This window comes from Pectobacterium artocarpous (genome assembly GCF_046159765.1).
Classification (GTDB): domain Bacteria; phylum Pseudomonadota; class Gammaproteobacteria; order Enterobacterales; family Enterobacteriaceae; genus Pectobacterium.
This window is the reverse complement of sequence record NZ_JBJXVK010000030.1, coordinates 1-56,596: the sequence shown is the minus strand read 5'-3', so window position 1 is coordinate 56,596 and position 56,596 is coordinate 1. Positions and strand designations below refer to the sequence as shown.

General features: G+C 51.0%; 55 protein-coding genes, 1 tRNA gene and 4 pseudogenes (1 of these 60 cut by a window edge). 29 read left to right on the top strand and 31 right to left on the bottom strand.

Annotated elements, in window-relative coordinates; translation table 11 throughout:
* From ACKQAD_RS17955 to ACKQAD_RS17935, 5 genes are all read right to left on the bottom strand, one after another.
* Window positions 1–118, bottom strand: the 5' end (the start) of a protein-coding gene (locus ACKQAD_RS17955) for a helix-turn-helix transcriptional regulator (protein ID WP_015848020.1). It extends 188 nt beyond the left edge of the window; 118 of the gene's 306 nt are visible here — the first part of the coding sequence; the start codon lies at window positions 116–118; its stop codon lies beyond the left edge, outside the window.
* Between the two features lie 306 nt (window positions 119–424).
* Complete coding sequence (locus tag ACKQAD_RS17950) at window positions 425–586, bottom strand: CopG family transcriptional regulator (RefSeq protein ID WP_409161367.1); 162 nt, start codon at window positions 584–586, stop codon at window positions 425–427.
* 18 nt (window positions 587–604) lie between these two features.
* A complete protein-coding gene (locus ACKQAD_RS17945) occupies window positions 605–1,861 on the bottom strand; it encodes a tyrosine-type recombinase/integrase (protein ID WP_409161366.1) in 1,257 nt (418 codons plus the stop codon).
* Window positions 1,862–2,474: 613 nt separating this feature from the next.
* Window positions 2,475–2,759, bottom strand: a complete 285-nt coding sequence (locus ACKQAD_RS17940; protein WP_409161365.1) for a type II toxin-antitoxin system RelE family toxin — start codon at window positions 2,757–2,759, stop codon at window positions 2,475–2,477.
* Window positions 2,749–3,000 (bottom strand): type II toxin-antitoxin system Phd/YefM family antitoxin, encoded by a 252-nt coding sequence (locus ACKQAD_RS17935; RefSeq protein WP_005973616.1) that lies wholly within the window; start codon window positions 2,998–3,000, stop codon window positions 2,749–2,751. The genes ACKQAD_RS17940 and ACKQAD_RS17935 overlap by 11 nt, the downstream gene beginning before the upstream one ends.
* 290 nt (window positions 3,001–3,290) lie before the next feature.
* On the opposite strand from ACKQAD_RS17935, the gene ACKQAD_RS17930 reads away from it, so the two are divergent.
* Both ACKQAD_RS17930 and ACKQAD_RS17925 read left to right on the top strand, forming a co-directional pair.
* Window positions 3,291–3,563, top strand: coding sequence for a type II toxin-antitoxin system TacA family antitoxin (locus tag ACKQAD_RS17930; protein WP_039481848.1), 273 nt, complete (start codon window positions 3,291–3,293; stop codon window positions 3,561–3,563).
* On the top strand, window positions 3,554–4,033 hold the full coding sequence (locus ACKQAD_RS17925) for a GNAT family N-acetyltransferase (RefSeq protein ID WP_409161364.1): 480 nt from the start codon (window positions 3,554–3,556) through the stop codon (window positions 4,031–4,033). Before ACKQAD_RS17930 ends, ACKQAD_RS17925 begins: the two co-directional genes overlap by 10 nt.
* Window positions 4,034–4,086: 53 nt before the next feature.
* Here ACKQAD_RS17925 and ACKQAD_RS17920 read toward each other — a convergent pair whose 3' ends face one another.
* From ACKQAD_RS17920 to ACKQAD_RS17895, 6 genes and pseudogenes are all read right to left on the bottom strand, one after another.
* Entirely contained in the window at window positions 4,087–6,414 is a 2,328-nt protein-coding gene (locus ACKQAD_RS17920) for a phage/plasmid primase, P4 family (RefSeq protein ID WP_409161363.1), read from the bottom strand.
* Window positions 6,415–6,424: 10 nt separating this feature from the next.
* Window positions 6,425–6,637 carry a hypothetical protein gene (locus ACKQAD_RS17915; RefSeq protein WP_039362047.1) on the bottom strand — a complete coding sequence of 71 codons (213 nt, stop codon included), beginning with the start codon at window positions 6,635–6,637 and terminating at the stop codon, window positions 6,425–6,427.
* Window positions 6,630–6,827, bottom strand: coding sequence for a host cell division inhibitor Icd-like protein (locus ACKQAD_RS17910; RefSeq protein ID WP_409161373.1), 198 nt, complete (start codon window positions 6,825–6,827; stop codon window positions 6,630–6,632). Before ACKQAD_RS17910 ends, ACKQAD_RS17915 begins: the two co-directional genes overlap by 8 nt.
* Before the next feature lie 44 nt (window positions 6,828–6,871).
* Window positions 6,872–7,171 (bottom strand): annotated as a pseudogene (locus tag ACKQAD_RS17905) (ash family protein); the annotation flags it as partial.
* Window positions 7,172–7,179: 8 nt separating this feature from the next.
* On the bottom strand, window positions 7,180–7,404 hold the full coding sequence (locus ACKQAD_RS17900) for a hypothetical protein (RefSeq protein ID WP_409161362.1): 225 nt from the start codon (window positions 7,402–7,404) through the stop codon (window positions 7,180–7,182).
* Window positions 7,401–7,661, bottom strand: coding sequence for a helix-turn-helix transcriptional regulator (locus tag ACKQAD_RS17895; RefSeq protein WP_039351571.1), 261 nt, complete (start codon window positions 7,659–7,661; stop codon window positions 7,401–7,403). The genes ACKQAD_RS17900 and ACKQAD_RS17895 overlap by 4 nt, the downstream gene beginning before the upstream one ends.
* 539 nt (window positions 7,662–8,200) lie before the next feature.
* Between ACKQAD_RS17895 and sid the strand changes: the two genes are divergently transcribed.
* Window positions 8,201–8,932, top strand: coding sequence for a capsid size-determining scaffold Sid (sid, locus tag ACKQAD_RS17890; protein ID WP_409161361.1), 732 nt, complete (start codon window positions 8,201–8,203; stop codon window positions 8,930–8,932).
* The gene (locus ACKQAD_RS17885) at window positions 8,929–9,177 is read left to right on the top strand and encodes an ogr/Delta-like zinc finger family protein (RefSeq protein WP_409161360.1); all 249 of its coding nucleotides are present in this window, start codon (window positions 8,929–8,931) and stop codon (window positions 9,175–9,177) included. The genes sid and ACKQAD_RS17885 overlap by 4 nt, the downstream gene beginning before the upstream one ends.
* A gap of 259 nt (window positions 9,178–9,436) precedes the next feature.
* Here the strand turns inward: ACKQAD_RS17885 and ACKQAD_RS17880 are convergent, their stop codons facing one another.
* The 6 genes from ACKQAD_RS17880 to lptF all read right to left on the bottom strand — a co-directional run bounded on the left by ACKQAD_RS17880 (window position 9,437) and on the right by lptF (window position 16,616).
* Window positions 9,437–12,109 (bottom strand): ParA family protein, encoded by a 2,673-nt coding sequence (locus tag ACKQAD_RS17880; protein WP_409161359.1) that lies wholly within the window; start codon window positions 12,107–12,109, stop codon window positions 9,437–9,439.
* The gene (locus ACKQAD_RS17875) at window positions 12,102–12,539 is read right to left on the bottom strand and encodes a hypothetical protein (protein ID WP_409161358.1); all 438 of its coding nucleotides are present in this window, start codon (window positions 12,537–12,539) and stop codon (window positions 12,102–12,104) included. The genes ACKQAD_RS17880 and ACKQAD_RS17875 overlap by 8 nt, the downstream gene beginning before the upstream one ends.
* 152 nt (window positions 12,540–12,691) lie before the next feature.
* The gene (locus ACKQAD_RS17870; protein WP_409161357.1) at window positions 12,692–13,948 is read right to left on the bottom strand and encodes a tyrosine-type recombinase/integrase; all 1,257 of its coding nucleotides are present in this window, start codon (window positions 13,946–13,948) and stop codon (window positions 12,692–12,694) included.
* Between the two features lie 163 nt (window positions 13,949–14,111).
* A tRNA-Leu gene (locus tag ACKQAD_RS17865) sits at window positions 14,112–14,196 on the bottom strand.
* Window positions 14,197–14,424: 228 nt separating this feature from the next.
* The gene (gene lptG / locus ACKQAD_RS17860) at window positions 14,425–15,501 is read right to left on the bottom strand and encodes an LPS export ABC transporter permease LptG (protein ID WP_409161356.1); all 1,077 of its coding nucleotides are present in this window, start codon (window positions 15,499–15,501) and stop codon (window positions 14,425–14,427) included.
* A complete protein-coding gene (gene lptF / locus ACKQAD_RS17855) occupies window positions 15,501–16,616 on the bottom strand; it encodes an LPS export ABC transporter permease LptF (RefSeq protein WP_409161355.1) in 1,116 nt (371 codons plus the stop codon). Before lptF ends, lptG begins: the two co-directional genes overlap by 1 nt.
* A gap of 282 nt (window positions 16,617–16,898) precedes the next feature.
* Here lptF and pepA point away from each other — a divergent pair, with 282 nt between their 5' ends.
* The 4 genes from pepA (at window position 16,899) to ACKQAD_RS17835 (ending at window position 22,506) form a co-directional block, all read left to right on the top strand.
* A complete protein-coding gene (gene pepA / locus ACKQAD_RS17850) occupies window positions 16,899–18,410 on the top strand; it encodes a leucyl aminopeptidase (protein WP_010284628.1) in 1,512 nt (503 codons plus the stop codon).
* 80 nt (window positions 18,411–18,490) lie between these two features.
* A complete protein-coding gene (locus ACKQAD_RS17845) occupies window positions 18,491–18,940 on the top strand; it encodes a DNA polymerase III subunit chi (RefSeq protein ID WP_409161354.1) in 450 nt (149 codons plus the stop codon).
* 12 nt (window positions 18,941–18,952) lie between these two features.
* Window positions 18,953–21,808, top strand: coding sequence for a valine--tRNA ligase (locus ACKQAD_RS17840; RefSeq protein WP_409161353.1), 2,856 nt, complete (start codon window positions 18,953–18,955; stop codon window positions 21,806–21,808).
* Window positions 21,809–21,945: 137 nt separating this feature from the next.
* Window positions 21,946–22,506 (top strand): RNA 2'-phosphotransferase, encoded by a 561-nt coding sequence (locus tag ACKQAD_RS17835; RefSeq protein ID WP_409161352.1) that lies wholly within the window; start codon window positions 21,946–21,948, stop codon window positions 22,504–22,506.
* A 77-nt stretch (window positions 22,507–22,583) separates the two neighbouring features.
* Here ACKQAD_RS17835 and ACKQAD_RS17830 read toward each other — a convergent pair whose 3' ends face one another.
* The 5 genes and pseudogenes from ACKQAD_RS17830 to ACKQAD_RS17810 form a co-directional block, all read right to left on the bottom strand.
* Window positions 22,584–24,203, bottom strand: coding sequence for a methyl-accepting chemotaxis protein (locus ACKQAD_RS17830; protein WP_409161351.1), 1,620 nt, complete (start codon window positions 24,201–24,203; stop codon window positions 22,584–22,586).
* A gap of 198 nt (window positions 24,204–24,401) precedes the next feature.
* On the bottom strand, window positions 24,402–25,481 hold the full coding sequence (locus tag ACKQAD_RS17825; RefSeq protein ID WP_409161350.1) for an alpha/beta fold hydrolase: 1,080 nt from the start codon (window positions 25,479–25,481) through the stop codon (window positions 24,402–24,404).
* A 351-nt stretch (window positions 25,482–25,832) separates the two neighbouring features.
* Window positions 25,833–26,754, bottom strand: a pseudogene (locus ACKQAD_RS17820) (M48 family metallopeptidase).
* A gap of 215 nt (window positions 26,755–26,969) precedes the next feature.
* A pseudogene (locus ACKQAD_RS17815) lies at window positions 26,970–27,140 on the bottom strand (DUF898 family protein); the annotation flags it as partial.
* 48 nt (window positions 27,141–27,188) lie between these two features.
* Window positions 27,189–27,262: pseudogene (locus ACKQAD_RS17810) on the bottom strand (hypothetical protein); the annotation flags it as partial.
* Window positions 27,263–27,687: 425 nt separating this feature from the next.
* Between ACKQAD_RS17810 and ACKQAD_RS17805 the strand changes: the two are divergent.
* A complete protein-coding gene (locus ACKQAD_RS17805; RefSeq protein ID WP_409161349.1) occupies window positions 27,688–28,191 on the top strand; it encodes a GNAT family N-acetyltransferase in 504 nt (167 codons plus the stop codon).
* 101 nt (window positions 28,192–28,292) lie between these two features.
* Here the strand turns inward: ACKQAD_RS17805 and rraB are convergent, their stop codons facing one another.
* Window positions 28,293–28,718: a ribonuclease E inhibitor RraB gene (gene rraB / locus ACKQAD_RS17800; RefSeq protein WP_271875850.1), complete on the bottom strand. Its 426-nt coding sequence runs from the start codon at window positions 28,716–28,718 to the stop codon at window positions 28,293–28,295.
* Window positions 28,719–29,094: 376 nt separating this feature from the next.
* Here rraB and argF point away from each other — a divergent pair, with 376 nt between their 5' ends.
* The gene (argF, locus tag ACKQAD_RS17795; protein ID WP_409161348.1) at window positions 29,095–30,096 is read left to right on the top strand and encodes an ornithine carbamoyltransferase; all 1,002 of its coding nucleotides are present in this window, start codon (window positions 29,095–29,097) and stop codon (window positions 30,094–30,096) included.
* A gap of 53 nt (window positions 30,097–30,149) precedes the next feature.
* Here the strand turns inward: argF and ACKQAD_RS17790 are convergent, their stop codons facing one another.
* Window positions 30,150–30,617 carry a NanQ anomerase/TabA/YiaL family protein gene (locus tag ACKQAD_RS17790; protein ID WP_409161347.1) on the bottom strand — a complete coding sequence of 156 codons (468 nt, stop codon included), beginning with the start codon at window positions 30,615–30,617 and terminating at the stop codon, window positions 30,150–30,152.
* Window positions 30,618–31,139: 522 nt separating this feature from the next.
* On the opposite strand from ACKQAD_RS17790, the gene pyrB reads away from it, so the two are divergent.
* From pyrB to nrdG, 9 genes are all read left to right on the top strand, one after another.
* Window positions 31,140–32,075 carry an aspartate carbamoyltransferase gene (pyrB, locus tag ACKQAD_RS17785; protein ID WP_409161372.1) on the top strand — a complete coding sequence of 312 codons (936 nt, stop codon included), beginning with the start codon at window positions 31,140–31,142 and terminating at the stop codon, window positions 32,073–32,075.
* A 15-nt stretch (window positions 32,076–32,090) separates the two neighbouring features.
* Window positions 32,091–32,555, top strand: a complete 465-nt coding sequence (gene pyrI, locus ACKQAD_RS17780) for an aspartate carbamoyltransferase regulatory subunit (protein ID WP_271875846.1) — start codon at window positions 32,091–32,093, stop codon at window positions 32,553–32,555.
* Window positions 32,556–32,775: 220 nt separating this feature from the next.
* A complete protein-coding gene (gene ridA / locus ACKQAD_RS17775; protein ID WP_409161346.1) occupies window positions 32,776–33,162 on the top strand; it encodes a 2-iminobutanoate/2-iminopropanoate deaminase in 387 nt (128 codons plus the stop codon).
* A gap of 233 nt (window positions 33,163–33,395) precedes the next feature.
* On the top strand, window positions 33,396–34,835 hold the full coding sequence (locus ACKQAD_RS17770; RefSeq protein ID WP_409161345.1) for a circularly permuted type 2 ATP-grasp protein: 1,440 nt from the start codon (window positions 33,396–33,398) through the stop codon (window positions 34,833–34,835).
* Complete coding sequence (locus ACKQAD_RS17765) at window positions 34,829–35,758, top strand: alpha-E domain-containing protein (protein WP_409161344.1); 930 nt, start codon at window positions 34,829–34,831, stop codon at window positions 35,756–35,758. Before ACKQAD_RS17770 ends, ACKQAD_RS17765 begins: the two co-directional genes overlap by 7 nt.
* Complete coding sequence (locus tag ACKQAD_RS17760) at window positions 35,755–36,576, top strand: transglutaminase family protein (RefSeq protein ID WP_409161343.1); 822 nt, start codon at window positions 35,755–35,757, stop codon at window positions 36,574–36,576. The genes ACKQAD_RS17765 and ACKQAD_RS17760 overlap by 4 nt, the downstream gene beginning before the upstream one ends.
* A 23-nt stretch (window positions 36,577–36,599) precedes the next feature.
* On the top strand, window positions 36,600–37,337 hold the full coding sequence (locus ACKQAD_RS17755) for a proteasome-type protease (protein ID WP_409161342.1): 738 nt from the start codon (window positions 36,600–36,602) through the stop codon (window positions 37,335–37,337).
* Window positions 37,338–37,727: 390 nt separating this feature from the next.
* Window positions 37,728–39,866, top strand: coding sequence for an anaerobic ribonucleoside-triphosphate reductase (gene nrdD, locus ACKQAD_RS17750; protein ID WP_409161341.1), 2,139 nt, complete (start codon window positions 37,728–37,730; stop codon window positions 39,864–39,866).
* 80 nt (window positions 39,867–39,946) lie between these two features.
* A complete protein-coding gene (gene nrdG / locus ACKQAD_RS17745) occupies window positions 39,947–40,411 on the top strand; it encodes an anaerobic ribonucleoside-triphosphate reductase-activating protein (protein WP_409161340.1) in 465 nt (154 codons plus the stop codon).
* A gap of 11 nt (window positions 40,412–40,422) precedes the next feature.
* On the opposite strand, the gene ACKQAD_RS17740 is transcribed toward nrdG, so the two are convergent.
* The 3 genes from ACKQAD_RS17740 to ACKQAD_RS17730 form a co-directional block, all read right to left on the bottom strand.
* Window positions 40,423–41,076 carry a Rossmann-fold NAD(P)-binding domain-containing protein gene (locus ACKQAD_RS17740; RefSeq protein WP_409161339.1) on the bottom strand — a complete coding sequence of 218 codons (654 nt, stop codon included), beginning with the start codon at window positions 41,074–41,076 and terminating at the stop codon, window positions 40,423–40,425.
* Between the two features lie 128 nt (window positions 41,077–41,204).
* Entirely contained in the window at window positions 41,205–41,663 is a 459-nt protein-coding gene (locus ACKQAD_RS17735; protein ID WP_409161338.1) for a YhbP family protein, read from the bottom strand.
* Between the two features lie 9 nt (window positions 41,664–41,672).
* On the bottom strand, window positions 41,673–42,119 hold the full coding sequence (locus ACKQAD_RS17730; RefSeq protein WP_409161337.1) for a winged helix-turn-helix transcriptional regulator: 447 nt from the start codon (window positions 42,117–42,119) through the stop codon (window positions 41,673–41,675).
* 269 nt (window positions 42,120–42,388) lie between these two features.
* On the opposite strand from ACKQAD_RS17730, the gene ACKQAD_RS17725 reads away from it, so the two are divergent.
* Window positions 42,389–42,571: a hypothetical protein gene (locus tag ACKQAD_RS17725; RefSeq protein ID WP_409161336.1), complete on the top strand. Its 183-nt coding sequence runs from the start codon at window positions 42,389–42,391 to the stop codon at window positions 42,569–42,571.
* Window positions 42,572–42,579: 8 nt separating this feature from the next.
* Window positions 42,580–42,795 (top strand): hypothetical protein, encoded by a 216-nt coding sequence (locus ACKQAD_RS17720; protein ID WP_409161335.1) that lies wholly within the window; start codon window positions 42,580–42,582, stop codon window positions 42,793–42,795.
* 84 nt (window positions 42,796–42,879) lie between these two features.
* Here the strand turns inward: ACKQAD_RS17720 and ACKQAD_RS17715 are convergent, their stop codons facing one another.
* Entirely contained in the window at window positions 42,880–43,338 is a 459-nt protein-coding gene (locus ACKQAD_RS17715) for a hypothetical protein (protein WP_409161334.1), read from the bottom strand.
* A gap of 245 nt (window positions 43,339–43,583) precedes the next feature.
* Complete coding sequence (locus tag ACKQAD_RS17710; RefSeq protein ID WP_409161333.1) at window positions 43,584–44,135, bottom strand: bactofilin family protein; 552 nt, start codon at window positions 44,133–44,135, stop codon at window positions 43,584–43,586.
* A gap of 480 nt (window positions 44,136–44,615) precedes the next feature.
* Between ACKQAD_RS17710 and cscK the strand changes: the two genes are divergently transcribed.
* The 4 genes from cscK (at window position 44,616) to ACKQAD_RS17690 (ending at window position 49,772) form a co-directional block, all read left to right on the top strand.
* Complete coding sequence (gene cscK / locus ACKQAD_RS17705; protein ID WP_409161332.1) at window positions 44,616–45,551, top strand: fructokinase; 936 nt, start codon at window positions 44,616–44,618, stop codon at window positions 45,549–45,551.
* Window positions 45,552–45,942: 391 nt separating this feature from the next.
* A complete protein-coding gene (locus ACKQAD_RS17700) occupies window positions 45,943–47,313 on the top strand; it encodes a sucrose-specific PTS transporter subunit IIBC (protein WP_409161331.1) in 1,371 nt (456 codons plus the stop codon).
* The gene (locus ACKQAD_RS17695; RefSeq protein WP_409161330.1) at window positions 47,313–48,722 is read left to right on the top strand and encodes a glycoside hydrolase family 32 protein; all 1,410 of its coding nucleotides are present in this window, start codon (window positions 47,313–47,315) and stop codon (window positions 48,720–48,722) included. Before ACKQAD_RS17700 ends, ACKQAD_RS17695 begins: the two co-directional genes overlap by 1 nt.
* 30 nt (window positions 48,723–48,752) lie before the next feature.
* Entirely contained in the window at window positions 48,753–49,772 is a 1,020-nt protein-coding gene (locus tag ACKQAD_RS17690; protein WP_409161329.1) for a substrate-binding domain-containing protein, read from the top strand.
* Between the two features lie 116 nt (window positions 49,773–49,888).
* Here ACKQAD_RS17690 and exbD read toward each other — a convergent pair whose 3' ends face one another.
* Window positions 49,889–50,314, bottom strand: a complete 426-nt coding sequence (gene exbD, locus ACKQAD_RS17685; RefSeq protein ID WP_409161328.1) for a TonB system transport protein ExbD — start codon at window positions 50,312–50,314, stop codon at window positions 49,889–49,891.
* A gap of 3 nt (window positions 50,315–50,317) precedes the next feature.
* Window positions 50,318–51,322 carry a tol-pal system-associated acyl-CoA thioesterase gene (exbB, locus tag ACKQAD_RS17680; protein WP_409161327.1) on the bottom strand — a complete coding sequence of 335 codons (1,005 nt, stop codon included), beginning with the start codon at window positions 51,320–51,322 and terminating at the stop codon, window positions 50,318–50,320.
* 673 nt (window positions 51,323–51,995) lie between these two features.
* On the opposite strand from exbB, the gene ACKQAD_RS17675 reads away from it, so the two are divergent.
* The 4 genes from ACKQAD_RS17675 to metC all read left to right on the top strand — a co-directional run bounded on the left by ACKQAD_RS17675 (window position 51,996) and on the right by metC (window position 56,425).
* Window positions 51,996–52,973, top strand: a complete 978-nt coding sequence (locus tag ACKQAD_RS17675) for a TRAP transporter substrate-binding protein (protein ID WP_409161326.1) — start codon at window positions 51,996–51,998, stop codon at window positions 52,971–52,973.
* A 196-nt stretch (window positions 52,974–53,169) separates the two neighbouring features.
* Window positions 53,170–53,676 (top strand): TRAP transporter small permease, encoded by a 507-nt coding sequence (locus ACKQAD_RS17670; protein WP_409161325.1) that lies wholly within the window; start codon window positions 53,170–53,172, stop codon window positions 53,674–53,676.
* 15 nt (window positions 53,677–53,691) lie between these two features.
* On the top strand, window positions 53,692–54,984 hold the full coding sequence (locus ACKQAD_RS17665; RefSeq protein ID WP_409161324.1) for a TRAP transporter large permease: 1,293 nt from the start codon (window positions 53,692–53,694) through the stop codon (window positions 54,982–54,984).
* A gap of 250 nt (window positions 54,985–55,234) precedes the next feature.
* Window positions 55,235–56,425: a cystathionine beta-lyase gene (gene metC / locus ACKQAD_RS17660; protein WP_409161323.1), complete on the top strand. Its 1,191-nt coding sequence runs from the start codon at window positions 55,235–55,237 to the stop codon at window positions 56,423–56,425.
* The last annotated feature ends 171 nt before the right edge of the window (window positions 56,426–56,596 follow it).

Here is a 56,596-nt window from a genome sequence, read left to right as displayed (position 1 = left end):
GTTGTGTTACACCTAACCTTTCAGACACGTCTTTTTGCGTCAGTCCTTTAGCTTTGCGAAAGCCAATCAACAATGGGCGCAACTGATTCAAGGTTTTCAACGGATAGACTGTATTCATAAGGCACTTACCCTTATTTTAGATACTTATACATACTATAGGCTGTTTTTACATAATACACCCTATAAGCTGTAAAAACAAAAATACATCAAATAAGCTGTAAAATAACAAAACAGCTTATATGCTGTAAAAAGGTAAACTTATAATGGTGGAAAACGATCTAGTGGAAATGATACTTGGGTATTATGAGTAGCTGGAAAATCATCCACATAAGAAAGATGAGCGCCAGCCCCTCCCAAAAAAGGGGCTAGCGCGGCGCTTAATGCATAGGCTTTCGATACAGGATACGCCCTGTATTTCTATCGATTAGGCTTTCTTCAGTCTGGTGATAAACGCCTGCATATCAGAGCGATTTACAACTCGCCCTGCATCAACATCGGCAAGTCCCTGTAAGATCCTCTGATGACGCTGTTCTGCCTCTTCAATCAGAGAAGTAAGCGCTACCGTTGGTTTTTTCGTTTTTTTCATCGTTAACTCACTAATGAATCAGATATTTTTAAACTCATACGGCACCACATACCCTTCCCGATTGGCATCCAGATAATCCGCCCACCATTGCAGCATTAGCCTGCGCTCATCCAGATGTTCCGCTTTGTGGATGTAGGCAGCACGAACGCCGTTACGTTCCTGATGACTCATTTGCCGTTCTACCGCATCCCGCGACCACTGGCCGGACTCAACCAGTGCGCTACAGGCCATGGTGCGGAAACCGTGTCCGCACACTTCGGTAGTGGTGTCATAGCCCATGGTTCGTAATGCGTTGTTGACGGTGTTTTCACTCATCGGTTTAGTTGGTCGACGATCGCCGGGGAAAATCAGTTCATGAGCACCGCTGATGGCCTTAATCTCTTCCAGCAGCGCTAAAGCCTGTCGGGATAACGGCACCAGATGTTCAGAGCGCATCTTTGCGCCGCGCTGCGAATGCTTCACGCCGGGAATGGCTTCACGTTCAGCCGGTATCGTCCACATGGCACGTTTAAAATCGATTTCCGGCCAGCGGGCAAAACGTAGCTCACTGGAGCGGATAAAAACGCACAGCGTGAGTTTTAACGCCAGTCTGGTCAACGCCCGCCCTTTGTGGCGTTCAATCCTTGTCAGAAAATCCGGCAGCTTGTTCAGCTTCAACGCTGGCCGATGGGTAGCTTTTGGTGCGGCTATCGCCCCGGAGAGGTCTTGCGCGGGGTTGCGCTCTATCAGATCGTTCTGCACCGCGTAGCGCATGATATCAGTGACACGCTGGCGCAGCCGTGACGCCAAATCAAGATGACCGTTCTGTTCGACGACTTTCAGCGGCTCCAGCAGGTCTTTAGTTTTCAGGTCGGCAATATGGCGATGCCCGATAGCAGGCAGTAGATTTCGTTCCATATCGCGCCATACCCGTCCGGCGTGCGTTTCTGACCACCGGTTTTGGCTAATATTTCGGTGCCAGTCCTGCGCGACCTTGGCAAAAGTATTCAACGCTTCTTGCGCCTGCTCTTTTTCTTCTTCACGCTTTTCCGTTGGGTGGATACCCTCCAACAGCAGCAATCGTATCTCATCACGCTTCTCTCTGGCCTTCGCCAGCGAGATCAGCGGATAGGCACCGAACGCAATCCGGCTTTCCTTACCTTCAAAGCGGTATTTGAGATACCAGCGCTTAGAGCCGTTAGGACTTACCAAAAGATACAGGCCGTGCGCGTCCGCGAGCTTATAGGCTTTCTCGCGGGGCTTGGCGGTACGGGCAACAACGTCGGTCAGTGCCATAATTTGGGGGTCAACTCATAATCGAAGTGAATTGACCCTTATCTTGACCCCCAAATCATCTGGATGTCAATGGACGAAAAAAGACCACTGTGGATAAAACAGACAAAAATGCAGCAAGAGAAATGAAATTAAAATCGTTATTTTACAGATAGATATGGACGTTACTGGACAATTACGGACATAAAAAAGCCACCAGAAGGTGACTTGATTTTCATACTATGGTGCGAAGGCCGGACTCATGTATAATAATAAAATATTGAATATAAAGGATAAAATTAAAATACAGATAATTTATGCCCCCTTTTGTGCCCCCATGTGATTTTTAGCTATATATCAGATAGATACAAATAAAACCTCACAAATGAGATCTATTATCATCCGCTCGGATTCGATTCCGTGCAACGGATCCTAACCGAACACACTTAATGATAACGACTCAGCCAAAATAAAAAGATTTTGCACAAAACTGTTCACCCTCTTCACCAGAGGTTTTTATTTTTAATAATCAATAGATTAATGGATGATGAGTTGGTGAATAGGTGACGAGTGACTCATCACCTTGATGGTAGGTATGCTGCATAGTAAGGAAGCCGCGAGTTTAAGACATCCGCGTTTATAGTCGGTCTTTGGCTGCTTTATAAACCTCTGAGCGTTCCCGTTTGCCCACAGCTAAAACCAGTACCACGATCTCATGTTCAAGCACTTGATACACTAAACGATATCCAGCAGAACGAAGTTTGATTTTGTAGCAGTCAGCCATTCCATGAAGTCGGTTGGCGGGAACGTGGGGATTTTGTAAAACCTCTTTCAACTTTTTGGTGAACTGCTCCCGCACGGGCGCACCCAGCTTCTTAAATTCTTTTAGCGCGTGCTGTTCAAACTCCAGCTTATAACTCATCCAGATCGACCTTCACACGTTTCCCCTTCATCCGGGAACGGGCGATTTTGGCGAGTTCAATATCTTCCTGATAGTCGGCCAGCGCCTCCCATGTTTCCGGGGAAACATAATAACCAGAGATACGGCCATTGGTGAGCACGGCTACAGGCTCGCCGTTAGCTTCTTTAAGCGCGGCATTGGGCGATTTTTTAAAGTCGCTGATACTCACGGCTGCATTCGCAAGGATAGGTTGTACGGACATAATCAGCCCCTTTTAAGTATGATATTTGATACTGAATTTAGCACTTAATCAAAAAAGCAGCAACATCACGGTATAAACGTGATGCCACAATAAAAAGATTTTTCACAAAACTGTTCACCCTCTTCACCATAGGTTTTTATTTTTACTAATCAATAAATTAATGGATGATGAGTCGGTGAACAGGTGATGAGTCACTCGTCACCCTATAGTGATATTTAATCTGCGTGTAGCTATTTGCTACACAATTGATTATGATTTCTGTATAACGATTAGCTATACAGGAGGCCTTTATGAGAACAGAGGCAAAAGAGGCACCGATCAACATTCGGGCGAAATCATCACAACGGGAACTGATAGACGTTGCCGCGAAACTGCTTTCAAAGTCACGTACTGATTTTATCCTTGAGGCTGCATGTCGTGAGGCGGAAGAGGTGCTATTGGATCAACGCCTGTTTCTGGTTGATGAATCACAATTTGATGCCTTTATTACCGCGTTAGAAAAACCTGTCGCCACCAATGAGCGGTTACAGGCGTTATTAGACAGGAAATCACCGTGGGAATAACGGCACCTGAATTATTATTACCTCAGCATGCCGTGGTTGATTTCCGAAGTTCAGAACCGTCGCTGGATGACTGGTTGAAGCGTAAGGCTCTCAAGAATCAAACCATTGGCGCATCACGCACTTTTATCGTGTGTGAATCGGGTGCCAATCAGGTTATTGGCTTTTACGCGCTGGCAACCGGCAGCGTACAGCGTCAATCCGTATCGGGCGCGTTACGGCGTAATATGCCTGATCCGCTGCCCGTATTAGTCTTGGGTCGTCTGGCGGTAGATGAACGTTACCAGCGCCGTGGAATTGGTGCGGGACTATTAAAAGATGCGGTCTTGCGTTCCCGGCAGGTTACTGAACAGGTGGGGACGAAAGCGTTATTAGTTCATGCGCTGTCTGAGGAAGCAAAAGATTTCTATCTGTATTGGGGTTTTACGCCCTCAGAAATCCAGCCCAACACATTGCTTCTACCACTCTGGTAACTTTCTCTATCCATTAAAAAACCGGCCGGAGCCGGTTTTGTCGTTGTTGGTGTCTACCTCACCGACTCACATTTGGGCAGCCAGTCGGCGTCAGATTCGTCTTTCAGCTCAAGGTTGGTCTGTATGCCCTGATTGGTTCTGCCTTTGAGATATGTCTGCCCGTACTCTGACATCATATTCGGCAGCACCTTACCAAAGGCCGTCAGGCTGATCGGCTTCTGGTGGCCGTGCGATTCCATAAAGGACAGATAGGCGTGATACAGGTATTTACGCGGGTTACGCGGCGTAATGTTGGCGTTGCCCATATACAGCCCGGTGGTGTCGCTGTGCGCCAGCAGGTAACCGCAAAAATCAACCAGCGGGTCAGCCTGCCGTTTAATTTCCAGCGCCTCAGCGGAGTGTTGCTGTGCCTGTAACAGCGTCCGGGCGTCGTTTGGCTCTTCAAAACGTTTCATCAGGTGACGCACTATCACCGCCAGTTCAGCGCGGATTTTCTCTTTCAGCTTGGGGTCGCGTTCGCTGGCCGGGATGGTTTCACCGAAGTGGATAATCACCCGGCGACGGGATACGCCGCCGCTGCGGTCACTAAAGCGCATTGGCGAGTTATTGACGGCCAGAATCACCGCCGGAATACGGGTGGAATAGGCGTCACGGTATTTCGGGTCAACCATTACCGCATCGCCGCCGGTAATCGCCTTGATACCGGCACCGTCACCGCTCCATTTTTCTTGGTCAGGCAGGACGATGAGTGAGAAGCCAATAATCGACGAGCGCTCACGGGACGATTCAATGGTATTGATAGTGGCCGCCGTGGCGTTATCGTCCCCGGCCAGCATGATGGCAATTTCCGCCAGAATACTCTTGCCGCTGCCACCGGGGCCGGTGATTTCAAGGAACAGTTGCCAGTCGTAGCAGTTCGCCAGCACCATAAACAGCGCGGCCAGAATACGCTCCTGTTTATCCGTGTGGTTTCCGGCGGCACGGGTCAGCCAGCGCCAGAAGTGTGGCGCGTTGTCGGCAAGGTTTTCCCCGGCCTTAAACGGGGTGTAATCCACATCATTGACGGTATGTAACCAGTGCTCCCGGCGATGCGGTTTAAATTCACCGCTGGCGGTATCAAACACGCCGTTACGAAAACCGATTAACCGGCGCTGGGAGGCTTCCTGCATTGGAACAATCAGTTTCAGCGTGTTTATCACACTGTCTATACCCGCTGCGGTAAAGGGTGCCTGTATCTTCTGAAACAGCGCGGCGATATCCCGGCTTAACAGACGGTGAGGCAGGACTTTCCACGCGCCGTTCTGATACTGGAAGAACGTTTCCCCGAACGCATCAATTGCCAGCGTGTCGCGGTAGTGGTCGCGTATCTTCTCCGCCTTCTCGCTGGCGCTCATGGCCTTGAATTCGGCCTCGCCCAGCGAGTCAAACGGGCTGACAGGCTCTGGTTGAGTAAACGCATGCAGATGCTGCCGGGTGGCGTCAGCGCCCTCGGCACGATACACATCATTCCAGTCACCAAATACCGGCGGCAGCGCGACACGGCCATTGACGGCAACGGCGGCTTGTTCGGCTTTGGTCTGCCCGGTGCCGTTCTCGTCCCGGTCAGCGGCTATCAGCAGCGTGACCGCGGGATGGCGGGTTTTCAGCTCACGGGCAAGGGACGGCAGGTTGTTTGCGCTGAGCGCGACATACACCGCATCGCCAGTTAACTGATGCAGTGTTAAGCCGGTAGCGTAGCCCTCGGCCAGCCAGATAACGCTGGCCGGTTTGCCGCTGAAACAGTGAAAGGCACCTTTCACCTGTCCGCCTTTTAACGTGCGCTTGTCGCCCTGTGCGTTGATAAGCTGGAGATTCACCACTTCACCCTCTGGCATGGTCAGCGGCACCAGTACATCGCCGGGCTGATAGGTAATGCCACCCACGCGCAGCGGTTTACCCTGTAGGGTGGGCACGGCCACATCCGGCCAGCCTTTGGCACAGAGATACGTGTTACCGGATTGTGTCACCGCCTCTTTCAGTTTGGCCTGTGCCTGAACTGCCGCCCGTTGCCGGGCGGCCTCGCTGTCTTCTTCATCTTGTGTTGACGCTGCCGGGCTGTCCGGCAGGTCGTCCAGCCACGCGCCTACTTTCAGGGCGGCTTCTGTCGGTGTCAGGTTCAGGACTTTTTCCACCAGATTCAGGCCGTCACCCGCGCCGCACTGGTTACAAATCCATGTGCCGCGCCCTTCCTTGTTATCGAAACGGAAACGGTCTTTGCCCTCGCACATCGGGCAGGCGGTATGCTGCCCGATAGCACCAATACGGATACCCACTGCCGGGAGCAGTTGCGGCCAGTGGCCGCTGGCGCGTTTCACTGTCTGTGTCACGGTAAGGTGTGCCATGCGTTGCCCCTTAATGCAGTGTGGTGTCGGTGTAGTCAACATCGCTCAGGTCGCCGAGCGCGTCGGGTGTATCCAGCGTGGCCGAGAGCACTTCCAGCCGTTCAGCCAGCACAAACAACAGCACCTCTTTTGCCATCGGGTTATCCAACTCAATCACGGCATGGGTTAAGGCGCGGCACTGGTCGGTCAGCTCTTCCGGGGTCAGGGGCGTATCATCAAACATGGCGTGTACTCCGCAGCGGCAGACGGCCAGCAAAAGCCAGTACATAGTCACGTGCCAGTAAACGGCGGGCGCTGATTTCATCCGGGGCGATAACGGCTTCACGGTGCGGCAAGGCGCGTAATTCAGCGCGGCGCACGGCCAGAAACAGAAAGGTAAATTGCGGGTGTGACGGGGTGAGGGTCGTAGCCATGTGGCAGTCTCCGTTGAGTAGCTAAGATAGCTACCACCGAAGTTCTCACACTTGGGTGGTAGCCCAGACGGGGGTGAGAAACCGGCCTCAACGAACACCGGCCAGCCCGAAGGCTGCCCCGCCTGAGCCACCATAATTTGGATGCAGTTACGGCGTAAAACATGCCGCATTTTATGCAGGTGTGCTAAGGCTGCGACGTAAAAAAAGACGCATGGCGCGTCTGGTGTCGCCGTTGAGTAACTCGGGTTCTCACGCCCGACTGTCGATTTTGCGACAGCAGCGAAACTATAACGCCAAAAAGCCCCGGCAGGCAAGCCGGGGAAAGGGATAAATTGCGCAGTCATGAACAGCCTCAGCAGTTGGTCAGCGCATCACCGGCACGGGATGCACAGTAACGCCGGGGCGAATCAGAGGCGGCGGGCGTCGGTGCAATGCTCAGCAGCAACGCGCCGAATCGCTGTTCACGGGCGGCAACGGTGGCCGGGTTACGGATAGCGGGAAACAGTTGGTCGCACAGGCTGAGGGCTTCCCGTTCATCGAGTGTGACTGACTGACCAGCGATAGTGAAGGTGATCATGCGTGGTTCTCCTGTTGACGGGCGGCGATACGCTCGGCCACCCAGTGATGAATTTCGGACTCAACCCACGCGACGTTCTTCCCACCCAGCGACACACGGGCGGGAAAAGCCTTGCGGCTACTCAGTTCGTACAGCGTCGAACGGGAAATGCCGGTGACGTGCAGCACTTCCGGAAGGCGCATTAAGCGCTCTCTGACCGGATGCGGTGACATCGGGGGCATAGCAGGAATGGGCGTTGGGGGTGTGGCTGACAACATGTGGCGCTACCTCGTTAATGTCCGCCCGGCTCTGGCCGGATGGCGCTGGATTTCTCTGGTAGCTCGCTATTATGTGAATATTTTCGGAGACCGCAACAAGGGGCTGTTGTGCCGTCGGTGATACAAACTGGTTAAAAATACCTCTATTTTCTCGTTTTATTGTAATGTTTAGTAATGCTTCGCAACCTGCACATGAACCAACCCGTTAAAGTGGTTAATTATTAATATTAAAACCTAAAAAAACACTCAAAAAACATGCTCGCCAGAAAAAAGGCTCAAAAAACCGGGTGAATAGTGTGAACACTCGGTGAAGAGTTTTTTATCAACTCTTCACCCCTTTATTTATTGATTTATCTATTCTTTTCTCTCAGGCGAAGAGTAGTGAATAGTTTTATAAAAGAGTTAGTTCTCAACTGAGTAAACGGCCTGCGATAGAGATTGTTTTGTGTGGGAAGTGGCACAACCAGCTCAGATAGCGGGAGTTGTGTGGTGAATTGCACAATAGCCACCAGACACTCACCCCATACAGAGAAATGACCATGACCAAAACCGTAGCGTCAATACTGAATGAACGTATCGAAAAACAACGTAACTACTACTACAACGCCAAAGCGGAATACCAGAAGGACAGCGACGCGTTACAGAACGTGATTAACGCGATTGAGAATGCCCAAAAGCAGCAGCGCGTGGAGCAGGAAAAAAGCCAGTTACTGGAAAATGACTGGCGGCAGCGCTTCCGTGATGCAGGCGGCCAAATGTCAGATGATTTGAAGTCGCTCCATTTACAACAGGTATCACACAAAGAGCTGGCGAAAGAGTATGACGGTCTGGTGGCCGCGCTGGAACTGGATAAAGCACAAGCTGAGCTGTTTGCCGCCAAAAGCGGGCTGGGTTATCAAAATGCTCACCGCTCCCTGATGCGCAGCTACGCCGCTTATGAACTAGAAATGGCGATGAAAACGATAGAGCCGCTTATCAGGGGCATGGCCTTAAAGCTTCATGCACTTTCTCTTAAATCGCACGATGAACAGGTCTATGACCATGTGAACTTCACGGCAAGCACCAATCAGATTGTGCTACAGGAAGTGACTCAGCAACTTGAAAGCCGGATGGAAAGTTATCGCTTTGACATGAAAGAAGAACCCTTGCTACAGGAAATCCGTCTCTATAGCGAATCCATTAAGAATGTGGATCAGAAATTATTGACCAGCCCAATAACAAGAATGAAAAAAGGTCAGGCTCTACGTGAACAGCGGGAGAAAGCGAAATGATGTCTTGCCCGTTCTGCGGCCATGCTGCGCATACCCGGACTAGCAAAATTTTTTCGAATAATGTGAAACGGCGTTATCACCAGTGCCGGAATATTGAATGCTCTGCCACATTCCGCACAATGGAGTCGATAGAGGAAATTATTCAGCCATCGAACCGAAAAGATTTACCGGTGCCGGATATTCCGTTATCCCCGGTCATGCAGAAAAAATATAAGCATTACTCGGCCTCAGCCCTGCGGAATTAATTAGCCAGATTATAATTTCATTACCGTGAGCATCAGGAAGTCGCCCGCCATTGCGCGGGCTTTTTTGCGAGCTTTTTTCTCTGGCTAGCGATTTTTTGACCGTGCATGCATACGGTGCATGGATTTGCATGCAATACTTACTCCCGAATCTGCCCTACAGCGCCAGTACTGACGCGGCCTGAGCGCCTCCATGCAACTGCATGAAAAGCGCTACATAAAGCGGGCAGGCGTGGCGGGGATAGCATTGCGCGCTTAGAGCTTAGAAAGGAAGCCCGCGGAGGTTTCGTTTCAAAAGTGCTTGTACACGTGGTCGTCCTCCCATTGAAGAAGTGAATTTCAACCCAGACCTATAAATTTCTGGTAGATAGAAACGTTCTTCACTAACTTGATCAGTATCTTCATATATTACCCCCAATTCCTTAAGGACATTTAAAAGTTGGAGATCCAAGCCCACTTCCAACGGTCTAAACGGAACTCTTTTATTTTCAGAGGGAATGGACTTAAGCTGCAGTGTCCATTGTTCAAGTGGACGAATTTCCTTAACCGCTTCTTCAACCTTTTCTTCGCTACAAGAGAGCAAAGATTTTCTCATAGCTTCTGGGGCTAAAACACGATCTGTCCAAGCACCGACCTTAATTCCACTCACGGAGGATTTAAGCATTTGTTCAGCGCAAAATTTTAAAAACCTAACAAGGTCTCTCGCCTGTAAACGCCCGTTCAAGTCACATAGTGCAGCGAATACCCATCTGGCGGACCCAGCCTCTTTGGAATTATCCCTGCCAAGTTTTTTACCCCATAACTTTTCTAAACTTTCTATTAAGAAATTGATTGAACCGGATTCAGCATCTTTTTCAGTAGCACCAATTAAATTTGATTTTGCACATATCCAATAAGCTAATCTTAAAAATGACTCAGATGTCCATTCCAATCTAAATTGTTGATACTTTGATGCATATTGATTGACATTTTGTTTAATTGCAGATTGCACATAGTCTGCTCGAACAAAACAAACAAAGCCAATTTTTCGTGATTGTAATTCTGCGATGGCATTCGGCAGATTTAGCAATGATCTAATTGCAGAGTTATGATTCTCATTTTTCTCAGGAGAGAAAAATATATCTTCAATCCCATCAACTAAAATAATTATAGATTTATCGATTTCATTCAAGTAATCATTAACATGTTTTAAAGTTGCTTTTTCCCCAATAATTTCTGAGCTTAGTAGCCCTGCCCAGAACAGATCCCAATTGGTGTCTGGATCAGCTAAGGCTGAATTAATTAATGTCACAGTATCATTTAGTGTTTTAGCACTTTTGGCGCTTATTAAATCTAGACATTCTGATCGTTGTTCTGCGACTATACCTCTAACATTATCGTTCAAGTTCGTGGAAGAGATCCAAGGGAGTATATGTCCATTAACATTTAACTCATTTTCACCACGAACTTTTGAAATAAACCCTCCCCAAGTTTTAGCCTTTGAAACTTGTAAATATGTAAAGGTCTTTCCTGCTCCTTTAGCCCCAATAGAGATAACATTAGGTAAAGTATCAAAGAAGTTTTTAGCAAGATTCCTTATAGGATCAATAACTAGCATATCCTCTTGGCTAGTATTTTCAGCAAATTGGAAAGATTGACAAATATTAAGCAGTCGTTTTAAAGATTCGTCATCAGCACTAGTTTTTTCAAAAGGTGAATTTTTTTCAGAGAAATTACCGACCCATGTAGAGGCACTCTCGAAAATAGTTGATCTTTTCAAAGCATTAAGTGCATCCTTGATAGAAGATAAACTCATTAAATTCTCATCAAAATCAAATTCTAATAACTCGATGCTTTGAGATATATTATCATCATCATTTATGGAAGGGTAAGCTTTATTAATTTCCTCAACAGCCATTGCGTATGCATCTAATTTACGCAATGTTTTAGTGAGCATACTTAAGACAACAGTTGGCTTATTAATATTTATTTCAGTGGAATTGATGAACTTGTCGGAATTGTTTACCTTTGACAATATTTCACTGATACCAGATATTGATTGTTTTGCAATCGTGGTAACAAAAAAATGCTCTACTCGTGGATCAAAAAGAAGTGGACTTGATAACTCACTAAATCCAGCGCGTAAATCGATAAATATGGCATCAACTTCTAGTTTTTTCCCTAACTCCCTAATTAAATCACTTAAAATATAGGGGTTGCTTGTATTCTTTGAAACAATATCTGGTGTAACAGGCATATCCATAATACCAGACAATGAAAGTGCGGATGGCAATACAAATATTTCTTTAGAATCACCGTCAATATTTATGGAAGTTTTCTTAAGTTCCTTTGTATAAAAATCTAAGGTTTTATCAAACTCTCCATTGGAATACTGAAGTGATTCCAGAAAATTAGTGAACGACACATCTCCAATATTTTCCGAATCAAGCCATAAAGTCAAACCCGGAGCTTCTAAATCCCCATCAATTAATAGTATTTTTTTAACATTATCACTTTCTATAGCTGCGCTGGCGTACGTCATTAAAGACGTGGTACGGCCTACTCCACCTTTGAAAGAATGAAAGGCACAGAATTTTGGTCCATTTTCCCATGAAATTGGTTGTTTATAATTAATATCATCAATGTAAACATGCTCTTTCCATAATGGATAAACAACTTTAACCTCACTCCTGCTTTCCGTAACCTGGATTAAATCGAAGGGATATTCTTTCTCGCCAATATCAAGTACTACGAATAAAGAATTATCCCTTTCATTCAAACCACCACCAAAAACCTCTTTCAACTCTCTTATTGCTTTGTCTTTATCACCCGTAAACTCAACATCAGCACCGGATGCATAGCATAATATTGCCGTTAAATTATGGAATTGATCTTTGTATTTAAAATTAGCTTTAACAGATCTTTCAACATCAAGCCATGTAATAAACTTACTCATAATTTAATTCCTTTTTGATAAATTCATTAAGTTGCTCCAGCTTATTTTCAAGTGCTGCGTCATCAACAACACCAATAAACTCTCCGCCATATCGCCAAGTCTGATTTATTTCGGCGGGGCCAAGTTGCCGTTGAGTTTCCTTATTACCCACGAGGCAACTTTTCATCTGCAAGGAATTAGGTAGCATAAGTGTACTATTTACTGATAACTGTATGCATAATTTATTAATATCATGAGAAAACTCATCGGCGATTGTGGAGTCCACAACTGTTTTACTATGCTTTTTCAAATAAGCAGCCTTTAGCCCGCATTCGATTGCATAGAAAAGCAATAATCTATGTGGATTTCTCCTAGGATCTACCTTAGATACACTAAAGGCATTGCGCCAAGCCCTAGTCAATTCTCTGTCTGTAAAAGGAATTTTCGCCATTTAAATCTGAAACTCCGTGTGTGGTCTTCAAGATTTGTTGCTCATAAATAAAATGTCCCACCTCTTAAGATTTCTATCAAACCCGCATACCTATAATTTTATGTGATATGAATCCTGAAACATGAGAAGAAGTTTTCATAACATTAGGTGACTTATAATTTTTTAGCAAAATCATACGGTTTAACATACCTCTCACGATTAGCATCAAGATAATCCGCCCACCATTGCACCATCAACCGGCGCTCGTCAAGATACTCAGACGTGTGAATGTATGCCGCCCGCACATTATTGCGCTCTGAGTGGCTTAGCTGGCGTTCTATCGCGTCATCGCTCCACAAGCCAGACTCACCCAGCGCACCACGTGCCATCGTTCTGAAACCGTGGCCGCACACTTCCGTCTTAGTGTCATAACCCATAGTACGCAACGCGCTATTGACCGTGTTTTCGCTCATCACCTTTTCAGGATTGTGATCGCTTGGGAAAAGTCGGGGATTGTCACCGCTCAAAGCATGCAGTTTTTCCAGTACCGCAACCGCCTGATTGCTCAGCGGCACAACATGCTCTTCTTTCATTTTCATGCCCCGATAGGAATACCTCACACCTTCAATTTCTTCTCGTTGTGCGGGAATACGCCATTCAGCGCTATCAAAATCAAACTCGCGCCACCGAGCAAAACGCAGTTCACTGGAACGGACGAACGTCAGCAGCATTAACTCCACCGCACAGCGGGTTAGTAATCGGCCACGGTAGGACGCCAGACGCGAAAGAAATTCAGGAAACCGGACAGAAGGTAAAGCGGGATAGTGACGAGCTTTAGTCGTAGTTAGCGCCCCGGCCATATCGCCAGCAGGGTTAGACTCAATGTAATCATTCTGGACAGCGTAACGCATAATCGCCGTAATACGCTGTTGGAGCCGTTGAGCGACGTCATGTTTGCCCGATGCATCCACGGCTTTGATCGGTGCCAGAAGGTGGCTGGTTTTCAGCTTACGGATATCAGATGCGCCGATTTCGGGGAAAATGTACATTTCCAAATACCGGATAACCCGCGACCGATGATAATCCCCCCAGCGCTTGTTACTGGCGTGCCACTGACGGGCGACCGTTTCAAAGGTATATGCCCCCGCGGATTCTGCCTGTACTTCTTTTTGCTCGGCTTTAGGATCAATGCCCTGAACCAGCAACTTTTTGGCTTCATCACGTTTAGCGCGAGCATCGGCAAGGGTAACTGTAGGCCAGACGCCAAAAGCTAGCCTATCCTCTTTCTTATCGATTGGACGACGGTACTTCATCCGCCAATATTTCGATCCCCGTGGGGTGATCTCAAGATACAGGCCGCCACCGTCCGCCATCTTATAGGTTTTATCTTTTGGCTTGGCAGTCTCGACTTGGCGGGCGTTGAGCTTCATTTTGGGGGCACATTTCTAATCGAAGTGGGGATGCCCCCAATTATGCCCCCTGTGGGGTCTGGATTGCAACGGATGTGCTCGGACTCTTGAGGACAAAAAAAAAGCCTTTCGGCTTTCTTTTTAGTAACTTACGGACTGTTACGGACGTTCTCGAACTATCAAATGGTGCCGAAGGCCGGACTCGAACCGGCACGTATTTCTACGGTTGATTTTGAATCAACTGCGTCTACCGATTTCGCCACTTCGGCACAGAAGTAGTATGCGGAAAACGGGTGCATTATACCGTTTGACGGCTCTCACGCAACGTTAATCCACTCCGCGTTCGGTTAAGTGCTGAAAAAATCATCTTTAGCAACGCGTTATGGCTACTTCGCCTTCAATATTGAGTGATGTGAATGGTGCTGAAAACAATTTTTCGCGCACAATTAAAAGCGCCGAGGGGAATCCACACGACGCTTTTTCTGGTTTAGCTGGCGCTATCGGCGTTTCAGCAGTAGTGCCACGCTGATAATCAGGAATACAGCGCTCGGCAAGATAGCCCCCAGGATCGGGGGGATGCCGTAGACCAGGCTGAGCGGGCGGAAAATCTCATTCAGCAGGTAGAAGAGGAAGCCAAAGCTGATACCGATCACGATACGTGACCCGGCAGATACGCTGCGCAGCGGGCCGAAGATGAAAGAGACCGCCATGAGCATCATCACCGCGACTGAGACCGGTGCAAAGATTTTGCTCCACATGTTCAGTTGGTAACGGTTCGACTCTTGTCCGCTTTGTTTCAGGTACTTGGCGTAATCATGCAGCCCACGGATCGACAGCGCATCAGGCTCCAGAGCCACCACACCCAGCTTATCGGGCGTCAGGTTGGTTTTCCATTCACCGCTAAGCGTCTGGCTACCGCCAATCTGTTTGCCGTCACTCAAATCAGACTCATCAACCTGCGAAAGCCTCCAGACATTCCGGTCATCTTCAAACTCGGCGGAAGCCGCATAGCGTACAGAAAGCAGTTTGTTGCTATCGTCGAAGTGGTAGATGTTGACGCCAGACAACTCTTTATCACCCGCTACCCGTTCGATATAGATAAAGTCATTGCCGTCCTTCGCCCACAACCCGCCCTGCGTAGAGATCATCGACCCACCGGAGATCATCTGAGAACGATAGTTACGCGCCATCTGTTCTCCCTGCGGAGAAACCCATTCGCCAATCGCCATCGTCAACAGCACCAGTGGGATCGCGGTTTTCATCACGGCAGTCGCAATCTGCAAGCGGGTAAAGCCGGAAGCCTGCATCACCACCAGTTCACTACGGGTCGCGAGCTGGCCGAGGCCGAGCAACGCACCAAGCAGCGCTGCCATCGGGAAGAAGATCTCAATATCTTTGGGTACGCTGAGCAGCGTGTACAGTCCTGCACCCAGCGCCGAATACTCGCCCTGCCCCACTTTACGCAACTGGTCGACAAACTTGATGATGCCGGAGAGCGACACCAGCATGAACAGCGTCGTCATGATGGTGGTGAAAATCGTTTTGCCGATATAGCGGTCTAATACACCAAACATCAGGCCGCTCCTTGTGTTTTAAGACTACGAGGCTTAATGCGGGCGCGTACTTTGCGCATCGGCACGGTATCCCAGAGGTTAAGCATCACCGCGATACCGAAATACATCAGGTTGGTCAACCAGATCCACACCATCGGATCGATTTTTCCTTTACTGGCGTTAGAACGCAGCGAGCTTTGCAGCAGAAAGAAGATCAGGTATAGCAGCATCGCGGGCAGCATGCTCAGCACCCGGCCCTGACGTGGATTCACCACGCTTAACGGCACCACCATGATTGCCATGATCAGCACAGACAGAATCAACGTCAGCCGCCAATGGAACTCTGCGCGCGCATCATGCGCATCCGAATGCCAGAGCGTTCGCATATCCATTTGCTGCACGTCGCTATTATTTAGCGTCACGGTTTGGTGACCGATCACGGCCTGATAGTTGGTGAAATCCGTGATACGGAAATCACGCAAAAGCGCCGTGCCTTCATAACGTGAACCGTTATCCAGCGTCACGACCTGCGCACCGTCCTCGTTTTGCTTCATATGACCGCGATCGGCCACGACGACCGAAGGCCGCGCGTTCCCGCTGGGACGCAGTTGTGCCAGAAAGACATTCTGAAACTCCGAGCCTTTAACATTGCCGACAAACAGCACTGCGTTGCCACCCTGCGCAGACTGGAACTGCCCTTCTACCAACGCCGCCATGCCGGGGTTCGCCTTTGCTTCCGCCAGTACTTCTTCCTGATGCCTGGACGACCACGGGCTGAGCCACATGACGTTAATGGTGGCGATGATCGCGGTGAACACCGCCAGAGCCAGCGCGGCTTTCAGCAAGACGCGTTTGCCCAGCCCGCAGGCGTGCATGACGGTGATCTCACTTTCCGCATAGAGGCGGCCAAACGTCATCAATACGCCAAGAAACAGGCTTAATGGCAGGATAAGCTGCACCATCTCTGGCACACCCAATCCCAACAGGGAGATAACCAAATTTGTCGGGATTTCACCATCAACAGCGGCGCCCAATATCCGTACTAATTTCTGGCAAAAGAAAATCAGTAACAGAATGAAAAGGATGGCCAGTTGGCTCTTAAAGGTTTCCCGTACCAGATATCGAATGATGATCACGCTTAATTACGCCTGTGAAAACTTGTCTTTTTGCAGGAAAATCGATAGTTTCTTCGCTAACGCGCCATTTATACTCATTTTTGGCAGCCCTCTTAGCTAAAACGGTATTACAACACACTGCGTTTGAGCTGTTGTATCAGAACCTGCTTATAGTCACCAAAACAGGTTCGCTACGCCGTTAAGATTAACACAGGTTATGTTAACGCAACGGCGGGAAAGTATTACGGAGTGTCACATCTTAGCCGTTGCCCCCGCCTTTGTCTTTAAGATTCAGGAGAATACATGGAGTTCAGCGTAAAAAGCGGTAGCCCGGAAAAACAACGCAGTGCCTGCATTGTCGTCGGCGTGTTTGAACCGCGTCGTCTGTCCCCTATTGCCGAACAACTCGATAAAATCAGCGACGGCTACATCAGCGCGTTGCTTCGCCGTGGTGAATTAGAAGGCAAAGTGGGGCAATCACTGCTCTTGCACCATGTACCTAACATTCTTTCCGAGCGCATTCTACTGATTGGCTGCGGTAAAGAGCGCGAGCTTGATGAACGCCAGTACAAGCAGGTAATTCAGAAAACGATCAACGCCCTGAACGAAACGGGTTCGATGGAAGCGGTCTGCTTCCTGACCGAACTGCATGTGAAAGGCCGTAATACCTACTGGAAAGTACGTCAGGCGGTCGAAACCGCAAAAGAAACGCTCTATACCTTCGATCAGCTTAAGAGCAATAAGGTCGAACTGCGCCGTCCGCTGCGCAAAATGGTGTTCAACGTGCCAACACGCCGTGAACTGACCAGTGGTGAACGTGCGATTCAGCACGGTCTGGCGATTGCAGCAGGCATCAAAGCCGCGAAAGATCTCGGCAACATGCCGCCAAATATCTGTAATGCCGCCTATCTGGCCTCGCAGGCGCGCCAGTTGGCTGATACCTATAGTCAGAACATCATCACACGCGTGATTGGCGAACAGCAGATGAAAGAGCTGGGCATGAATGCTTATCTGGCCGTGGGTCAGGGATCGCAGAATGAATCGCTGATGTCCGTGATCGAATATAAAGGCGATCCGAACCCGGAGACTCGCCCGATTGTGCTGGTAGGTAAAGGGCTGACGTTTGATTCCGGCGGTATCTCCATCAAGCCTGCCGACAGCATGGATGAAATGAAATACGACATGTGCGGCGCGGCCACGGTCTACGGCGTGATGCGCATGGCGGCCGAACTGGCGTTGCCGTTGAACATCATCGGCGTGCTGGCAGGTTGTGAAAACATGGTCGATGGGCGCGCTTACCGTCCGGGCGATGTGCTGACCACAATGTCCGGCCAAACGGTAGAAGTGCTGAACACCGATGCGGAGGGCCGTCTGGTTCTGTGTGATACGCTGACCTACGTTGAGCGCTATGAGCCGGATGTCGTCATTGACGTCGCGACGCTGACTGGCGCGTGCGTGATTGCGCTGGGGCACCACATCACCGGCTTGATGGCGAACCACAATCCGCTGGCGCACGAGCTGTTGAGCGCGTCCGAGCAGTCTGGCGACCGCGCATGGCGTCTGCCGCTGACCGACGAATTCCAGGAACAGTTGGAGTCCAATTTTGCCGATATGGCGAACATCGGTGGTCGTCCGGGCGGCGCAATAACCGCAGGCTGCTTCCTGTCGCGATTTACGCGTAAGTACAGTTGGGCGCATCTGGATATCGCGGGCACCGCCTGGCGTTCCGGCAAAGCCAAAGGAGCTACGGGGCGCCCGGTCGCGCTGTTATCACAGTTCCTGCTTAACCGCGCTGGGCAGAACGACGTAGAATAGCGTAGCCAACGCACATGCAACTTGAAGTATGACGAGTATAATCGGGCCGGATATTCCGGCCCTTATCAATAGTGTAAACAATGAAAAACGCAACGTTCTATCTTCTCGAACACGACAGCAAAAGCGGTGAGCTCAGCGCCCATGAGGCACTGGCCTGCGATCTGGCGGCAGAACGTTGGCGAGCAGGAAAGCGCGTGCTGATTGCTTGTGAAGACGAGCAGCAGGCCATCCGACTGGACGAGGCGCTGTGGCAACGCGACTCTAATGCGTTCGTGCCGCATAATCTGGCAGGCGAAGGGCCGCGTCACGGGGCACCGGTCGAATTGGCCTGGCCGCAGCGGCGTGGCAATGCACCACGGGATCTGCTAATCAACCTATTACCGCAGTTCGCAGATTTTGCCACCGCTTTCCATGAAGTGATAGACTTTGTCCCTTACGAAGAATCCTTGAAACAGTTGGCGCGCGACCGCTATAAAACCTATCGCAGCGTCGGCTTCCAATTGACCACGGCTACGCCGCCAACTCACTGAATTTTGAGCATAATGGAAACGAAATATAACCCGCAAGATATCGAGCAGCCGCTCTACGAACACTGGGAAAAGCAAGGCTACTTCAAGCCGCACGGCGACACGAGTAAAGAAAGCTTCAGCATCATGATCCCGCCGCCCAACGTCACCGGCAGCTTGCATATGGGTCATGCTTTCCAGCAAACCATTATGGATACGTTGATCCGCTACCAGCGCATGCAGGGCAAAAATACCCTGTGGCAGGCGGGTACTGACCACGCTGGTATTGCCACGCAGATGGTCGTTGAGCGCAAGATCGCCGCAGAAGAAGGCAAAACGCGCCACGATTACGGCCGTGAAGCGTTCATCGACAAGATCTGGCAGTGGAAAGGCAAATCCGGTGGCAACATTACCAATCAGATGCGTCGTCTGGGCAACTCCGTTGACTGGGAGCGCGAGCGTTTCACCATGGATGAAGGCTTGTCCAACGCGGTGAAAGAAGTGTTCGTCCGTCTGTATAAAGAAGACCTGATTTACCGCGGCAAGCGTCTGGTGAACTGGGATCCGAAACTGCGCACCGCAATTTCCGATCTGGAAGTCGAAAACCGCGAAGTGAAAGGGTCAATGTGGCACCTGCGCTACCCGTTGGCCGATGGTGTGAAAACCGCCGACGGGAAAGACTATCTGGTCGTCGCGACTACCCGCCCGGAAACCATGCTGGGTGATACTGGCGTCGCCGTTAACCCGGAAGATCCGCGTTATAAAGATCTGATCGGCAAAGAAGTGATCCTGCCGCTGATTGGCCGCCGTATTCCGATCGTCGGTGATGAACATGCCGACATGAAAAAAGGCACTGGCTGCGTGAAGATCACGCCAGCGCACGACTTCAACGACTACGAAGTTGGCAAACGCCATCAGTTGCCGATGGTCAATATTCTGACGTTCGACGGCGATATCCGTCAGAGCGCCGAAGTGTTTGATACCAATGGCGAAGCCAGCACGGTTTACAGCAGCGACATTCCGGAAGCCTTCCAGGGTCTGGAACGTTTTGCCGCGCGCAAAGCGCTCGTCGCCGCATTCGATGAACTCGGCCTACTGGAAGAGATCAAGGCGCACGATCTGACCGTGCCTTACGGCGACCGTGGCGGCGTTGTCATCGAACCGATGCTGACCGATCAGTGGTACGTACGTGCTGCCGTGCTGGCAAAACCAGCGGTGGAAGCCGTGGAAGATGGCCGCATTCAGTTCGTGCCAAAACAGTACGAAAACATGTACTTCAGTTGGATGCGTGACATTCAGGACTGGTGTATCTCCCGTCAGCTGTGGTGGGGTCACCGTATCCCAGCCTGGTACGATGCGAACGGCAACGTCTATGTTGGCCGTACCGAAGCGGAAGTGCGTAGTGAAAACCACCTCGCGGATGATGTCGTTCTGAATCAGGACGAAGATGTACTGGATACCTGGTTCTCATCCGGGCTGTGGACATTCTCCACGCTGGGCTGGCCGGAGCAAACGCCGGATCTGAAAGCGTTCCATCCAAGCAGTGTAATGGTCAGCGGTTTCGACATCATCTTCTTCTGGATTGCCCGCATGATCATGCTGACCATGCACTTCATCAAAGATGAAAACGGCAAACCGCAAGTGCCATTCCACACCGTCTATATGACCGGCCTGATCCGTGATGAGGAAGGCCAGAAGATGTCCAAATCCAAAGGGAACGTCATCGACCCGCTGGATATGGTGGACGGTATTTCACTGGAAGCGCTGCTGGAAAAACGTACCGGCAACATGATGCAGCCGCAACTGGCGGAAAAAATCCGCAAACGCACCGAGAAGCAGTTCCCGAATGGCATTGAGCCTCACGGTACGGACGCCCTGCGCTTCACGCTGGCGGCGCTGGCTTCTACTGGCCGTGACATCAACTGGGATATGAAGCGTCTGGAAGGTTACCGCAACTTCTGTAACAAGCTGTGGAACGCCAGCCGTTTTGTGCTGATGAACACCGAAGATCAGGATTGTGGTTTTGGCGCAGGCGAGAAAGTGCTGTCGCTGGCTGATCGCTGGATTCTGGCGGAATTCAACCGTACGGTGAAAGCCTATCGCGAGGCGCTGGACGGCTATCGCTTTGATATTGCGGCGGGGATTCTGTACGAATTCACCTGGAACCAGTTCTGCGACTGGTATCTGGAGCTGACGAAGCCCGTGATGAACGGCGGTTCGGAAGCGGAACTGCGCGGTACGCGCCATACGCTGGTTACCGTACTGGAAGCGTTGCTGCGTCTGGCGCATCCAATTATTCCGTTCATTACCGAAACCATCTGGCTACGCGTTAAAGCACTGAAAGGTATTAGTGCCGACACCATCATGCTGCAACCGTTCCCAGAGTTCGATGCTGCGCAAGAAGATACGCTGGCGCTGAACGATCTGGAGTGGATCAAACAGGCGATTATCGCGGTGCGTAATATTCGTGCAGAAATGAATATCGCACCAGGTAAACCGCTGGAGGTCTTACTGCGTGCCCCCACAGCTGAAGCCCAGCGTCGTGTAGAAGAGAACCGTAGCTTCATTCAAACGCTGGCGCGTCTTGAAAGCATTACGCTGCTGCCTGCGGGCGACAAAGGTCCGGTTTCCGTCACTAAATTGATTGATGGCGCTGAGCTGTTAATCCCGATGGCGGGTCTGATCGACAAAGCGGCAGAGCTGGATCGTCTGGCGAAAGAAGTGGCGAAAATCGAAGCCGAGATTGGCCGCATCGAAAGCAAGCTGTCCAACGAAGGCTTTGTGGCGCGCGCACCGGAAGCGGTTGTCGCCAAAGAGCGTGAAAAACTGGACGGCTACGCCGTAGCGAAAGCCAAACTACTGGAACAGCAAGTGGTCATCGCTGCGCTGTAAGCGCTAACCGATTTTCAGCCGTAATAGGGTAAGTACAAAGGCCTCGTTGCAAAACGGGGCTTTTTATTTTTGCTCGAATAAAAAGTCTTTCAATTACAATCTATTCACTTCGCACTATGCAGGAATGGAGTAACACAATGAGCAACACGAAGCATGATGATGTCAGCAAATTTCTGAGCTACGTTTTACGGCACAAGCCCGAAGCCATTGGACTAACCTTGAACAGTGAAGGATGGGCAAATATTGCCGAACTGATTCGCTGTGCGGTAAAAGACGGGCGTATGCTAACCAGAGAAGTGATTCAATCCGTCGTCGGTAACAGTGACAAAAAGCGTTTTTCTATTTCAGCAGATGGGTTATCAATCCGCGCAGCACAGGGACACTCGTCAACGCAGGTCGATATGCGTTACGAGCCCAAAGTCCCACCCGAGTATCTTTACCACGGCACAGCAACCCGATTTATCGATTCAATCAATCAGCAGGGTTTGCGTCCCGGTTCACGTCAGTATGTGCATTTGTCTGCCGATGAGGTGACAGCGATAACCATCGGCCAACGGCATGGCAAGCCCGTGGTACTAAAAATAAAGACGCGGGAAATGCATCATCAGGGGTTCATTTTTTATCAGGCGGATAACGGCGTCTGGCTAACGTTAACGGTTCCCGTGCCGTTTATCGATTCCACACCATTTATGGATTGATGAGTGCGTACATGAATCGCCTGTCTTCGCTGCCCAACCAGCATGAGAGAAAACAGGCGATGGCGATCGGTTAACGATTAGCGGGCATCGGCCAGTGCAATGCTCTGGCGCAAGCCGGGCAGCACATTATCAATATCCATGTTTTCTCTTGCGATCTGGAAACGGGAAACAGACTGTTGCAGGTTAACAACCTGTTCCTGAAGCGCATTCGCCGAGGTTGCCACTTCTGATACCAATGATGCGTTCTGCTGCGTCACCCCATCCATCTGATTGATGGCGATATTGACCTGCGAAATGCCGCGGCTCTGCTCGCTGGAAGCGAGCGTGATCTCATCCATGATATCGACCACTTTTTTCACATCCATCAGTACTTCGTCCATAGTATTGCCGGCGACCTCAACCAGACCCGCGCCCTTTTCAATACGGCTGAGAGAATCATCGATCATGGTACCGATCTCTTTCGCTGCCGTCGCACTGCGGGCAGCCAGCATCCGCACTTCGGAGGCCACCACCGCAAAGCCTTTACCGTATTGACCCGCACGTGCAGATTCTACCGCCGCATTCAGCGCCAGCAGGTTGGTCTGGAAAGCGATACCGTCGATCACACCAACAATATCGGAGATTTTGGCAGAGCTCTGCTTGATGGAACGCATGGTATCCACGACTTCGGAGACGATATTCCCGCCCCGAGACGCAGAATGAGAGGCTTTCAGCGCCAGATCGTTAGCCTTACGCGTGCTGTCTTCGTTGTTTTGCACCGTCGACATGATCTGCTCCATACTTGAAGCCGTTTCATCCAACGAAGCCGCCTGCTGTTCCGTGCGACTGGAGAGATCGATGTTGCCGGAGGCGATTTCCTCAACCCCGACGCTGATCACATCGGTGCCGTTACGTACCACACGCACCATGTTTTCCAGACCGTCACGCATACGTTGAACCGCAGCAAACAACTGCGCGATTTCATTTTTTCCGCTGCTATCAATCTGCGCACACAGGTCGCCTTCAGCAATACGGTCAAAGACAGAAATAGCCTGATTTAGCGGTTTCACGATCATATTGGTCATCACAGACCAGGCCAGTGCCGCCAGCAGCAATGCACACGCGATCGCCGTGTACAGGATGATTTCCATCAGCGTCACACGCCCATTTGAATCCACGTAGGCTTCATCAATGCTTTTCAGCTTAAAGGCAACCAGTGCTTTAGAGGATTTATCAAACGCGGCATACAGCACTGTCGATTTCCCTGCACACTGGCGATATTCATCCAGATTGCCTGCGTTAAGCGCCGCAAAGGCTGGATCGATAAACTCCTGCATCAGCGTATTGCGCTTCTTGGCCATATCCGCAGAAATGACTTTTTCCTCGTCGGACTGCGGGTATTTCAGATATTCCTGCCATTTCTCGCTGGCACCATCCACTTTGGTTCTGGCACGTCGCAGCGCGACTTCAGCCGCCTCGATATCCCCTTTCCCCATTAATGATTCATACAGACGCAAATCCAACCGGCCACGCAACAACAGTTCAGTGCTGTCATTCAGCGCGACCAGCCCTGGTAGCACTTCCATATCGACACGAGCAAATGATTTGTTTCCTGACTGAACCGCAACCAGCCCCAAAACGCCGACAAAAAGCAGTAACGCCGCTAACAAAAACACCATCATGCTGAGTGCAGTACGGATCTTTATCTTACGAAACATAAATTGTCCCTGTGGTCTGAAATAAAAGAGGGTGAGCACCAACTTTACAGCGGAGCCGTTCTGTTATTTACGCAATAGTCGCTATATATCCAGACGTATTAATTTCCACGAACTGAAATGAATTCGTTATAAAAATAAATAAACGCATAAAGAAGACGATGACCGACAGAAATTAAACTCTCTGTCGGTCATTAGGATTTATTTTTTATTATTCTTCTGAGACGGATTTTTTTCTAAAAAATGTTGCAACTCATCTTTATAAAACTTCGCGGACATCATCGTGCCATGCCCGCTGGTGTCTTTACTCGCGGGAATAAGAAATAATGTCGCCTGCTTAATTTGCTTAAGATCATTCTCCAGGATGCCTGTTTCAACAGGATTACGTTCGTCATCCGCAGAGTTAATCACCAGAATAGGGGCCTTAATTTTATTCAGTTCTGGGGCGGCGTTATAATTTGCAGACGACCCCCAGATATAAATAAAGTCATTGGCATCGCTATTCGAAGGGGCCGCAAGGCGATCTTCGACCAATTTATCCGCCTGTGCACGCGTTGGCGCTTTGCTCTGATAGGCCAGGGTGCCGCCAGTGGTGGCGATGCTGAACATAATGCTGGCCGTTTTCAGCGTTGGCGGCTGTTGCGTGTAATCACCATTATTCCAGATCGGATCGTTCTTGATGGATTCAATCAGGATGCGACGCATCATCCAGTTGCGGCCAGACAGTTCATTTGGCAGAGACGCCATTGGTACCAGCGCATCCATCATGTCCGGGTATTTTTCACCCCAGAGCCAGGTTTGCATGCCGCCCATGGAATACCCCATTACCAGCCGCAGGTGGGTAATACCCAGTCCTTCTTTGACTAAGCGATATTGTGCCTGCACCATATCGTTATAATCATACTGCGGGAATTTCATCCCCAAGCCGTCTGATGGCTTAGCAGATTTTCCAGAACCAATGCTCTCCGGCATGATAATAAAATATTTGCTGCTATCCAGCGCTTGGCCCGGCCCGAACAACTCTCCGCCAAAACCGTTTGCGAGCAGCGCTTTAATCGGTTGGTTCGTTCCATGTAGCAATAAGACAGCAGGCTTGGTTTTATCACCGATCGTGTAATAGTGAATACGCAGATCTTTTAATTTTTCACCACTGTTGAAGGTAAATTTCGGCGCAACCCAGTCGCCTTCTTTGGGCTCAGGTACATTGGCCTGTGCATGCGTTAATGGTGCGAGCATTAACAGAAATGCGCCCAGCGCCCTTGATAGTATTCGATTAATCATAAATAACTCTTCGGTAACATGAAGTCATGAAGCCGCGATTCTAATGCCCATTAGGAAAAATCCCAATAAACGCAAGCTAACTAATAATAAAAAATGGATTATTATCTTGATTTTTTATTTATCGCGAGAGATTCTACAGACAGTTTTTAATAGGATGATATTTAAAGGATTCCTGCCTCAGCGCGTTACCCTGCTTCCCATCCTCTCAGCCTGAAACAGGCGAGGATAAAAACAGCAATGTGTGTATTTTTTGATCGATCTTCTAACGAAGAGAGGGTCGTGCGCGGTGATACCGCACACGATTGACATAAGGCGGGAGTCAGTTCGGGGTTGAGAATCGAAAGCAGATAATTAGTACTTATTCATCTCTCTTTCAATCGTTTTCAGCCGCTCATCCATATCCGGGTGCGTGCTTAGCCAGTCAGGCAAATCCAGCGACGCCACTTCATCATGGCTGCGGTCGTTAGCGACCAGAGCCTGATACATCGACTGTAGCGAACGCCCTTGCTGCTGCATTTCTGCGATTGCCCATGCGTCAGCCTCCCGTTCCATATCGCGGGAGAACTGCATCTCGTTGATGAAAGCGGCAGACTGCAACAAGGTATCCCCCACGCCACTGACATCTCCCGTCATCCACATGAACGTCAGCGATACCAGATCGTCACTGATAATCAGCCTGCCATCCGCCAGCATAAAGGCATTCGGCCCGATCGGCGCAGACATGATCTCCAGGCGCAGCAGTGTTTTATCTTCCCGCATATCAGGCGGCATAACCTGCTGAAACAGTGTTTGCATCGCCTGCTGGCACTCAACGGGCAGTTTGGAAGGCTTAAAATCACTGTGCCGTAACAGCGTCAGCGTGTTTTGCCCTAACTGCTGTTCGATAGCGGTAGGAATGCGTAGCGCCAGTGCAGAACTCACCCACGGCAACACCACATAAACATAGTTTATCACCATCAATATCGTGGCGAATAACGTGAGAATGACGCCACGTTTATGGCGTTCCAACCGGTGGACCGACCCCGGACGACGGCGTGCGGAATACCATGCGCGAAATGTAGGGTCGTCAGCGGAACAAAACGACCGCCACAGGAAACGTTAACATAAGAGGAATGGAACCCAGCGCATCGGAAACCGTGACCTGTTCCAGCGCAAATATCGTGTTCGATGACCCGGTATTCAACACCATCACCGAGCCGCTGTCCGTTAAATGAAGAGAAGCGGCCACGCGGGCCGCTAATCCGGGGTATTGATAATGCCCCTCAATATTCATATTCCTGCCTTATACTCGTCATACTTCAAGTTGCATGTGCGTTGGCTACGCTCAAATACTCGGCCCGTCGTGGGCCTCGCCCTGAAGGGCCGCTGCAAGCAGCGTTCAAATCTGCTCCCGGCAGATTTGTCACCCGAATCACTTACCTGAGTAAGCTCATCGCGATTCCTTCCCTTGCCGCCTTGCTGAAACTCGAATTATTTAGAGTATGTAACTTACAGGCCAACACCCAAATCGAGTGCCTGCACGGCTTCTTCGGCCAGTGCGCTGTTTGCTGTGTCCTGATGTGCCTGAACGTACAGCAGTTCGAGATCGCCTTCCACCGCTGTCGCATTAGCGATATAGCGTGCATGACGAATCTCTGCCACAGGTGCTGCCCAGCCCAGACAGAATAAATACCCAGAGTGATAACCGTTAATAACGCATTCACCAACCAAATTGCAAAATATTCCCCAGCCTTACCATGAAACTTCACGCGATGCTGCGTATTATTTTCTGAAGTATTCATAGTCATAGACCTTTCATCCTAAAATAAATAAGCCTAATAAAACGCTTAAAATCGTTACTGGCATAAAAAAATCGGCTTATTTAGTCATGTCTTGTTAACGACAAAAATAAAAGCTAACAGTAATTAAACAACCTCATAGTCTTATAAATCGTAAGGAATAGCGTTCCTAGATATTTATATCTTGAGATATTGCAGGAAATTTTACTTATATTTTAGATAATCCGAGTTTCACGGTGTCATGTTATGGCTTTAACAGTAGAAAATGCTAGCGTGTTAGTGTGGATATGGAATAAAAATCATCACAGATACCACTCGAAGCACAGCAGGAAGAACGGGTATAGGCGTTGCATCAATGTGGCCTGAAATGGTATTACAATCGACCAGAATCATTCCCCTTGTAAACCGTAGGAACAAGAGTACGTATTATGACAACCGCGACCTCCGCCAATCTTCAGGTACGCTCCATCACCGCGCGAGACGATGCTGCTATCGCTCAGGTCATTCGTCAGGTTTCCGCCGAATTTGGTTTGACGGCCGATAAAGGCTACACCGTTTCCGATCCTAATCTGGACGCGCTGTTTGCACTATATAGTCAGCCGCAAAGCGCCTACTGGGTGATTGAATACGAAGGCCGCGTGGTTGGCGGAGGCGGCATTGCGCCTCTGGTTGCAGGTGAAGAAGATGTGTGCGAATTGCAGAAAATGTATTTCCTGCCCGTCGCGCGCGGCAAAGGGCTGGCGCGTCAGTTAGCGATACAGGCGCTTGATTTTGCACGTCAGCACGGCTTTCGCCGCTGTTATCTGGAAACAACTGGCCATCTGACCAGCGCGATCCGGCTGTATGAGTCATTGGGCTTCGAGCCGATTCCGCACGCAATGGGCAACACGGGCCACATCGATTGTGAAGTAACAATGCTGAAGGTGCTGTAATAGACTGAAAGTACGGTAATAAGGCGTTGTCATGCCGAGTAAAAAACGCCGCAGGGTGTTCCTGCGGCATTTAGTGAGGCGTGTTCTTCGAGATTAATGACTTAATGGCGTTTACCGTCATCGTCTTCGTCATAAAAATCTTCATCATCCCCGTCTTCTTCGCCTTCACCATCTGGATCTTCGAAGTAGGTGCCCCAACCGTCGTAATTCACACCGTGGCGTTCTGCCAGCGCCAGTAGCTGTTCTACCTGTGCGTCGATCAGCTCCGCATTTAGCGCAACTTCACTGATAGCATCGCAGCACATCAGCAACACACCATCTTCCACTTCCAGCTCTTCCGCATCCGTCACTTCATAGCCCATCTTAAAGGCTTCTACAGCGACTTTTTCCAGCACTTCAAACTTCTCAGCAGAGAAATGGTGTTCAATGGTATAGAGCGCGTCAGGATCGCTGCCGTCATCCAGCAGTTCTTCGATGATCAGGCGTGTCTCTTCCCGTTGCTCTTCCAGTAATTCGCGGTTTGCCATGCCTCAGTCCTCATTAATCGACGTAATATTGCTTATTGTCCCACAGCCCTGCGGCTTGCTCCACCACAAAGTTTGATATCACCACTTGAATTTGAATAATTACACATATAAAGTGAATTTTAATTCAATCGATAGTTTTTTTATCCAATTGACATGCCCTAGATAATTCGAGTTGCAGGACAAAACGTTAACGTTTTGAACAACGCGAAGCGTTAGCCCTTTAGGGCGATGCTCAGTAATGAGCATCGTAACGCGGCAACCGCACGAATCCCCAGGAGCTTACCCAAGTAAGTGGCTGAGGTGAGTAAGAGAAGCCAACGCATATGCAGCTTGAAGTATGACGGGGATAGTGTTGAGCCACATGGAGATGTACATCATGCAACCGTTCTATAAGCGTCATTTTTTAAGGTTAATGGATTTTACCCCCGCAGACATTGCCAATCTTTTAGCCCTGTCAACGAAACTGAAAGCCGATAAAAAAAACGGGACAGAAGTCCGCCGCCTACAAGGTAAAAACATCGCACTCATCTTCGAAAAAGATTCGACTCGTACTCGCTGCTCTTTCGAAGTTGCTGCATACGATCAGGGTGCGCAAGTGACCTATCTCGGCCCAAGCGGCAGCCAAATTGGCCATAAAGAATCCATCAAAGATACCGCTCGCGTACTGGGAAGAATGTACGACGGCATTCAATATCGCGGCTACGGCCAGCAGATTGTCGAAATGCTGGCGCAACACGCGGGCGTGCCGGTGTGGAACGGGCTGACGAACGAATTCCACCCCACGCAGCTGCTGGCGGATCTGCTAACGATGCAGGAGCATTTGCCGGGTAAACCGCTATCAGAGATGACGCTCGTCTACGCGGGCGATGCGCGTAACAACATGGGCAACACCATGCTGGAAGCGGCGGCGCTGACCGGGTTGGATTTACGCCTCGTTGCGCCAAAAGCTTGCTGGCCGGACGCCGGTCTGGTGGCGGAGTGTCAGGCTGCGGCAGAACAAACCGGCGGCAGCATTACGCTGACGGAAGATATCGCCGCAGGCGTCGCGGGCGCAGATTTCATTTATACCGACGTTTGGGTTTCCATGGGGGAACCGAAAGAGACCTGGCAGGAGCGTATCGCGCTGCTAAAACCGTATCAGGTGAACATGGCGATGATCGCCGCGACGGGTAACCCGCAGGTGAAGTTTCTGCACTGTCTGCCCGCGTTCCATGACGATCAGACGACAATGGGTCAGCAAATGGCGGAACAGTATGGTCTGCACGGTGGAATGGAAGTCACGGATGAGGTCTTCGAATCCGCGCACAGCATCGTGTTCGATCAGGCAGAAAACCGCATGCACACCATTAAAGCGGTGATGGTCGCCACACTGGCGTAAGATTAAGGTTTACTTCCCTCCCCAGCATGGGGAGGGATAGGCTTCACGGCGGTTTATCCCACCAACGACGCGTCGATTTTCACCACGGCTTTGCGCACGTATGCTGGCTCGCCAATGGCACACAGCGGTTTGTGCACTTCACCTGGGAAGAAAACAACAAAATCCCCTTCCTGCATCACAAACTGTTTTTCCTGCTCGCCCGCAGCCAGGAAGGCAATGTCTTTATCCGCCAGCCAATCGGTATCCGGATTGCCCGCTGGCAGGTTACTGAAGGTCATCCCTTCCACACCGGACAGCACAATCTGGATGTCCAGATATTTGGCATGATACTCAGCACGGCGTTTTTCCAGCAGATCGGTGCTGTCGTTAGAGATCAGCACAAACACGCTGTTGCCCTCAATATCATGCTTGCCCAGCGGCGTGTCTGCCGTAATATTTTGCTTCACGTATTCAATTGCTTCACGCAGTTTGGCTGGTAGATAAGACACCAGTTCAAGGTGGTGGACATTACCAGTAATCATAAAAAACCCCGTTGATAGAAAAAATGAAACCCTATTTTATAATCCTTATACTCTCCAAATATGCCCACCGCCAGCGCGTTAATACAAAAAAGTGAACTGCCCACCACTCTTCCTCATCGACTACCTTCCCTCTGCGTACGTTATGCATGCCGCACCCTATCCGCAACCGATTGCGATGCGTAAAAAACCACGTTTTCTGCTTGAAATAGCCTAGTCGGCGCGTATAATTCCCGACAGTTTGCCGGGAGGGGTCATGCGTCGTTACACCAAAACATCCGCTGCTTATGTTGGTTCTCAACCACAACTGCCATCCGGCAGCCAGCCAGCGTTTTCCTTTCCGTTGCTCAATCATTCCATTAAGAAAGCCCCTCAATGAGGGGCTTTTTTTTGTGCCCTATCGTCCACAACGTCCCCCTTGCAGGTCGTCACGTTGTGGCATCAACAAGCAAATCAGGCATTTTTGCCGACAGCTCGGGCAGCCAGATACGACATTTCCTGTTTACTCGTGAGGAGAAAGACAACATGGTCAATCCGCTCTATCAAAAACATATTATTTCGATTAATGACCTCAGTCGGGAAGATTTGGAACTGACGCTGCGTGTCGCCGCCAGCCTGAAAGCCAAGCCCCAGCCGGAGTTGTTAAAACATAAAGTGATTGCCAGCTGTTTCTTCGAAGCCTCCACCCGAACGCGTTTATCCTTTGAAACCGCGATGCATCGTCTCGGCGCCTCCGTCGTCGGTTTTGCCGACAGCAACAACACATCGCTAGGGAAAAAGGGCGAAACGCTGGCCGACACCATTTCCGTGATCGGTCAATACGTGGATGCCATCGTGATGCGTCACCCGCAGGAAGGTGCTTCCCGTCTTGCGACTGAGTTCTCCAACGGTATTCCGGTATTAAATGCAGGTGATGGCGCAAACCAGCACCCGACGCAGACGCTGCTCGATTTATTCACCATTCAGGAAACGCAAGGTCGGCTGAACAACATCAATATCGCGATGGTCGGTGATTTGAAATACGGCCGCACCGTGCATTCACTCACGCAGGCGCTGGCGAAGTTTGAAGGTAACCGTTTCTACTTCATCGCTCCGGATGCACTGGCGATGCCGGACTATATTCTGAGCATGCTGAAAGAGAAAAATATTGCTTACAGCCTGCATAACAGCATTGAAGATGTCGTCAGCGAGCTGGATATACTGTACATGACGCGCGTGCAGAAAGAGCGTCTGGATCCGTCCGAGTACATCAACATCAAATCCCAGTTTGTCCTGCGCGCTGCCGACCTGCATAGCGCCCGCCCGAATTTGAAAGTGCTGCACCCACTGCCGCGCGTCGATGAGATCACCATTGATGTAGATGCCACGCCCTACGCCTATTATTTCCAGCAGGCGGGCAACGGCATTTACGCCCGGCAGGCGCTGCTGGCGCTGGTCCTGAATCGCGAACTGGTTCTGTAAGAGGAAGAAACCATCATGACACACGATAATAAATTACAGGTTGAAGCGATCAAACGCGGTACGGTGATTGACCACATTCCCGCACAGGTGGGTTTTAAGCTGCTGACGCTGTTTAAACTGACCGCGACAGACCAGCGCATCACGATCGGCCTGAACTTACCGTCCAACCACCTTGGACGTAAAGATCTGATCAAGATCGAAAACGTCTTCCTGACCGAACAACAGGCGAATCAACTGGCGATCTACGCACCGCAGGCTACCGTCAATCAGATTGATGACTATGACGTTGTGCGCAAACTGGTTCCGACGCTGCCAGAGCACATTACTGGTGTGCTCATCTGCCCGAATAGCAACTGCATCAGCCGCAGCGAACCGGTATCTTCATCGTTCAGCGTTAAGCAGCGCGACGGCGACGTTCACCTGAAGTGTAAGTACTGCGAGAAAGAGTTTGAGCGTCAGGCGGTGCTGCAAGATCGTTAGTTTTCTGCTTTGTCCCGCGATGGACATTGCCTGCGGCGGGGCTTTTTTGAATAATGGCTATGTCCGCGTAATGCCGATCGTTTAAGGATCGAGATACCGGGGCGACCACGGCGTGAAGCATCCCTGCGGGAACCTCATCACCGTGTTTCCCTATAAATTCATGCTTGAGTGATTGGCATTCGGCGTCCGTGTTCCTTTTACCCCCCATCAAGGAGATACCATGTCACGCATTATCAGCACTGAGCACGCCCCTGCCGCCATCGGCCCCTATGTTCAGGGCGTCGACCTCGGCAGCATGATCATCACGTCTGGCCAGATTCCGGTAAACCCGAAAAGCGGTCTGGTGGCAGATAACATCACCGCTCAGACCCGTCAGTCACTGGAAAACGTCCAGGCGATTGTGGAAGCCGCTGGCCTGAAAGTTTCCGATATCGTGAAAACCACGGTATTCGTGAAAGACCTGCACGACTTCACTCTGGTGAATACCACGTATGAAGCCTTCTTCAACGAGCACGATGCTCCGTTCCCGGCCCGCTCTTGCGTTGAAGTTGCACGCCTGCCAAAAGACGTGAAGATCGAAATCGAAGCGATCGCCGTTCGTCGCTAACTTTTGCGATTGTATTGGATTGTATTGATCGTCCCCTAACAAGACGCACCATCGTGGCTGCGTCTTGTTGATTTTTAGCCCTTTTCTCCCCTCATTTCAGTGCAGGCACGTCGCCCTACGCACCAATACAGGGCAAAATTCCTCGCATTATTTGCTAACAACGTGCTTTTTCAAAATGGCGCATTTTATGCATTGTCCTATTATCGCTATTAAGCGTGATGCTGGGGATGACAATGATAAAAATGAAGCTTCCGACTGCGCCTTATTACGACGAGATGCTCTCGTCCGAAGGCAAACAACGTCAACACTACAATTCTTATTGGCAGTGGCTACAGCAAACCGACCAGCAGGCCATCCGACAAAAGAAGGAGCAGGCAGAACTGCTCTTTCACCGCGTCGGTATTACCTTTAACGTTTATGGCGAAGAAGGCGGTACCGAGCGTCTCATACCGTTCGATAGCGTACCGCGCATTATTCCCGCTCACGAGTGGCAATTACTCGATCGCGGTATTCGTCAACGGGTACAGGCGCTGAACGCGTTTCTCTACGACATTTATCATCAGCAGCACATTCTCAACGCGGGCATTATTCCCCGTGAACAGGTGCTGGCGAACGAGCAATATCAGCCCTGTATGCAGGGGGTAAACCTGCACAACAACATTTATGCCCATATCACCGGCATTGATATGGTGCGCAACAGCGACGGGAATTATTACGTGCTGGAAGACAATTTGCGTACCCCATCCGGCGTCTCTTATATGCTGGAGAATCGCAAAATGATGATGCGTCTCTACCCGGATTTGTTTGCCAGCCAGCACATCGCTCCCGTCGAACGCTACCCTAGCTACCTGCTGCAAACGTTGCGTGAAAGTACACAGGTCGACGATCCCACCGTGGTCGTGCTGACGCCGGGCCGTTTCAACAGTGCCTACTTCGAACACAGCTTTCTGGCACAGCAAATGGGCGTCGAACTGGTAGAAAGCGCGGATTTGTTCGTCAAAGCGGGTGCCGTCTATATGCGCACCACAGAAGGGCCTTGTCAGGTGGATGTGATTTATCGCCGTGTCGATGATGCCTTCCTTGACCCGTTAGCATTTCGCGCCGATTCGATGCTGGGGGTACCCGGTCTCTTATCCGTTTATCGTGCGGGTGGCGTCGTTTTAGCGAATGCCGTCGGTACTGGCGTTGCCGACGATAAATCCATTTATCCCTATGTGCCAGAGATGATCCGCTTCTATCTTTCTGAAGAACCGATCCTCAGCAACATTCCCACCTGGCAGTGTCGCGATCCGAAAGATCTCCGCTATGTGCTCGATCATCTGGACAGTATGGTGGTGAAGGAAGTCCACGGTGCAGGCGGCTACGGCATGCTGGTCGGCCCACGCGCGACACGTCAGGAAATCGAGACGTTCCGTCAGCGTTTACTGGCGCACCCACACAACTATATCGGTCAGGAAACACTGGCGCTCTCTACGTGTCCGACGTTTATCGATGATGGCTTAGCACCTCGTCATATCGATCTTCGCCCCTTCGCCCTCTCCGGCGAGGAAATCCGTTTGATTCCCGGCGGCCTGACACGCGTTGCCCTTACCGAAGGGTCTCTGGTCGTCAACTCCTCACAAGGTGGTGGAACCAAGGACACCTGGGTCATGGAAGGAGACGAATCATGCTAAGCCGCACCGCAAGTGAACTGTATTGGATGGCTCGCTATCTGGAACGGGCGGAAAGCCTTGCTCGCGTGCTGGATGTAACCTACAAGCTCTCGATGATGCCGAGCCACAGTCAGCAACAACACGATCTGGCATTGCCGCTAAATCTGACGATGACGCATGAATTATTTCAGCAGCGCTACGCCCAGTTTTCCATGAACAACCTGCTGAATTTCTTCGCACTGGACAACCAGAACCCGAGCAGAATCTACAACTGTATCGAGATGGCGTGGAATAACGCACACGCCGTACGTGGCAGCCTCTCTTCCGAGGTGTGGGAATGCATCAATACTACCCGCATCGACATTCGCAATCTGCGGCATCAGGGTGTGGATACCATCGGGATTGATGCGTTTTTTGACTGGGTAAAAGAGCGTTCTCATCTGTTTCGCGGCGCGATGTTCGGCACGCTGCTGCGCAATGATGCCCAGTGTTTTATCCGTCTTGGTACGCTGATTGAGCGCGCCTATGCGACCGCACAGTTACTGAATATTAAACACCAGCAGCTCCATAACGACCCCGATCCGGTACGTGAGTATTATCGTCTGGATACCCTGCTGAGAGCGGTGAGCGCCCGCGAAGCCTATCACAGCCTCTATCGCCAGCCGATCAGCCCGGAAACCGTGACCGAACTGCTCGTCTTGCGTGAGGACATACCGCGCTCTCTGCACGCCTGCGTCAGCGATCTGGTTCTGCAACTCGAAGCCATCGGCAGCCAGCGCGCCAGAGTGCCGCAGCGGCTTGCCCATCTGCTACACGTCGAGCTGCGTTTCAGCACGCTGGACGACATTTTGGCGCAGGATCTCCCCACCTATCTCAGCCACTTTATCGGCAAAATTAACGAATTGGCTGACAGCATCCGTCACACCTATCTGGAGGCGTTATGAAACTGACCATCAACCACCTCACGCACTACCGCTATGATGAAGAAGTGAAATTCAGCACCCAGTATCTGCGCCTGACGCCGCAAGATTCCGCGCACCAAAGAATACGTGAATGGAAACTGACCCTGCCTGTTCCCGCCGTTCAAACCACGGATGCCTATGGTAATGTGTTGCATGTGCTAACGCTCGACCACCCACACCATGACATTACGATTCATGCAGAAGGCGTCGTTGATATCATCGACAGTGGCGAAAGCGAAAATCCAAACGAACAGGACGCTCTGTCACCGCTGGTTTTTTTACGCATGACGCCGCTCACCGAAGCCGACGACAATATTCGGGCGTTTGCGCAGCGTTATTATCGCCAGGATGCGCCGGAAGAAAGCCTGAATACGCTGATGGCGGAATTGCAGTTGAAAATGCCGTATACTCCTGGCGCAACGCAGGTTCAGGATAGCGCCGCTGCCGCGTTTGCCATGCAGAAAGGCGTTTGTCAGGATCATACTCATGTCTTTCTGGCCTGTTGCCGCAGCCTGGGTATCCCGGCGCGCTATGTCAGTGGCTACGTATACAGCCAGGATACCAAGCATGTTGCGATGCATGCCTGGGCAGAAGTCTGGCTGAACGAGAAGTGGCAAGGATTCGACATTACCAACGGCACCCGCCAACTCCACCAGCATCTGTGGCTGGCTGTGGGGATAGATTATCTGGATGCTTGCCCGGTACGGGGAACGCGGCTGGGAGGCGGATGCGAAGAGATGTTTTCAGAAGCTGAAGTACGTTTGTTTGCACGGCAACAGCAGGTACAGCAGCAACAGTAGAATTTTTAACAAAAAGGTACTTTATGACGTACTGCGTCGCCATGTGTCTGTCTGACGGTCTGGTTTTTGCTTCCGACTCCCGTACCAATGCAGGCGTTGACCACATTGCAACCTTCAAAAAGCTGCATGTTTTTCAACACGACGCAGAACGGGTTTTCGTGATCCAATGCGCGGGGAATCTGGCAACGACGCAAAGTATCATCAGCCTGCTCAGTGCCCGAATCAATGCGCAACACACGCCGAATCTGATGCAGATGGGATCGATGTATGATGCCGCCATGCTGCTTGGGGAAACCGTGCGGGAAGTCATCCACCGTGATAGCAACGCACAGCAAAATGGCAGCAACACCAACTTCGGCTGTAACCTGCTGCTGGGCGGGCAAATCGGCGGTGACACACATCGGCTATTTCATATTTATCCCGAAGGCAACTTTATTGAGGCAACGCCGGATACTCCCTACTTCCAAATCGGCGAAAGCAAATACGGTAAACCGATTATCGATCGTGTATTAACCATGGATACGCCGTTGGAACAAGCCATGTGCTGTGCGCTGATTTCCATCGACTCCACGCTGCGCAGCAACCTGTCGGTCGGCTTGCCGTTGGACGTCATGATATACCGCACCGATAGCTTTGACAGTAGCGAGCAACAGCGCATCACTGAAAACAATGCTTATTTTTCCACTATTCGTAAAGCATGGTCTGAAGGACTGCTAAACACGTTCCGTCAGCTTCCCCCTTTCCCAGACAGCAAACCGTAATCTGCCCCGCATTGGCATTCGGTAGTCACCATCACGATTGACTCCCGAATGCCGAAAATTTCAGATATTTCTGTCTTTTCCCGCTCGCTGATAATAAAAACGCCCCTGACCACTCCACCAGACCGCGTCCCACAAGCCTTCACGGATGCAGCACCCAACTTGATTAAATTTCGATCAAGCTCGATTTATCTACTAGCTAGGAATTTCTTTGCTCTGTGTCAATTTTTCAGCGATAAAAGCGCAAACACCCCTACACAATTTCAATATATAGTGCCTATTCTATAAACATGACCTACATATAGTGTTTATCCACAGTATCATCCACAGCCTCCTGTAACCCTTGTCGGCCAGGGATTTCGCCTGTGGATAACCTTTCGAGGGGAAGAAAACGTGAAACCAGTAGTGATTAAACGGGACGGTTGCCAGGTGCCTTTTGATGAAATGCGTATCAAAGAGGCGGTCGAACGCGCGGCGCATGCAGCCGGTGTCAATGATGCAGACTACTGCGCAACTGTGGCCTGTGCAGTCGCTCAACAAATGCAGGATAAAGCTCGCGTAGATATCCGGGATATTCAGAACGCGGTCGAAAACCTGTTGATGTCCGGTAATTACAAGCAACTGGCGCGTACTTACATCGAATATCGCCATGACCGGGACATCGCACGTGAACGCCATGGTCGGCTGAATCAGGAAATTCGCGGTCTGGTCGAGCAGAGCAACATGGCGTTGCTGAACGAGAACGCTAACAAAGACAGTAAAGTCATTCCCACCCAGCGCGATCTGCTAGCCGGTATTGTCGCCAAGCACTACGCCAAACAGTACATCCTGCCGCGAGATGTAGTACTGGCGCACGAGCGCGGCGAGATTCACTATCATGACCTCGACTATTCGCCCTTTTTCCCGATGTTTAACTGCATGCTGATCGACCTGAACGGCATGCTGACTAAGGGCTTTAAAATGGGTAATGCGGAGATTGAGCCGCCGAAGTCGATCTCCACGGCCACTGCCGTCACCGCGCAGATTATCGCGCAGGTCGCCAGCCACATTTATGGTGGCACCACGATCAATCGTATTGATGAAATTCTGGCGCCATTCGTCACCGCCAGCCATGCGAAACATAAAGCCGTAGCGGAAGAGTGGCAAATTCCAGATGCGGAAAACTATGCCCTGACGCGCACAGAAAAAGAGTGCTACGACGCCTTCCAGTCGCTGGAATATGAAGTCAACACGCTGCACACCGCTAACGGCCAGACGCCGTTCGTGACCTTTGGTTTCGGGCTCGGCATCAGTTGGGAATCACGTCTGATTCAGGAATCTATCCTGCGTAATCGCATTGCCGGGCTAGGTAAAAACCACAAAACGGCGGTGTTCCCGAAACTGGTCTTCGCCATCCGCGATGGTCTGAACCACAAAGCGGGCGATCCGAATTACGATATCAAACAGCTCGCGCTGGAGTGCGCCAGCAAGCGCATGTACCCAGATATCCTGAACTACGAACAAGTCGTGAGCGTCACCGGATCGTTCAAAACCCCGATGGGCTGCCGCAGCTTCCTCAGCGTCTATGAAGAAGACGGCCAGCAGATTCACGATGGTCGTAATAATCTGGGCGTGATTAGCCTGAACCTGCCGCGCATCGCGCTGGAGGCCGAAGGCAATGAAAGCCGTTTCTGGACGCTGCTCGACCAGCGTCTGGCGCTAGCGAAGAAGGCGCTGATGACACGCATTGCGCGGCTGGAAAACGTGAAAGCCCGCGTTGCGCCGATCCTGTATATGGAAGGCGCCTGTGGCGTGCGCCTAAAAGCGGACGACAGCATCGCAGACATCTTCAAGAATGGACGCGCTTCCATTTCGCTAGGCTATATCGGCGTGCATGAAACGATTAATGCCCTCTTCGGTAGCCACACACACGTATTTGATGACGAGGCGCTGCGTGCTAAAGCCGTGGCCATCATCGCCCGTCTGAAAGACGCGACCGAGCAGTGGAAAGCGGAAACGGGTTATGGCTTCAGCCTGTACAGCACGCCGAGTGAAAACCTGTGTGACCGCTTCTGTCGTCTGGATACCGCCGAATTTGGCGTCGTGCAGGGCGTGACGGACAAAGGGTATTACACCAATAGCTTCCACCTTGATGTGGAGAAGAAGGTGAATCCTTACCAGAAAATCGACTTCGAGCTGCCCTATCCGCCGCTGGCTAACGGTGGGTTTATTTGCTACGGCGAATACCCGAACCTGCAACACAACCTCAAAGCGCTGGAAGACGTGTGGGATTACAGCTACAGCCGCGTGCCTTACTACGGCACCAACACCCCGATCGACGAATGTTACGAGTGTGGCTTCACCGGTGAATTCGAGTGCACCAGCAAAGGCTTCACCTGTCCGAAATGCGGCAACCACGATTCGGCACGCGTTTCCGTCACGCGCCGCGTGTGCGGTTACCTCGGCAGCCCGGATGCACGACCGTTCAACACCGGTAAACAGGAAGAAGTTAAACGCCGGATTAAACATCTGGGCAACGGTCAACTGGGGTAATCCCTTCCGGGCCGCAGCAATGCGGCCCAGCTTTCGCGGCCCCGTCAGCGCACGCCCGCTTCATAACATGGGCTTATAGTATGAATTACCACCAGTATTATCCCGTTGATGTCGTCAACGGCCCCGGCACCCGCTGCACGCTGTTTGTCGCTGGCTGCGTGCATGAATGTGTTGGGTGCTACAACAAAAGCACCTGGAGACTCAACTCCGGCCAGCCGTTTACGCAGGAACAGGAAGATCGGATCATCGCCGATCTTCAGGATACGGTGATTCCACGCCAGGGTATTTCGCTGTCTGGCGGCGATCCGCTACACCCACAGAATGTGCCTGACATCCTGCGGCTGGTGGAACGTATACGCACAGAATGCCCAGGCAAAGATATCTGGGTCTGGACAGGCTATGTGCTGGCAGAATTGACGCCGGAGCAACAACAGGTGGTCGATCTCATCAACGTCTTAGTCGATGGAAAATTTGTGCAAGATCTGAAAGATCCCGCACTGATTTGGCGCGGCAGCAGTAATCAGGTTGTCCACCGCCTGCGGTGATCGATAAGCGGCTACTGAAGCGTTTGCTGCTTTCCCAATGACCGTAATTGGTCAGATTCCAGCACGGTAACCCGCGCTTTGGGTTCCGGCGAGAACGCCTGATTCAGCAATGCCTGTGCAACCGTCTTTCCCTCAATGGCTCGCCACTTTGACGGGAACAGGCGGAACAACGGAGCGGCCAGGCTTTCTAACGGGCGACTCTCTTCCCTTTCCCCCAGCAACATCGACGGCTGCGCCAGGGTCAAATGTTGCCAGCCCTGCTGCCGCAGCGATCTTTCCGTTTCTCCCTTCACCCGTGAGTAGAAGAAAGGCGATGTCGCATTCGCACTCAGCGAGCTAACCACTAAAAGATGTTTCGCTCCCAGTGCCAGCGCCACTTTTGAACCTTCCACCACCAGCGTGTAATCCACATAGCGGAACGCCTGCTTACTGCCTGCCGTCTTGAGCGTCGAGCCCAGACAGCAGAATGCGATGTCTACAGGGTCAGTCAATTGCCCTAGCGCAGCAGACAGATCGGAATCGTGCGGATTCACCACCTTCTCCGAAGGCGCCAGCGGCTTACGGGTCGGCGCATAGATCGTCTCGACCCGATTATTGGCTTTCAACAGCTGTAACAACTCGTGCCCCACTAACCCCGTTGCACCTAATAACAATACCCGGCTCATCGGTTTCCCCCTTTACTCTACGTCTTTCACTTGCCCATTTTTTTACGTTTCTGTTGTTATTTAGAGAAAATGCTATGTATGGAAAATGCCATGTGTGGCAACGCTATGCACAACAAACCTTATCTTTGCTAAACCTGCTCATCACGCTGCCAGTGGCGTTTCTTACCAAAACCCAGCGTATTGTCCGTCATTTTGACTTCTGTCAGATCGAGCCGCCAGATCGGCGCTTGCGATGCACGGGCAATAGGGAAACGCATGTTGTATCGCGCTCTGGCCTGCTGCGCTTCATCGCCCTCCAACTGCACCACCTGTCCCCGGAACTGTACGCCTTTAATCAGCATCACACTCTTCGGTTGGCCGCTGACCGTACCCGCCACCTGCGGTAGCCTCGCCATCATTTCACCGTGGCGCGTCTGCAACTCCGTCATCAGATAGAAGGCTATCTGTTGATCGTCATAAGTATAGAAGCAACTCGCACACCATAATTCCGAATTTTCACCTACGCATAATGTCAGTACGTGCAACTTCTTCAGGTAGCGAGAGATAGCGTCAAGATCGCTGCCTGTTCCTTTCGATGCTTTCTGCATGACGGCACCTCAATCCACTTTCTGAACGAATGTATCCTGCCCAACGACTCGCTGGCCTTCCGCAGAATGCGGCAGCATGGCTTGCAGAGGCTGGCCGGTGTGTTTATCCAATAGCAGGGAGTGAGGTTCCCCCTCAGCAAACAGTTGCTGTTCCCCCCACTGGCGTAGCGCCACAACGAGCGGGAATAACTGTTCGCCTTTTGGCGTCAGGACATATTCCTGATAGGCCGAGCTTTCGGAAACGGGCTGAACGGACAAAATACCTTCGTCAACCAACGTGCGCAGACGGTCGGTAAGAATATTTTTGGCAACGCCTAAATTGCGCTGAAAATCGCTGAAACGGCGGCGATTGTCGAAAGCATCGCGAATAATCAGCAGCGCCCAGCGATCGCCAATCACATCCAGCGCACGGGCGACGGGACACTCCCCCTCTTTCAGACTTTTGCGCTTCATCATGATGATTTCCTCCCCTTTTTCCTGTTCATCCTGCCTGCCTTAACTCACAGGCTGAAAAACTGACCGTGCGTTTTTTGGTTGCAGAATAAAACCAGCGTTTTTATGCTTAAACTGGTTTTATTTTGAAACCATGACAAGTGATAAGCGATAATATTATGAGAAACAGCCCTATTCATACCATGTCATCCGTCACTGAATGCGGTCTTTACACCACTACGCCGCAGTTGACCGCCTGATCACGGCACAACGATCCTTGATAAGGAAACAGCATGAGCGAACTGACTTTACTGGCTGATGCCGATGCGCGTGGCCGACGTTATCTGGCAGAGAGTACACAGCGTCGGGTTTTCCCCGATGCAGGCGCCCTCGCGGCACTCACTGAGGGTATCGAGCTGGCCGACAGGCAACATTCATCGCCGACGGCCTGCGCCATGCAGGTTTGGAGGTACTGAATCGGGTCGTGCTTAATCAAGTTCTGCCGCGGGGAGAAACCGACAGCCAAACCACGGCGATACGGGAAGCGTTACAGGTCTCGGGCAAAGCATGGTTTGGCGCCACCGTCTGGCAGGGGCGTCCGGCATTACGCATCAGCGTGTCATCCTGGCGCACGCAGGACGACAACGTAAAGGCGCTCATCGCATTGCTGACGGAAATCAAAGCGCAGATCCCACGCTGAACGAAGCGCAAGGTATAAAACGACTATCCCCGCAAACGCGGGGATAGAGAGAAACATCACCGGGCTACGGCGCACCGAAATGCGCTAGACATAAACGCTAATGCTGGAGACCTGACCCTGAAAGCGGTTCAACGCCTCTGCCGCACGTTGCAGGCTTTCGGTATTTTGCACTTCGCTACGGGATGAGGCACCCGCGACACCTTGCTGAATGGTGTCGAAAACGTTAATCGGCTGGAACACATTGGAAGGCGGCACACTGCCGACATTCTCTCGTGGCGACGAAATAAAACCCAGCAGCGCGGAGCCTTCTTCACGTCCCAACCGTCCACTACTGACAAGGCCTTCTACCGTTTCATACAGATCGGCTGGGCTAATGCGGGTGAAATCATATCGCGTCGTCTCACCTGCAGGAACGGCACCGCTGCCCGACTGATAAGACTGAAGCTGTTCGGACAGCGCCGCTTTCTCTGCATGCTCTGTAGAACGCTTCGCCATTACCTGCTGGCTGGCAAAGACGGACGACTCTGCGGCTTCAATTTTCATATCACCTCCTTACGGTAACGTATGGAAGACAAAAATCATCGGCATAGCACCTCACCATTACGGTGGGTGCAAAACTGGCGTGTTTTAATACTGACACGCAATCCCCCATCACGCCACCCAGAAACGGGATTTGGCCCTAATGGTGCTGGGAAATCCCCTCCTACATATACTTGCATGTAGTCATCTCACGGTTTATCCCCGCTGGCGCGGAGAATAGGCAAGAGTTCCGAAACTAAGAACAGACCTCACGCCGTTGGCGCATTGCTCGCTAGCGCGACGACGTTTTCTTGCTCGGCGGGTGCTTTAGCGGTTTTCTCTTTTTTCTTTTCCACGTAGGTCAGCTTTTCCTGGCTTTGCGCTGGCGGGGTTAGCGGGTGGGACTGGCCAGTGAAGATGCCGCCTTTTTCGATGGAGAGTTCGTCGGTGAAAATATCGCCAAATACTTTCCCCTGCGCCAGAATGGCTACGACGCTGGCGGCGATGCGCCCTTCAACGCAGCCGTTGATGATGATCTGCTGCGATTTCATTTCACCGTTTACCTGACCGGTGTGCTCTACTTTAATCGTGTTATCGCACTGCACATCACCTTCTACCCGACCTTCCACAGTGATGTTGCCATCCACAGCCAGAGAGCCCGTCATCCGTGCGCCCTGAGAAATGAAGGTGTCTTTTTTCACGCGCACAGGGTTCACTGAATTAATCAACTCGTTCGATGGGCTGATAGCGAGAGAGCTGTTTATTTCACTGCGCTCTTGCGGTTCTTTTGCATCTTTTTTGTTTTTATCAAATGAAAACATCGTGTTATTCCTTTTAACAGTATAGAAAAATGCGATCACGGCACTCGCGGCTAGTACGGCAGTCACTCCCTGACCGTAATAGCGAAGGGGGAATTCGCTATAAATATCAATAAGCCAGGCAACGACCAACAAGGCCCATAACGCCCATATTCCCCAAAGCAGGTTGTAATTACGCACCGGGGTAACCCCGGAAAGAGGTGGGGTGATGCATATCCTTCTCCATTCGTCCTTATTCGTCCTTTTTGCGGCTTGATTCCCGAATTCATTTAGCCACGCCCCATAACTATCGGATGGTCAGCTCTTTTATTTAGTCCGATGACCGTGGCGACGTGATGACTATCGCATAAATTTTCACCAGCGCGATGTGGGAAAGTGCGTTTTATTGATGTGTATGCGTCTCTTCGGTGAAGGGTATTGCTTAGCTAAACCGATTCTTCTATTTTAGCAAACAGTCTGATTATCGCTGATAAGAGTAACGTTATGGCAAACAGAATTTGGGTCATGGGCGACGCAGTTGTCGATCTCATCCCGGAAGATACGGAACGCTATCTGAAATGTCCCGGCGGCGCTCCAGCCAATGTCGCGGTCGGCATTGCCAGACTGGGGGGAAACAGCGCTTTTATTGGTCGCGTCGGTGACGATGTTTTTGGCCATTTTCTAAAAACGGTGCTGGAACAGCAGAACGTCGATACTCATCACATGGCGCACGACAAACTCCACCGAACCTCAACCGTGGTCGTGAGCCTCGATGAAGCAGGAGAACGCGCCTTCACGTTTCTGGTACGCCCGAGTGCTGACCTGTTTTTACAGCCGGAAGATCTGCCGATGTTCAACCGAAGAGAATGGCTGCATCTCTGCTCGATCGCACTCTCGCAGGAACCTTCGCGCAGTACCGCCTTTGAGGCAATGCGGCAGATAAAAGCCGCGCTGGGGCGAGTTAGCTTCGACCCGAATATCCGTGACGATCTCTGGCAAAGCGAGCAGGAACTGCGCGACTGTCTGACACAAGCACTGATGCTGGCCGACGTGGTGAAGCTGTCGCGCGAAGAGCTGGCCTTTCTCTGTTCAACACCGGATGTTGAAGCAGGGATTCAGCAGTTTATGCAGCGCTACCCCACTCGGCTATTGCTGGTAACGTTGGGCAGCGAAGGGGTCTGGCTACACGATCGCCACCAGCTACGACACTTTGCCGCACCGTCAGTGACCCCCGTCGACACCACGGGTGCAGGAGACGCCTTCGTTGCCGGTTTACTGCACGGTCTGGCGCAGTATGACGATCTGTCACAGCCGCTTAGCTGGGATCCGATTATCGCGCAGGCACAGCGGTGCGGCGCACTTGCCACCACGGCAAAAGGCGCAATGACCGCACTCCCGTATGCTCAACAGTTAGACACGTTTCCCTTAGTCACCCCCTAACTCCTTCCATTTAATGCGGTTACCGCCCGGTTTTGTAGTCAGGATCACAGTTACAGAATCGGGTGAGTGAAATTTCTTGCTCCCCCTCCTGATGGCTTTTATTTTCCTCATGAAAAATCGGTTTAGCAATTTAGCTAAATATGAGAAATACAAAAATAATACCTCTCCTTCACGACGAGAACGAAAAAATGAAACTAAGCCACCTTGCTGTGACGATAGGATTGTTACTCCAGTGAAGATACGTTTGGCTCCACCAGCTTTAAAGCTGGCGGCGAATGGAACTTCGGCATCCAGATGGAAACCTGGTTCTGATAATTGCCTGACCTTAGCGTCGATGACGCCTTAATCGACGCCAAAGAAACTGCATATCCGATTGAAAAAGAGGAATAACATGGATATCAACAACACCGCCGCCGCGCTCATCCCCCTCCTCGGCGGTAAAGAGAATATCGCCAGTGCTGCCCACTGCGCGACTCGTCTGCGTCTGGTGCTGAATGACGACAGTCTGGCTGACAAGAAAGCGATCGAGAACGTTGACGGCGTGAAAGGCTGTTTCCAGAACGCGGGACAAATGCAGATCATTTTCGGCACAGGTCTGGTCAACAAGGTGTATGCCGAGTTCATCAAAGCGGCAGGCATCAGTGAATCAAGCAAGTCCGAAGCCGCCTCTATCGCGGCGAAAAAGCTGAATCCACTGCAACGTCTGGCGCGTCTGCTCTCGAACATCTTCGTCCCTATCATGCCAGCGATTATCGCTTCCGGTTTGTTGATGGGGCTGCTCGGTATGATCAAAACCTATGGCTGGGTCGATGCCAGCAGCGCGATCTTCGTGATGCTGGATATGTTCAGCTCCGCTGCCTTTATTATCCTGCCTATCCTGATCGGTTTTACCGCCGCTCGGGAATTCGGCGGTAATCCCTATCTGGGCGCGACGCTGGGCGGCATCCTGACTCACCCAGCGCTGACCAACGCCTGGGGCGTCGCGGGGGGCTTCGAGACCATGCATTTCTTCGGCATGGACATCGCCATGATCGGCTATCAGGGCACCGTGTTTCCGGTACTACTGGCCGTCTGGTTCATGAGCATCGTGGAAAAGCGCCTGCGTAAAACCGTACCTGATGCACTAGACATCATCGTCACGCCGTTCCTCACGGTCATCATTTCCGGCTTAGTCGCTATGCTGATCATTGGGCCTGCGGGGCGTGCACTGGGCGATGGCATTTCTTTCTTACTCAGCACCTTGATTGCCCACGCGGGCTGGCTGGCCGGTTTGCTGTTTGGCGGCCTCTACTCCGTTATCGTCATCACCGGCGTTCATCACAGCTTCCATGCGATTGAAGCCGGACTGCTTGGCAACCCGAATATCGGCGTCAACTTCCTACTGCCGATTTGGGCGATGGCGAACGTGGCACAGGGTGGCGCGTGTCTGGCGGTATACTTCAAAACGCGTGATGCTAAAACCCGAGCGATTGCCGTTCCCGCAGGACTTTCTTGTCTGCTGGGCATCACAGAAGCGGCGATATTTGGTATCAACCTGCGCTTTATTAAACCATTCCTGGCCGCACTGGCAGGCGGTGCGCTTGGTGGCGCGTGGGTCGTCTTCCATCACGTCAATATGACGGCCGTCGGGCTGACTGGTTTTCCAGGTCTGGCCATTGTGCAAGGCGGATCGATGCTTAACTACCTGATTGGGATGTTCATTGCGTTCGGTGCTGCCTTTGTCATTTCCTTACTGCTGAAATATAAAACGGATAGCGAATAATGAAGCAAGTCCACTTACTAAAGCGCATGACGCACGCCCTGATGTCAGGCTACTCACGGAAACAGGAAGACCCGTATCGCCCGGAATGGCATCTGTCACCGTGCGTGGGTTTGCTCAACGATCCGAACGGATTTATTCATCACAATGAGCGTTACCATCTGTTTTATCAGTGGAATCCTTTATCTTGTGCCCACGGAGCAAAATTCTGGGGGCACTGGAGCTCCGACGACCTGGTGAACTGGACGCATGAACCCGTCGCACTGGTGCCGAGTGAAAGCTATGAAAGCCACGGCTGCTACTCCGGCTCTGCCGTGGTGGATCAGGGTGCGATCATGCTGATGTATACGGGTAACGTGAAATACGATGATGGCTCACGTACTGCGTTCCAATGCCTCGCCCGAGAGAATCCTAACGGTGAATATGACAAACTGGGATCGGTTCTGACGCTCCCTGACGGCTACACAGGGCACGTTCGCGATCCGAAAGTATGGCGTCATGACGACCGCTGGTACATGGTGCTAGGCGCACAGGATCTCGACTTGCAAGGGAAAGTACTGCTCTACCGTTCTGACGATCTGTTGACGTGGGAAAAGATCGGTGAGATCGCCGGCTCCCGTTTGGGCGGGTTAGGTGATTTTGGCTACATGTGGGAGTGCCCGGACCTGTTCCCGTTGGATGAAAAGGACGTACTGATCTGTTGCCCGCAAGGCGTTCCCGCCGAGGAAGAGCGCTACCTGAACACCTTCCAGGCAGGCTATTTCATCGGTTCACTCAATTACGACAACGGCGCTTATCCGCATCAGGGTTTCCACGAACTGGATCTCGGTTTTGAGTTTTACGCCCCACAAACCACACAGAGTGAAGACGGGCGACGCCTGCTGTTCGGCTGGATGTCGATTCCCGACGATAATGAATTTTTTGAACCGACAATCGAATACGGCTGGATCCACACCATGACCTGCCCGCGTGAACTCACGCTGCACGGCGAGCGCATTTATCAACGTCCCGCACGTGAACTGCAACAGCTACGCAGGCAGCACTACACCTGGCATGGTGCCGCAGACTACGCGTCCCCGCTGCATGCCAGCAGCGCGGAAATCCTCATCACCGTTCAGGGGGAATTCCAGCTCAGCCTCGCCTCGCTGCTCGTTCTCTGTTGGGATGGGGAGCGCGTCACGCTGAGCCGACGTAATCGGCGCACCAGCGAACCCGAACATCGCTACTGGCGTGGCGACCTGAGCCAATTGCAGATACTGTGCGATCGTTCCAGCGTTGAAATTTTTATCAACGACGGCGAGGCTGTGATGTCTGCACGCTATTTCCCGGAAAGTGAAGCGACGATGACGTTCAGCGGCTCTGGGCGATTAACGCTACAGCACTGGCTGTTAGCACCATGCGTGATAGAATAACGTTCCTTTTTTCTGATAGCAGATCTCGTGGTGAAACCAACTAAACGCATAACAATCAGTGACATAGCTGCGATTGCCGGTGTATCAAAATCCACCGCCAGTTTGGTACTTAACGGACGCAGCAAAGAATTTCGTGTTTCTGATGAAACCCGCGATCGCATTTTAGCCGTAGCACATGAGCAGCGTTACCAGCCTAGCATTCACGCCCGTTCACTGCGTTCCTCACGCAGCAACACGCTGGGACTGGTGGTGCCGGAAATGACCAACTACGGCTTTGCCGTCATTTCCCGCGAGTTGGAGATGCTGTGCCGTGAAGCAGGGCTACAGCTGCTGATTGCCTGCACCGACGAAAACGCCAGTCAGGAGATGATGGCGGTCAACAGTCTGGTGCAACGCCAGGTCGATGGCTTGATCGTCGCCTCCAGCCTGTTGAGTGATACCGAATATCAGAAAATTAATCAGCAGTTGCCTGTCATACAATTTGACCGGGTGATCGGCGATTCCACGTTGCCGATGGTGATTTCCGAAGCGGTGGAATCCACCGCGGAAATGGTTGAGCGCATCGCCCGCCAACATCGTGATGAATTCTATTTTCTTGGCGGTCAGCCGAGAATTTCTCCGACTCGCCACCGTCTGGAAGGCTTCCAGCTCGGGCTGGCACGCGCAGGTATCGATTGTAAGCCGGAGTGGATTATTCACGGCAGCTACCACCCCAGCGCGGGTTATGAAATGTTTGCCCAATTGTGTGCCACACTGAGTCGCCCGCCAAAAGCGCTGTTTGTTGCCGCCTGTGGTCTGATGGAAGGCGTACTGCGTTATATGAGCCAGCATAACCTGATGGAAAGTGGCATCCGACTATGCTGCTTTGACGATCACTATCTGTTTGATTGTTTACCGCTGAAGATCGATACCGTAGCGCAGGATTGTGAAAACCTGGCGCGCAGCAGTTTTGAGATGGTGACCAGCCTGATTGCACAGCAGCCTCTTGAAGAAGATCGGCGCTATATTCCGACGCGTATTCACTGGCGTCATCCTGACTCACAGGCATAAGCCAACGCCTCCTGCCAGCCTTATACATCAAGCTATACGCACAAAAGACAGGCATAAAAAAAGGAACGCGGTTTGAATTTCCCACCGCATTCCTTCCTAAAACACCCACTCAGCCGTTATTTAGCGGCTGCGGTTTCCGCACCGACCAGACCAACCTTGAGGTAGCCTGCTTTACGCAGTGAATCCATCACGCTCATGATGGTTTCATAATCGACGCTTTTATCCGCCTGAAAGAAGATGGTCGTTTCTTTGTTAGTGCTGGTTTTCGCGTCCAGTACCTGAGCCAGAGATTGCTCGCTCACCACCTCTTCCCCCAGGAACATTTGCTTATCCGCTTTTACCGTCAGATAAAGCGGTTTTTCCGGGCGCGGCTGAGGTGCTGCCGATGAGGCGGGCAGATCGACACGAATGTCCACCGTTGCCAACGGTGCCGCCACCATGAAGATAATCAGCAGAACCAGCATGACGTCAATGAACGGCGTGACGTTAATGTCATGCATTTCACCGTCATCACTCACGTCCTCCTTCAAATGCATCGCCATGACTTAACCCACCCGCAGTTTATGCGCTGCTGAAGACGCCCGGTTATCATTGCTGGCAGCCACGTCGAGATCGCGACTTTGCAGCAGCAGCACCTGTGCAGCCACATCGCCGACCATCGCTTTGTAGCTGGCAATCGAACGTGCAAAGACGTTATAGATGACAACCGCAGGAATCGCGGCAACCAGACCAATCGCCGTCGCCAGCAGAGCTTCTGCAATCCCCGGAGCCACTACCGCCAGATTGGTGGTTTGCGTCTGTGCGATACCGATGAAGCTGTTCATAATGCCCCATACCGTACCAAACAGCCCGACGAACGGCGCCACCGCACCGACCGTGGCCAGATAGCCGTTACCACGCCCCATGTGACGCCCGGTAGCCGCCACGCGACGCTCCAGACGAAACGCGGTGCGCTCTTTAATTCCGTTGTTGTCATCCGAACGTGCGGAAAGTTCTAGTTCGTTCTGCGCATCAACCAACAGTTGCTGTGCAACGCTGCCTGCTTTGAACGCGTCCGCCGTTTCCAGCGCATCATCCAGCGTTTTCGCCTGTTCTAATGCCAAATATTCACGGCGCAGACGGCGTTTCGCACCAGACATCTCAACGCTTTTACTGAAGAAGATCGCCCAGGTAATCACGGAAGCCAGCAGCAGACCGATCATCACCGTTTTCACCACAGCATCAGCGTGCTGGTACATACCCCAGACGGACAAATCGGTTTTCATCAGGTTATTGGTGCCTGGTGCCGCAGTCGCTGGAAGCGAGAGTGCTGAGGCAGGAGCATCGGTTGTCACAGGGGCTGAAGGGGATGCCGCAGCAGGCTGAGTGGCAGGTGCTGCATTCTCTGTCGATAACGGCGTCGTTGCAGGAGCCGCAAACGCATTTCCACTTAGTCCCGCCGTACACAGCAGGATAACCAGCACGCTACGGGAAAATGCGCTGAATGCGCCACGTTTTTTTTGCCAGGTTGATAACACCTGTTGAGTTGTATTACTGACAGCAGTCTTCACGCTGTGCCTCCACCATTCATTCTGTACAGTACCTGCACATACCCGCAGGTATAATGCCACAATAACGCAGCCTGAAATGATACCAAACCCTGAACGAATTGATAGTCGTTCTCATTATTATTTACACCAGATAACATACTTTTTCTTGTGTTCTGACAGGGTTTTTGGGGGTATTCCCCCGCACATCAACACGAAAGGTATAAAAAAACTACTAAGAAGAGCATTCATAAATATATCGGCAGGAGATCGATCTAAAACATCGACAATACGGTGGGGTTTTTATGATCGACGTTTTGTGATCAACATTAAGTTATCACACCATTTCATGATGGCTGGCGACAGGTTTAATGAAATAAATAGATAACAAGATGAATAATAAGATAAATAAAACACAATGTTACGTATAATCCCGTGAGGTAAACAGGAATGAAACCCATATAAAACAGCATTTCATATTAGCTTTTTCTTTTGTGACACGAGTCATTCTACGAAGTTGTATAATAGGTTAGCTTAACTCGCAGAGCATACTGATGCTGCCCCAAGAATAATGTAATCCGGCAGCCGTTTTCTCAGCCGTAAACCCACTATTCATTACGCTATTTTTCATAGACTTATATTTTTAAATCACCATTTTATTATCGATAATATCACCCCCATCTTTGGAGATAATTCAATGAAGCTGTCAAAAACATTGATCGGCGCTTGTCTGGGATCTACCGTACTCCTGATGAGCCAAGCGATTCAGGCACAACAAATTAAAGCCTCTGATGTTCACCCGGAAGGTTACCCTAATGTCGTTGCCGTTCAGAAAATGGGAGAGAAATTAAAAGCCGCCACAAATGGCCGACTGGAAATTAAAACCTTCCCCGGTGGAGTCTTGGGTGATGAAAAACAAATGATTGAGCAGGCACAGCTCGGCGCGATTGATATTATCCGTGTATCAATGACGCCCGTTGCTGCTATTTTACCGGAAATAGAAGTCTTCACGCTGCCCTATATTTTCCGTGATGAAGATCATATGCATCAAGTGCTGGATGGAAAAATCGGTCAGGAGATTGGAGACAAAATTACTAACAACAGCAAATCCAAACTGGTTTTTCTCGGCTGGATGGATGCGGGAACGCGTAACTTAATCACCAAACAGCCGGTGGTGAAACCCGAAGACCTCAAGGGCATGAAAATTCGCGTCCAGGGTAGCCCGGTCGCGCTGGCAACGTTAAAAGCAATGGGGGCCAACTCAATCGCGATGGGCGTCAGTGAAGTCTTCAGCGGCATGCAAACCGGCGTGATTGACGGCACTGAAAATAACCCGCCGACGTTTGTCGCACACAACTACCTGCCCGTAGTGAAAAACTACACCTGGAGCCGCCACTTCATTATTCCTGAGCTGTTCCTGTATTCCAAAACCAAATGGGACAAACTTTCTAAAGAGGATCAGGACCTTATCCTGAAGCTAGCGAAAGAAGCGCAGCAAGAACAGCGTGTGCTGTGGAATGAATATACTCAGCAATCTCTGGATAAAATGAAAGCTGGCGGTGTTCAGTTCCATGACATGGATACCGAGTATTATTTCAAAGCCACACAGCCCGTACGCGATCAGTTTGGTGCCAAATATCAGGATCTGATTAAAGCCGTCGCTGACGTCCAATAATCAGTCTCTCATCTCAGCGGATAAATAGCGGACTCTTGGCTAACGGATTTACGCAATGAAAACGGTGATAGTGGATAGATTTCCATTATCACCGCGCCACGGATTTGTCAGCAACATCATAAATAGCACTCTATTTATTCGCCCCTGATATCAACAATTCTTCTTCGATTACTACTTAGCGAATATAGGTGGCACAATGGCACAATATTATCTTTCTAGTATGGATGTACTCTATCGTATTGCCATGTGGGTTTCTGGTGTGGCGTTATTAATTATGACGCTAGTGATTCCAGTCGGAATATTCGCACGCTATGTATTAAATGCCGCATTATCCTGGCCAGAACCCATTTCAATTATTTGTATGGTGACATTTACTTTTGTCGGCGCCGCCGTCAGTTATCGTTCCAACTCACATATTGCTGTCAGTATGTTAACCGACAGATTGCCAGAATCCGGTAAGAAGATTTGCGTTCATCTGTCTAATATCCTGATGCTCCTGATCAGCCTGTTTATTCTCTATTACAGCACATTGCTTTGTCTGGAATTATGGGAACAACCCGTGGCGGAGTTCCCATTATTAACCGCGGGTGAAAGTTATTTACCGCTGCCTCTCGGTTCATTCATCACCGTACTCTTCATCATCGAAAAAATGTTTTTCGGCCCGCAGGATAAACGCCCTGTGGTAATGCTTGGCAGTGCTTAATTCGGAGCCAATACCATGGATGCATTTATTCTCATAGCCTCACTGGCTGTGCTGTTAGCGGTTGGCGTTCCCGTCGCCTACGCGGTCGGGTTGAGCGCCATTGTTGGCGCGTTTTGGATCGATCTACCACTTGAGGCGGTCATGATCCAGATTACCAACGGCGTGAACAAATTTTCGCTGCTGGCAATTCCTTTTTTTATTCTGGCCGGGGCAATCATGGCCGAAGGCGGCATCGCTCGTCGGCTGGTCAGCTTCGCTTACATCTTTGTCGGCTTTATTCGCGGCGGCTTATCGCTGGTTAACATCGTCGCCTCAACGTTTTTCGGTGCAATCTCCGGCTCTTCCGTCGCAGACACGGCTTCAATCGGTTCGGTGATGATCCCAGAGATGGAGAAAAAAGGTTATCCGCGTGATTTCTCCGCTGCCGTCACCGCCAGCGGTTCCGTGCAGGCCATTCTGACCCCGCCGAGCCACAACTCTGTAATCTACTCGCTGGCCACCGGTGGTACAGTTTCGATTGCCTCGCTGTTTATCGCAGGGATCCTACCCGGTCTGCTGCTCAGCCTGACCATGATGGTGATGTGTGTTGGTTTTGCCCATCGGCGCGGTTATCCAAAAGGTGAACGTGTACCGTTCCGTCAGGCGCTGAAAATCTTTGTCGATACCCTGTGGGGATTGATGACGGTCGTCATCATCATGGGCGGGATTCTGTCCGGTATTTTTACCGCGACTGAGTCTGCGGCCATCGCCTGTCTGTGGTCCTTTTTCGTGACCATGTTTATCTATAAAGATTACAAGTGGTCGGAACTGCCCAGGCTGATGTACCGCACGGTCAAAACCGTGACGATCGTGATGATCCTGATCGGCTTCGCCTCCGCATTCGGTGCCATTATGACCTACATGCAGTTGCCCGCCCGAATTACCGAGTTTTTCACCTCCATTTCGGATAACAAGTACATCATCCTGATGTGGATTAACATCATGCTGCTGCTAATCGGTACGCTGATGGACATGGCGCCGCTGATCCTGATCCTAACGCCCGTTCTGCTGCCCGTCGCCCTCTCGCTCGGTATCGATCCGGTGCATTTCGGCATGATCATGCTGGTGAACCTCGGGATCGGCCTGATTACACCGCCGGTGGGGTCAGTACTTTTTGTCGCCAGTGCGGTAAGTAAGCAGAAGATAGAACAGGTCGTGAAAGCGATGCTGCCTTTCTACTGTGGGCTTTTCATGGTGCTAATGCTGGTCACTTATATTCCCGCCATCTCGCTCTGGCTGCCCAAATTCTTCGGCGTGCATACGGGTTAGCACATTAAAATTGCGCCATGTTGATTAACTGCAATACAGAAGACATGGCGCTTTCCTTGCCTTTCCCTACCTGAAATATTTTCACCTACCTCTAATCTTACCCTACTCAAGCCCACATGCCGCCCCAGCCGTGATAACGTAGGGTTAATACATCGAATAACGCCTCCTTATTTCCTCACACTTTTGCTATCAGGAATATCTGGCGTATTGGATCATCCGGCAGGATTGAATAGAAAAGGTAATAGTGGTTATGACAAGCAAAAAACCGGCAACCGCGTTAGTCGCCGCAGGACGCAGTAAGAAATTCACCCACGGTTCCGTAAATCCCGTTATCCAGCGCGCTTCTTCGCTGGTATTCGATACCGTGCAGGACAAGAAGCATGCCGCCATTAACCGGGCTAAAGGGGCGCTGTTCTATGGTCGCCGCGGTACGCTAACCCATTTCTCATTTCAGGAAGCGATGGTGGAGCTGGAAGGCGGCGCAGGTTGCGCGTTATATCCTTGTGGAGCGGCTGCCGTTTCTAACGCGATCTTCTCTTTCGTCACGGCAGGCGATCATATTCTGGTGACGGAGTCGGCCTACGAACCCACACAGGATTTCTGCACCAAAGTGCTCAAAAAAATGAACGTCAGCACCACCTATTTCGATCCGCTCATCGGTGCCGGCATTGCCGAACTGATCCAGCCCAATACCAAAGTCGTCTTTCTCGAATCGCCCGGCTCCATCACCATGGAAGTCCATGATGTGCCAGCGATCGTACAAGCCGTGCGCCGCATCAATCCCGACATCGTTATCATGATTGATAATACCTGGGCAGCAGGCATTTTATTCAAAGCGCTCGACTTCGATATTGATATCTCCATTCAGGCGGGTACGAAATACATCGTCGGCCATTCCGATGCCATGCTCGGTACGGCGGTGGCGAATGAGCGCTGCTGGGCGCAGTTGCGCGAACACTCTTACCTGATGGGGCAAATGGTAGACGCCGATACCGCCTATGTCGCCAGCCGTGGCCTGCGCACGCTGGGCGTCAGGCTCAAACAGCATCAGGAAAGCAGCATCCGCATTGCGAAATGGCTAGCGGAACGCCCTGAAGTCGCCGTCGTTAATCACCCTGCGCTGCCGGGATGCAAAGGGCATGAATTCTACGAACGCGATTTCAACGGCTGCAACGGCTTGTTCTCCTTTGTGCTGAAAGAGAAATTAAGCAAAGAGGCGCTGGCGCACTATCTGGATCATTTTGAGCACTTCAGCATGGCGTATTCCTGGGGGGGCTTTGAGTCTCTGATTCTGGCAAATCAGCCGGAAGAACTTGCGGCTATCCGCCCGGTGAGCGGCGTGGACTTTACCGGCACACTTATTCGGTTACATATTGGACTTGAAGACAGTGACGATCTGATCGACGATCTGGCCGCGGGTTTCAGTAGGCTGAGCGCTTAGTCTGGCAAGATATCAGCAGGCTCACCGCAGCCAAACGACAAGAAACAAAATATATACCCTAAATAATTCGAGTTTCAGGACAAAACGTTAACGTTTTGAACAACGCGAAGCATTAGCCCTTTAGGCTGAGGAATCCCCAGAAAACAAGACAGGCATAGAGTTTTATGATCT

Excerpts from the sequence above, each read along its gene's own strand:
- ACKQAD_RS17755 (WP_409161342.1), top strand. The coding sequence starts at position 36,600 with ATGACGTACTGCGTCGCCATGTGTCTGTCTGACGGTCTGGTTTTTGCT.
- ACKQAD_RS17825 (WP_409161350.1), bottom strand. The coding sequence starts at position 25,481 with ATGATTAATCGAATACTATCAAGGGCGCTGGGCGCATTTCTGTTAATG.
- ACKQAD_RS17845 (WP_409161354.1), top strand. The coding sequence starts at position 18,491 with ATGAAAAACGCAACGTTCTATCTTCTCGAACACGACAGCAAAAGCGGT.
- ACKQAD_RS17935 (WP_005973616.1), bottom strand. The coding sequence starts at position 3,000 with ATGTCCGTACAACCTATCCTTGCGAATGCAGCCGTGAGTATCAGCGAC.
- ACKQAD_RS17830 (WP_409161351.1), bottom strand. The coding sequence starts at position 24,203 with ATGTTTCGTAAGATAAAGATCCGTACTGCACTCAGCATGATGGTGTTT.
- pyrB (WP_409161372.1), top strand. The coding sequence starts at position 31,140 with ATGGTCAATCCGCTCTATCAAAAACATATTATTTCGATTAATGACCTC.
- ACKQAD_RS17930 (WP_039481848.1), top strand. The coding sequence starts at position 3,291 with ATGAGAACAGAGGCAAAAGAGGCACCGATCAACATTCGGGCGAAATCA.
- argF (WP_409161348.1), top strand. The coding sequence starts at position 29,095 with ATGCAACCGTTCTATAAGCGTCATTTTTTAAGGTTAATGGATTTTACC.
- ACKQAD_RS17895 (WP_039351571.1), bottom strand. The coding sequence starts at position 7,661 with ATGTTGTCAGCCACACCCCCAACGCCCATTCCTGCTATGCCCCCGATG.
- ACKQAD_RS17770 (WP_409161345.1), top strand. The coding sequence starts at position 33,396 with ATGATAAAAATGAAGCTTCCGACTGCGCCTTATTACGACGAGATGCTC.
- ACKQAD_RS17735 (WP_409161338.1), bottom strand. The coding sequence starts at position 41,663 with ATGCAGAAAGCATCGAAAGGAACAGGCAGCGATCTTGACGCTATCTCT.
- ACKQAD_RS17790 (WP_409161347.1), bottom strand. The coding sequence starts at position 30,617 with ATGATTACTGGTAATGTCCACCACCTTGAACTGGTGTCTTATCTACCA.
- ACKQAD_RS17950 (WP_409161367.1), bottom strand. The coding sequence starts at position 586 with ATGAAAAAAACGAAAAAACCAACGGTAGCGCTTACTTCTCTGATTGAA.
- ACKQAD_RS17710 (WP_409161333.1), bottom strand. The coding sequence starts at position 44,135 with ATGTTTTCATTTGATAAAAACAAAAAAGATGCAAAAGAACCGCAAGAG.
- ACKQAD_RS17870 (WP_409161357.1), bottom strand. The coding sequence starts at position 13,948 with ATGAAGCTCAACGCCCGCCAAGTCGAGACTGCCAAGCCAAAAGATAAA.
- sid (WP_409161361.1), top strand. The coding sequence starts at position 8,201 with ATGACCAAAACCGTAGCGTCAATACTGAATGAACGTATCGAAAAACAA.
- ACKQAD_RS17730 (WP_409161337.1), bottom strand. The coding sequence starts at position 42,119 with ATGATGAAGCGCAAAAGTCTGAAAGAGGGGGAGTGTCCCGTCGCCCGT.
- ACKQAD_RS17885 (WP_409161360.1), top strand. The coding sequence starts at position 8,929 with ATGATGTCTTGCCCGTTCTGCGGCCATGCTGCGCATACCCGGACTAGC.
- ACKQAD_RS17920 (WP_409161363.1), bottom strand. The coding sequence starts at position 6,414 with ATGGCACACCTTACCGTGACACAGACAGTGAAACGCGCCAGCGGCCAC.
- ACKQAD_RS17665 (WP_409161324.1), top strand. The coding sequence starts at position 53,692 with ATGGATGCATTTATTCTCATAGCCTCACTGGCTGTGCTGTTAGCGGTT.
- pyrI (WP_271875846.1), top strand. The coding sequence starts at position 32,091 with ATGACACACGATAATAAATTACAGGTTGAAGCGATCAAACGCGGTACG.
- metC (WP_409161323.1), top strand. The coding sequence starts at position 55,235 with ATGACAAGCAAAAAACCGGCAACCGCGTTAGTCGCCGCAGGACGCAGT.
- nrdG (WP_409161340.1), top strand. The coding sequence starts at position 39,947 with ATGAATTACCACCAGTATTATCCCGTTGATGTCGTCAACGGCCCCGGC.
- ACKQAD_RS17875 (WP_409161358.1), bottom strand. The coding sequence starts at position 12,539 with ATGGCGAAAATTCCTTTTACAGACAGAGAATTGACTAGGGCTTGGCGC.
- ACKQAD_RS17715 (WP_409161334.1), bottom strand. The coding sequence starts at position 43,338 with ATGAAAATTGAAGCCGCAGAGTCGTCCGTCTTTGCCAGCCAGCAGGTA.
- ACKQAD_RS17700 (WP_409161331.1), top strand. The coding sequence starts at position 45,943 with ATGGATATCAACAACACCGCCGCCGCGCTCATCCCCCTCCTCGGCGGT.
- ACKQAD_RS17940 (WP_409161365.1), bottom strand. The coding sequence starts at position 2,759 with ATGAGTTATAAGCTGGAGTTTGAACAGCACGCGCTAAAAGAATTTAAG.
- ACKQAD_RS17900 (WP_409161362.1), bottom strand. The coding sequence starts at position 7,404 with ATGATCACCTTCACTATCGCTGGTCAGTCAGTCACACTCGATGAACGG.
- ACKQAD_RS17765 (WP_409161344.1), top strand. The coding sequence starts at position 34,829 with ATGCTAAGCCGCACCGCAAGTGAACTGTATTGGATGGCTCGCTATCTG.
- exbD (WP_409161328.1), bottom strand. The coding sequence starts at position 50,314 with ATGGCGATGCATTTGAAGGAGGACGTGAGTGATGACGGTGAAATGCAT.
- ACKQAD_RS17880 (WP_409161359.1), bottom strand. The coding sequence starts at position 12,109 with ATGAGTAAGTTTATTACATGGCTTGATGTTGAAAGATCTGTTAAAGCT.
- ACKQAD_RS17910 (WP_409161373.1), bottom strand. The coding sequence starts at position 6,827 with ATGGCTACGACCCTCACCCCGTCACACCCGCAATTTACCTTTCTGTTT.
- ACKQAD_RS17915 (WP_039362047.1), bottom strand. The coding sequence starts at position 6,637 with ATGTTTGATGATACGCCCCTGACCCCGGAAGAGCTGACCGACCAGTGC.
- ACKQAD_RS17670 (WP_409161325.1), top strand. The coding sequence starts at position 53,170 with ATGGCACAATATTATCTTTCTAGTATGGATGTACTCTATCGTATTGCC.
- ACKQAD_RS17835 (WP_409161352.1), top strand. The coding sequence starts at position 21,946 with ATGAGCAACACGAAGCATGATGATGTCAGCAAATTTCTGAGCTACGTT.
- cscK (WP_409161332.1), top strand. The coding sequence starts at position 44,616 with ATGGCAAACAGAATTTGGGTCATGGGCGACGCAGTTGTCGATCTCATC.
- ACKQAD_RS17725 (WP_409161336.1), top strand. The coding sequence starts at position 42,389 with ATGAGCGAACTGACTTTACTGGCTGATGCCGATGCGCGTGGCCGACGT.
- ridA (WP_409161346.1), top strand. The coding sequence starts at position 32,776 with ATGTCACGCATTATCAGCACTGAGCACGCCCCTGCCGCCATCGGCCCC.
- ACKQAD_RS17840 (WP_409161353.1), top strand. The coding sequence starts at position 18,953 with ATGGAAACGAAATATAACCCGCAAGATATCGAGCAGCCGCTCTACGAA.
- ACKQAD_RS17805 (WP_409161349.1), top strand. The coding sequence starts at position 27,688 with ATGACAACCGCGACCTCCGCCAATCTTCAGGTACGCTCCATCACCGCG.
- rraB (WP_271875850.1), bottom strand. The coding sequence starts at position 28,718 with ATGGCAAACCGCGAATTACTGGAAGAGCAACGGGAAGAGACACGCCTG.
- ACKQAD_RS17675 (WP_409161326.1), top strand. The coding sequence starts at position 51,996 with ATGAAGCTGTCAAAAACATTGATCGGCGCTTGTCTGGGATCTACCGTA.
- ACKQAD_RS17695 (WP_409161330.1), top strand. The coding sequence starts at position 47,313 with ATGAAGCAAGTCCACTTACTAAAGCGCATGACGCACGCCCTGATGTCA.
- ACKQAD_RS17945 (WP_409161366.1), bottom strand. The coding sequence starts at position 1,861 with ATGGCACTGACCGACGTTGTTGCCCGTACCGCCAAGCCCCGCGAGAAA.
- lptG (WP_409161356.1), bottom strand. The coding sequence starts at position 15,501 with ATGTTTGGTGTATTAGACCGCTATATCGGCAAAACGATTTTCACCACC.
- ACKQAD_RS17740 (WP_409161339.1), bottom strand. The coding sequence starts at position 41,076 with ATGAGCCGGGTATTGTTATTAGGTGCAACGGGGTTAGTGGGGCACGAG.
- pepA (WP_010284628.1), top strand. The coding sequence starts at position 16,899 with ATGGAGTTCAGCGTAAAAAGCGGTAGCCCGGAAAAACAACGCAGTGCC.
- ACKQAD_RS17760 (WP_409161343.1), top strand. The coding sequence starts at position 35,755 with ATGAAACTGACCATCAACCACCTCACGCACTACCGCTATGATGAAGAA.